Genomic DNA, 56,874 nt, shown 5'->3' with positions numbered 1-56,874 from the left:
AGTCCGCGGCGGCATGGGCGAGCTGCTGGTGGATCAGGAGCCCGGCCCGGTCCGCATGGATCCAGTCACGCAGTCGTGGCCAGGCGTGCAGCAGCGCCTCGTGGGTGATCTCGACCATGTCGTGGTCCACGGTGATCAGCCGGGCCCGTACGAAGGCGTCGAGCGCCGTCGCGACCTCGTCCGTGTCGCCGAGCTGCTCCATCAGGACGCTGCGGCTCGTACGGCGCCGTGTCGCGCCGGTGTCCTTGGAGACGTGCACCAGCCGGGACAGGATGCGCCGGATCGTCCGCTGCTCGGCCGGGTGTAATCGGGCGAACACGTCCTCGGCGGTGCGGGCGACCGCGCCCCGGATACCGCCCGCGCGTTCGTACCCGGCAACGGTCAGGGTTGACTGCTCGCGGTACTGCCAGGTGGCCAGCAGCGCATGGGACACCAGAGGCAGCAGCCCGGACGGAGTCTGCTGGACTTCCGTACCACCGGGGCCGTCCGCGTCAGGCTCCTCGCGCAGCCCGGCGTCGCCCAACAGCAGCGGGACCAGACCGGGTTCGAGCGTCACGCCCGCGAGTTCCGCGGGGCGGGTGACCGACTCGCGCAGCTCCGCGACCGACATCGGAGGCAGCGCGAACAGCCCGTCGGTGAACACCGAGGCCAGTTCCGGCAGTTCCAGACATCGCCCGGAGAAGTCGGCCCGCAGCCCGAGCACGACCACCGCGGGGTCGTACGCGGGCCCGGAGAGCGGGGCGGTGGCCAGGGCGGACAACACCCGGGCGTAGGCGCGGCGTTCGCCCTCGTCCGTACAGAGGGTGAACAGCTCCTCGAACTGGTCCACGAGCAGCACCGGGCACACCGGCGGCGGCCTGCGGTCGTCGAGGGCGGACTCCGGCCGCCCCGCGTCCGTCATCCGGCGGACCGCGTCCAGCAGCGCCCGGGGCCTGTCCCGGAGTTCGGCGACGCTCAGGCGCAGGTCGCAGCCCAGCGCCTTCGCCGTGCTCTCCAGCAGCTCCTCCAGCGGGCGCGCCGTAGGAGTGAGGGAGACCACCGGCCAGCGGTCCGCGCCCGGCATGGGAAAGCGGCCCGGGCGCCCGAGAGCGGGCACGAGCCCGGCGCTGAGCAGCGAGGACTTGCCCGCACCCGACGGGGCGACCAGCATCAGCGGCCCGACGCCGATGCGCTGGAAGAGCCGCTCGACGAGCGCGGCCGTCGCTCGTTCCCGGCCGAAGAACCACTCGGCGTCCTGCGCGGTGAACGCCGACAGGCCGCGATAGGGGCAGGCCGCCGCGCCGATATCGTTGTCACGGACGTGTTCCCGGGCGGTCGCCGCCTCCGCCAGCGCGAGCAACTCGCCCTCGGCGGCGAGAATGCGGTCGCAGCGCCGGGCGACATCGACGGTCGGCGGCTTCGCCCCCGTCTCGATCTTGCTCAGATAGCCCTTGCTGTAGTGGGTCTGCCGGGCCAGATCCGCCAGGGACAGTCCGCGTTGCCGTCTCAACCGTCTCAGCCGGGCGGCGAAGGACGGGGTGGTCGTCCCCGGTCCTTCCCCTTCGTTGCCGTCATGATCGTGTGCCTGCTGTGGCTCCCTCAAGGCGTCCCCCATGGCATCCCCGTGCCCGTACCGTGAGAAGGCGGGTGCCCAGGTTACGTTCCGTGCGGGAGCCGAGGCGAAGCACTTCACTCGTAAGTGGCGCAAACGCGCGCTTCCGGAACCACCCGGGCAGGGGCGGTTCCGGAAGCGCGTGTGCGGTGCCCGTCAGGGCCGGTTGAGCGTGATGGAGTTGATCGGCGTCAGATCGGCCCACACACCCGTCTGCTGAGCGAACGCGGCTCCGCAGCCCTTGCCGTCGTATCCTGTGCACAGGCTGGCGGTGGCTCCGCCGTACTGGTTGTTGAGGACCCAGTGCCATCCGTACTGGTTGCTCAGGTTGTGGGGGCCGTAGCTGTAGAAGATCTGGCTGGGCGATACGGCCGGATTCTGGTTCTGCGGGTAGACGCAGACCGCGCCCGACGGGCAGCCGGCCCAGTCGGCCGCCGGCTTGGCCTGGGCCGCACCGCCCAGTGCCACCACAGCCGCAGCGGCGGTCGCGAGCGCGGCGGCGCCGCGGAAGATGCTGCGCATGGTCGTTCCCCTCTTGCTGTGCCCTGCGGAGCGCAGGACGTGCTTGGTGCTGACGGCTCCAGCCTGGGCACGTGGCAAGGCGGGGTCGACGGGTTTCCCGTTGCCCGATGCGGCGGGCGGCGGGGAAACCGTCAGACGCAGGGACTTTCGTGGGGGCACGTCACCCTTCGGCACCCGGGGACCAGCCGGGCGGGCCGAACAGATACCCGGCGCGATCGCGCCAGCGGCGCGCCGCACGGACGTCGCGCCAGGCCGCCGCGTACTCGTGGAAGGCCACCCGCAGCGGGTTGTACGTGTCGATGTTCTTCGTCAGCCCGTACACCGCCCGCTCGCGCTCGGGCTCGAAGGTGCCGAAGAGCCGGTCCCAGACGATCAGGATCCCGCCGTAATTACGGTCCAGGTACACGCGGTTGGAGCCGTGGTGGACCCGGTGGTGGGACGGGGTGTTGAAGATCCACTCCACCGGCCGCCACAGCTTGTCCACCCGTTCGGTGTGCAGGAAGAACTGGTAGATCAGGCTGACGGACTGCTCGAGCAGGATCATCCAGGGCGGGATGCCGACCAGCGCGAGGGGCAGCCAGAACGGCAGGGTGGTCATCGGGGTCCAGCTCTGCCTGAGGGCGGTGGACAGGTTGTAGTGGAGGCTGGAGTGGTGGACCACATGGCTCGCCCACAGCACGCGCACCCGGTGGTGGGCACGGTGGAAGGCGTAGTACGCGAGGTCCTCGGTGAAGAACAGCAGGACCCAGGTCCATCCGGAGGCGGGTGAGAGGTGCCATGGCGCGACGGTGAAGACGGCCGCGTACGCGATGACCGTCACCGCCTTCCATGGCAGTCCGATGACCTGGCTGCCGGCTCCCATGGACATGCTTGTCGCGGTGTCGCGCAGTTCGTAACCGCGCTCGTCGTCGTCCGGGAGGAAGCGGTAGGAGAGAACCTCGACGACGACCAGGAGCACGAACGCCGGTATCGCGTAGACCACGGCCGGGATCACGTCAGCGCACCGCCTTTCGGAGCACCGCGGGCACGCTGCGGGACAGCAGCTCGCGCGCCAGCAGCTCGGCGGCCTCGGCCTCACGCGCCGCGATGTGTCCCGCGAGCCGCACATGGGCGTCCACGTCGAGGAGTTCGGCCGTCCGCAGGGCCCCGGGCACCTCGGCGACCGGGAGCGCCCCGTCCACCAGGCTGTTGAACGCCAGCAGATAGGCCACGTTCCCCGAACCCTCCACGATCAGCCGCCACCAGGCGACGTCCGCCGCGCCGAGTTCCGCCAGATCGGGCCCGCTCCGCGCGTAGCGGCCGGTGGCCTCGACGATCTGTGCGGCGGCGAGCTCCGAACACCGGATGGCGCACAGCCTGGCCGCGTCGGCACCGATGCACGCCCGCATCTCCAGGGCGTCCCGGGCGAGGTCCTCCACGGAGGGCCCGGCGTCGGCCGCGGCGATCCCGACGGCCAGGTCAAGACCGGCGGTGCGCCGCCAGTCCTGGACGAGGGTGCGGCCGCCGTGGCTGACCTCGACGAGCCGGGCCTGCTGAAGCCGTTTGACGGCCTCACGGACGGCATGCCGGTTCACCCCGTACTCGGCCGCCAGATCCCGTTCGGCGGTGAGCGCGGAGCCGGGCGCCAGCTCATCGCCAAGGATCCTGTCGCGCAGCAAGGCGAAGAGCTGGTCGGAGACCGCCTCACGCCGGATGTGTCGCTGGGTCATGGCGATCAGGGTGGACACGCCGGGGTCAGTGGTCAACTGGTTGGACCAGATTTTCTCCCCTCAGGATTTCGCCGACTGCCCTGGCCTGCCGACGAACAGATGCACCGCCAGGGCGGGGAGCTGGGAAGATGGGGCGTCAGCCGGGTCAGCCGGTGGTTGTCGGGGATGGCCGTGGCCCGGGCTGCCAGTGCCGTTGAGCATCATGACGGCCATCACCAGCGGAGTGGCTGGGCTCGGCGACCCAGGAGGTCCGTATGGGGATCGAGCTGGAACTGCACTCGGGGATTCCCTCGCGGGGCAGGGCGTCATCGCGGCCGGCGTTGCGAAGCGCGTTCACGGGGCGGCCCTCGCGAACCGTCCTTGAGTAGCCGTCTTGATGCCCCAAGGTCCCCTTCCCAGCGGCGGGCCCGGAGCAAGCCAGTCGCAAGCCAGGCCTGGTCGTCACGCGCAAGTCGGCTTGCGAGCCAACTCGTAGGCGAAGCTGACGGTTTCGCTGAGTCGGCGGTCGGCCGCATGGGGACCGAGTTCGGTGGCAAGGTCGGCGTCGAACTCGTCGGCGCGGTCCGCGAGTACTGGGGGCGACAGGAACGACGTCGACCGGATGTGGCCGGCGAGCTCGCTGATCGTCCAGGGGTGGTCGCCGGAGAACTCGTGGCGTCCGGCGAGCTCGAATCCGACCCGGGACAAGACGTCGTGGTCGGGATCCTGCTGCCGGGGCCGATCCCAGCCGGGCGGTACGCGGCCGGAGGCGCCGAGCTCGTTCCGCCACTTCTGCAACAGGCTGTCGAGCGTGCGCTGCCAGTCCTGAGGACCTGCCCACGGCGAGGTCGACCAGCACAGCGCGAGGCAGCCGCCGGGCTTGAGCCAGGAGTAGGCGAGTTGGGCGATCTGGTTGCGATGGAGCCGGTGGAAGGCATTGCCGATGACGATGAGCTCGAAGCTGACCGGCCGGACGGGCAGATCCTCGGCGCGGGCGGTGACCGTGCGGATGTGGTGCACATCGGCAGCGGTCGCCTTGGCGCGGACCAACTCGGTCATGCCGGGCTCGGTGTCCACTGCCCATACCTCCGCGAACCAGCCGCGCAGCGGGAAGGCGAGCTGGCCGGTGCCGCAGGCCAGGTCGAGCAGGCGTCCGCGCCCCGACGGAGCTGCCCGGCGTACGAGGTCGGCGATCATCGCGTCGGGGTAGGGCAGCCGGAACCGGTCGTAGTGTCCGGCCGTACCCCGGTACAGGTCGGGATCGAACTCAACCTCACCGCTCATGCGACCACCATCGCACGGCGGCGAAGGGTCAGATGTGGTGCATCACGCGCCGCGAGGGATCGCCCTAGTCCCGCCCGCTGGTCGATCCGTCCTCATGCGTCCGCTCCCGCAGAGGGAAGGCCGCCATGGTGACGCCCAGGGGGATCGTGCCCGGCGTGTGCGGGGGGCGTGCGGCCTGGTGGAGGTCGGCGGCGAGCTCGGCGAGCCGTTGCCGGACGTTCTCCCAGGTCTCGGGGTCCACCCACAGCTCGGCGTCGACGGTCACGCCCTCGCTCGCCTCGCGTCGGCGACCGGCACGTTCCCGGAGGGTGTGCGCCATGGTCTCGGCCAACATCGGGGTCCCGTCGTGCTGGTCGGACAGCGGCGTGCCGTGGACGGTGCGATAGCGGCGCTCCCTGCCGCCGCGGCGCATGCGTTCCTCCGCCAGCTCGACCAGGCCCACCGTGTCCAGGCGCCGTAGATGCTGACTGGCCAGCGCATGCGAAATGTCCAGCTCGCGGGCGAGTTCGGCGGCCGACATCGGCCCCGGCCACATGAGGCTGAGCATCCGGAGCCGCACGGGATGGGCGAGTGCGCGCAGTACGGGGTCGGTATCGGTCACGCAGGCCAGTAAAGCGCACGCAGCCACCATGACGCCCCTACCATCAAGCAAATGATTGGGGGTAGGTTGACGCGGACGGATGCACCGAAGGGGGAGGGCATGAGCTGGACCACGCTCAAGGTCTTACGAGACCGCAACGCGGGACTGTATCTGGGCGGAGTGATCGTCTCCGGTTTCGGTGACTCAGCCATGTCTCTGGCCGCCGGTATCTGGGTCAAGACGCTCACCGGTTCCAACAGCCTCGCCGCGCTCGTCGGCTTCTGCATCTGGCTGCCGACCTTTGCGGGACCCGCGATCGGCACGGTGGCGGACCGGGTTCGCCGCCGTCCGCTCCTGGTCGCCACCAACCTGGTTCTGGCCGCCGTCATGCTCGCGCCGCTCGCCGTGCGCTCGCAGGGCGAGGTCTGGCTCCTGTTCGCCGTGCTGACCCTGGTCGGCATGGGCATGGTCCTCACCGACGCGGCCGAGACCGCCCTGGTCGCCGCCGCCGTGCCGGACGAGCTGCGTGGTGACTTCAACGGCCTGGTACGCACCGCCATCGAAAGCACGAAGCTCCTCGCTCCGCTGGCCGGCGCGGGTCTGTTCACCGGGTTCGGCGGGCCGGCGGTGGCCTTGCTCGACGCGGTCAGCTTCGTGCTGGCCGCGGCTGCCTTCAGGCTGCTCCGGGTACGGGAACCTGTGCCTGGAGCCCGCGCCAGGCGGGCGTGGGCCGCCGAGACCGCCGAAGGCGCCAGCTATCTGTGGCAGCACCCGGTGCTGCGCTCGCTGGTCGTCACCGGTGCAGCGGCCATGGTCCTGTCCAGCGTGAGCAGCACGGCCACGTACGCAATGCTCGACGCCGGGCTCCACCGATCCCCGGCCTTCGCCGGTGTGCTCACCCCGATTCAGGGGCTCGGATCGGTCGTCGCCGGCCTGGCAGCCGGTGCGCTGATGCGCCGGATGTCCGAGCGCGCCTTCTCGGCGGCCGGACTCACGCTGTTCGCGATCGGTGTGCTCGCGCGCGCAACTCCCTGGCTGCCGCTGGTACTTGGCGGCAGCCTGGCGATCGGTCTGGGCCTGCCCTGCCCGCTCATCGCGGCGCTGACAGCCGTCCAGAGGGAAACCCCGTCCCATTTGCTCGGCCGCGTCGCGGCCACGACCAACACCTTGATGTACGCACCCACCGGCCTCGCTCTGCTCGTCGGCACGGGAATGGTCGCCGGCCTCGACTACCGCGTGCAGACCCTCCTCGCCGGCACCCTGGGCCTCGCGGTGGCAGCCACGCTCGTCATGACGGCCCGCACCACGCGGCGTGCGGCACTGGCCGGCAGTACACGGACTGATGGCTGATCGTTCGACCGTTCCGCACCCTGCGGCAGGCCTGCCACACTGATCCCCGTGTCCAAGGACCTCCGGATCGGGCTGCTCGGGGCAGCCGCCATCGCGCCGAGTGCGTTGATCAAGCCCGTGCGGCGGACACCGCGTGTCACCGTCACCGCCGTCGCGGCCCGCGACCGGACGCGCGCAGAGGCGTTCGCCCGCAAGCACGGAGTCCCCGTCGTGCACGCGGGCTATGACGCGCTGCTCGCCGACCCGGACGTGGACGCCGTGTATGTGCCTCTGCCCAACGGGCTGCACGCCGAGTGGACACGGAAAGCTCTCGAGGCCGGCAAGCACGTGCTCTGCGAGAAGCCGTTCACCGCCAACCGCGCCGAGGCCGAACGCGTCGCGGACGCCGCCGACGCCGCCTTCGAGCGCAGCGGCTTGGTGGTGATGGAGGCCTTCCACTACCGCTACCACCCGCTCGCCGAGCGAATGCGCGCCATCGTGGCGAGTGGCGAACTGGGGGAGCTGTGCCGCGTCGAGGCCGAGGTGTGTTTCCCCCTGCCCCGGTTCAGCGGCATCCGGTACAACTACGCGCTCGCGGGCGGCGCGACGATGGACGCCGGCTGCTACGCGGTGCATGTCGCCCGGCTTCTCGGCACCGGCGATCCCACGGTCACCTCGGCACGGATGACGACGCTGCGCAAGGATCCGCGCATCGACCGCGCGATGAGCGCCGAACTCAGCTTCCCGAGTGGGGCGACCGGGCGTGTTCGCGCGTCGATGTGGTCGCGCCGGGTGCTGTCGATCCGGGCCCGCGCGATCGGGTCGGACGGCGAGCTGAACGTGACCAACTTCGTGATGCCCCAGCTCTACCACCAGTTGACGGTACGTCTGGCGAACGGCGCCGGAGGACACACGGTGCGACGGGAGCGCGTCCCTCGCAACCCGTCCAGCTACGCCGGCCAACTGGCGGCGTTCACCGCCGCAGTGCTCGACGGCGGCCCGGTCATCACCTCCGCCAGGGATGCCGTCGTGACCATGGAGGTCCTCGACGGCGTCTACCGAGCCGGTGGGCTGCCGCTCCGCGGCGAGGCGAAGGACCAGGCCTCGGCGCCGTGACGGCCTCTTCCACCAGGCATCGGAAGGCGTGTTGACCTCGCCGGGGCGCCTGCCTTGCGTCCCCTGTGGTGTTTCGCCTCGACGGGCCCCCCGGGCGGGGCCGTGCTTGCCCTGGAGCGGACTCCAACTCGTAGAGTTCCGGCATTCCCAACCAAGCTGCTTTAAAGGAGAGTTGAGTGCGCTATCGCGTTCTGGGCGGAACCGGCCTCGAGGTCAGCTCGTACTGCCTCGGCACGATGATGTTCGGTTCCGTCGGCAATGCCGAGCACGATGAGTGCGTGCGCATCATCCACGCCGCGCTCGACGAGGGGATCAACTTCATCGACACCGCCGACATGTACTCGGCCGGTGAGTCGGAGACCATCGTGGGCAAGGCGCTGAAGGACCGCCGCGACGATGTGATCCTTGCGACCAAGGTCCACTTCCCCATGGGTGAGGGCCCCAACCGGGGCGGCAACTCCCGGCGTTGGATCGTCCGGGAGGTGGAGGACAGCCTGCGGCGGCTGGGAACGGACTGGATCGACCTGTACCAGGTGCACCGGCCGGACCACACGACCGACATCGAGGAGACGCTCTCCGCACTGACCGATCTTGTGCACCAGGGCAAGATCAGAGCGTTCGGCTGCTCCACGTTCCCCGCGGAGCACATCGTCGAGGCGTACCACGTGGCCGACCGCCGCGGGCTCCAGCGGTTCCGCACCGAGCAGCCGCCCTACTCGCTGCTGGCCCGAGGCATCGAGAAGCATGTGCTGCCGGTCGCGCAACGCCTCGGCATGGGGGTGCTGACCTGGAGCCCGCTGGGCTCGGGGTTCCTGACCGGTCGCTACCGGAAGGGCCAGGCCCTCGATCTGACCAGCGGACGTCCCACCCTGAACCCCGCCCGCTTCGATCCGTCGGCGCCGCGCACCGTCGCGAAGCTGGAGGTGGTCGAGCAACTCGTCGCCGTGGCCGAGGAAGTGGGCTGCTCGCTGCCCGAGCTGGCCATCGCCTTCCCGCTCGCGCATCCGGCCGTCACATCGGTGATCATCGGCCCGCGCACGATGGAGCAGCTGCGGAACACGCTCAAGGGCACGTCCGTGATGCTGGACGACGCCGTCCTCGACCGGATCGACGAGATCGTGCCGCCAGGAACCGATGTGTACCCCCCGGACGGTGTCTGGGCTCCGCCGTCGCTCACCACGCCGTCGCTCCGGCGACGTCCGGCCGACTCCAGGGCCGCTTCCTGAAGCGGGTGAACCCCCTGAGACTGAGGGCTCCGAGCGAATCGGGCGCCCGGCTCACGCCCCAGCGGGACGACGCCCGGCACGCATGCTCGCCGCGTGTCAGGGCGGTGGCCTCTTCGAGGGTGCGGTGCTTGTGCTGTGGGCGTGGTGCCGGCGGTAGGCGCCGGGGGTCATGTGGTGCCAGCGGGTGAAGGCGCGTACCAGGGCGGCCGCTCCGCTCAGTCCCACCTGACGCGCGACACCGTCGAGGGTCAGATCCGACGTCCTGAGCAGCTCCAGGGCACGCATGTGCCGTGCGTTGTCCAGGAGTTCGCGCCACGAGGTGTCCTCCTCGCGCAGGGCGCGGCGCAGGGTGCGGGGGCTGAGGAACAGGACGTCCCGCAGGTCCTCCGGGCCGACCCGGAAGAGGTCGGCCCGGTCCAGCCACCCGCGCACCCGCGCCCGTAGCGTGGCGGACGCCGGCAGACCGCCGAGCAGGACATCCGCGTGCCGGCGGTGCAGCGCGACCAGATCCGGGTCACTGAGCGCACGGGGGCGGTCCAGCTCCGCGGTGCGTACGGTGATGGCGTTCTCAGCGGCGTCGAAGGCGACCGGGCAGCGCAGAATCCCCGCGTACCGGCCCGGTTCGCCGATCGCCCGATGGGCGAACGCGACCGACACCGGCGCCCAGTCGCGCGCTATCCATCCCGCGGCGGTGACCATGCCGGTGACGACGGCCTCGACCTGCTGCGGATGCATCGCGCCAGGGACCACCATGGGCCGGTACACCATGCGCGACTGCCGGGGCCCGCGGTGCAGACTGACGACGCACGCCTCGCTCACCAGCGGGTGATAGCTGACCGCCGCTGCCGCCGCCTCCGCGAGGCTGGCGGAGGCGAGGACCAGATGACCGAGCACATGCAGATCGGCCGGTCGTAGCGAGGAACCCACGGTGAGACCCACGTACGGATTCTCGTCCGGGCCGAGGAGCCGCTCCCACAGCAGCCGGACGTCCGCGAAGGGAAGCCGCTGCGTGGGGGAGGCCCACGCACCGAGCGTGGTGCCGGCGCCCCCGGTGCCGTCGTCTCGCGGCCCGCGGGCGTGCGCCACCGCGTGTGCGTAGCTCGCGGCGACGGTGGGCCAGGCGGTGGCACGCAGGGCGGACGGTGCGGCGGCGCGCATGGCGGACAGTCAACGCCGGACCGGCCGCGCGCGTCAACACGGTGACCGACCAGGACAATGACGCCGGGGCCGTCCGGCTCTACCGTCGTGACCGGCTCACCCCGGGCGCGCTGCCCCAACCGGCGTGCGTCCAGGACGCATTCACCACCGACGACGGACCGGGAGCGGCGGACGACATGACCGAAGCACGACGCAGGAAGTTCTGGGGCTGGGGATACGAGGACGAACAGCCCGGGACGGCCGAGGCACAGAAGACGGCCGACCTGATCCGGTCGGTACTCGGCTTCGGCGCGCAGCATGTCCGAACACCCCCGACCGTGGCCGACCTTGACCTTCCCGCCCCGCGCCCGGCGATCCCGGACAGCCTCGCCCCCATCATGACGGCCGACCCCTACCAACGCGCCTCCCACGCCTACGGCAAGTCCTACCGGGACGTGGTGCGCGCCTTCCACGGGGACTTCCCGCACCCACCGGACCTGGTCGCCTTCCCGCGCGACGAGAACGACATCACCGCGGTCCTCGACTGGTGCCAGGAGGCCGGCGCCGCCGTCATCCCCTACGGCGGGGGCACCAGCGTCGTCGGCGGCGTCGAACCGACGGTGGACGACCGCTTCGCCGGCACCGTCACCCTCGATCTCGGCCGTCTCGACCGCGTGCTCGACGTGGACACGGACTCCGGATCGGCCCGCATCCAGGCCGGGGCCACCCTGCCACACGCCGATGCGCAACTGCGCCCGCACGGACTGACGCTGCGTCACTATCCGCAGTCGTACGAACTGGCCACCGTCGGCGGCTCCGTCGTCACCCGCGCCGGAGGACACTACGCCACCGGTCGCACCCACCTCGACGACTTCGTGCAGTCCCTGCGGGCCATCACCCCCGCAGGGCTGTGGGAGAGCCGCCGGGTGCCCGCCTCGGGGGCGGGACCGAGCCCCGACCGGTTGCTGATCGGGTCCGAGGGCATCCTCGGCGTGGTCACACAGGCATGGCTCCGGGTCCAGGAACGCCCCCGCTTCCGTGCGTCCGTGAGCCTGAGCCATCCCACGTTCGCCGACGGCGCCCGTGCGGCCCGGGCCATCGTGCGCTCCGGACTGCAGCCCGCCAACTGCAGGCTGCTCGACGCCGACGAGGCCCGGTTGAACGGCGCCGGCGACGGCCGCTCCGCCCTGCTGATCGTCGGATTCGAATCGGCCCATGCCGACCAGGAGGCGCTGCTCACCCAGGCGTTGGACTGCGCCCGCGCACACGGCGGGACACCGCTCGCGGCCCCTCGGGTCAGCGGCCCGCACCCGACGGACGGCGCGAGGTCCCACGTGGCGACCGGCGCCGAAGGGTCCTGGAAGGACAGTTTCCAGCAGGCGCCGTACCTGCGGGACGTCATGGTCGCCGCAGACATCCTCGTGGAGACCTTCGAGACCGCCGTCACCTGGGATCGCTTCGAGCAGTTCGACCAGCGCGTGCACCGAGCCGCCGAGCAGGCAGCCGCCCATGTGTGCGGGACGGCCGCCGTCCACCGCAGGCTCACCCACGTCTACCCCGACGGCGCGGCTGTCTACTACACGGTGCTGGCGCCGGCGCGCCGCGGGTCCGAGGTCGCCCAGTGGGACGACATCAAGGCCGCCGTGTCCGACGTCATCATCGACGCCGGTGGCACGATCACCCACCACCACGCGGTGGGCCGCGACCACCGTCCCTGGTACGACCGGCAGCGCCCGCCGCTGTTCGCCCGCGTGCTCCGGGCGGCGAAGCGGGAACTGGACCCGCACGGGGTGCTGAACCCGGGGGTGCTCATCGACTGAGCCGCACTCGAGACGGACTCCCGTCCGCCATGTCGGTATCTGTGGGGTGCACGTCCAGATCGCCATGGCGCGGCGGCGGCCCTCGGCGTCACGCTGGAGGTGTCATCGCCGAGTGGACGGCGACCGCAGACGGACGAAAGGCGGACACCATGGAGATCGACAGCGACAGGGTGGCGAACGTGGACGTGCCGCGCACCAAGGTGGCCCGCGAGGCGACGGAGCTCATCCGTGACACCACGAGCGAGCTCATCTACCACCACTCCCGCCGGGTCTACTTCTTCGGCAGCCTGCAGGGACGCAATCGCGATCTGAGCTTCGATCCGGAGCTGCTCTACCTCGGCGCCATGTTCCACGACGTGGGCCTGAACGAGAGCTTCCACAACAGCGGCCACCGCTTCGAGGTGGACAGCGCCGACGAAGCGAGGCGGTTCCTGCAGGCGCACGGAGTCCCGGAGGACAGCGTCCGGCGGGTCTGGACGGCGATCGCCCTGCACACCACGCCCGGGATCCCGGAGTTCATGGAGCCGGAGGTGGCTCTGGTCACCGCCGGGGTGGAGTACGACGTCCTGGGCATCGGATACGGCGCGATCCCGGAGGCGGAGCGGGCCGAGATCGTGGCCCTTCACCCCCGCCCCGACTTCAAGCGCCAGATCCTGAAGGCGTTCACCGACGGCATCCGCCCGAAGCCGGAGACGACGTTCGGCAATGTGAAGGCCGACGTTCTGGAGCACTTCGTCCCGGGCTTCCAGCGCGGCGACTTCGTTCGTACGATTCTCGAATCCCCGTGGAAGGAGTAGGACCGCAGGTGTCCCGCCGCAGTCACACGGTGGCCGTCGTCGCCTTCGACGCCGTCCAGCTCCTCGACGTCACCGGGCCGGTCGAGGTCTTCACGACCGCCAACCGCTACGGCGCGGACTACGACGTCCGGGTCGTCTCGCCCACCGGCGCCGATGTCGTCACCTCCTCGGGGCTGACGGTCGGGGTCAGCGGCCCGCCGTCCTCCCTTCCCCGCCGGATCGGCACCCTGCTGGTACCCGGGAGAAGGGACTGGCGGGCCGCCGTCGGCGACCCGGACCTGGTGGACACGGTCACGCACCTGGCCGGCCGGGCCGAGCGGGTGACCTCCGTCTGCGCGGGAGCGTTCGTTCTCGCCGCGACCGGACTGCTGGACGGTCGGCGCGCCGCGACGCACTGGGAACTCGCCCGGGAACTGGCGGTGGCCTTCCCGGGGGTGCGGGTGGAGAGCGAGCCCGTCTTCGTACGTGACGGCCATGTCGTCACGTCCGCCGGGGTCACCGCGGGCATCGACCTCGCGCTCTCCCTGGTCGAGGAGGACTGGGGAGCCGACGTGGCGCGCAACGTGGCCCGCCAACTGGTCGTCTTCATGGCCAGGCCTGGCGGACAGGCGCAGTTCAGCGCCCGGCTGGCTCCGGGGCAGCCCCGGCACTCGGCGGTGCGACGCGTCATGGACCACGTCGGAGCGGACCCCGCGGCCGAGCACACCCTCGAGTCCCTGGCTGACGTCGGGGGAGTGAGCGCCCGGCATCTGGGACGGCTCTTCCGTACCGAGATCGGCATGTCTCCTGGGCAGTACGTCGAGTCCATGAGGCTGGAAGCCGCCCAGGTTCTCCTGGAGAAGCGCGGCGACACGGTGGAGGAAGTGGCGCAGCAGGCGGGATTCGGTTCCTCGGAGTCCCTGCGCCGGGCCTTTCAGCACACCCTGGGCGTCTCTCCGACCACGTACCGTGCCCGCTTCCAGACCACCGCGGGCAGTCGCCGCGTCGTCGCGGCCTGAGGCACGCCCAAGCCCGGGCCGCAACCTCCGTAGCCGGGCGAGGCCGGCGTCGGCACCGTGGTGACAGTAAATCGCTGTGTTCGCCTGATGATCACGGGTTAGGGTCCCCGGGCCCGCATCGGGGGATCACAGCAGGCGGGGGACATGGTGGTCGAGATCGGCGGGCCCGTGAAGGGCGTGAACGCATGGGGGCAGGCCGTCGCGGCCGTGGTGCTGGTGGCGGCACTGGGCGTCGGTCTGTGGACGTTCGGGGAGACAGCGTCCGCGGACCGCGACCCGCGGCCCGCCACATGCTCGGGTGGAGAGCCCGAGAAGACGACAGGGGAGCCCGAGAAGACGCCGCGATACGTCTCCGGGGCGCAACTGTGCAAGGCGCTGAACCGCTCCGACCTCGCCGAACTGCTGGGTACGCCGGGGGAGACCGCGAAGACCGCCAGTGGCAGCGGCGGCTCCGTCAAGCTCGGCAGCGGCAAGGAGGTCGCCACTCCCTCGGCCCAGGTCGAGTTCGGGACCTACACCGTGACGTTGTCCGCCACCTATGACCGTCTTCCGGTGGCCGGATCCGCCGGGCTTCTGGGGGACGGCGCGCGACAGCGGACGGTTCTGGGCCGCCCGGCGGTCCTCTACTCGGACCGCGCCATCAGCATCCGTTTCCGTCTCGACGGAAGCGGCGCCCGGAGCGGTCCGGGCGTTCCGGCCCGCGCCCTCACCGTGGCGCAGGATGCGAAGGACAGTGGCGGCTCCTTCGAGGTGTCCCTGTGGCGCACGGACGGCTGGGTGCCGAACGACGCGGTGCTGCTCCGCGTCGCCGAGAAGGTGCTGCCGACGGTCCCGGGCTGGGCTGCCGAGGAGTGACGGCCTCGCCGTCGCTTTGACGCTCGCCCCGTCCACGGTCACCATGGACAAGGAGGCGATGGGGCTCGCCTTCAACCGCGGTGCACGTGGCCGCTGATGGCCTCTCCGACGGACCGTGCTGCTGGGCGCGCGACCAAGTGGAGGCAGCGATGATGATTGTGGATCGCGACCGCTCACCCCAGCCGGTATCTCCGGCCGCCTTCGTCGCGCGTATCTCACCCTCTGTCGACCGCCAGCAGGCCCGGCGGGCACCCTCCTGCCGTTGCGCCTCCACCGTCGGCCCGTGCACGGTGGCGGACGCGGCCTCTGCGGTGCAGCAGGGCGAAGGTGGGGCCGACTGCAGGCAGAGGTGCCCCCACCCCAGGTCCCGGCGCAGCGAGTGGACATGCTGCCTTCGTGATCTGCGATCGAGGCCGTAGCGATGAATGCGATGAAGGACGCGGCATCGGCAAGCCGGCCCGCCCCCCGAAGCGCCGGGTCCATGAGGCTGCGTCTCCTGGCGGACATCGGTGTCATCCTGGCCAGCAGCCTCGATCTCGACGCCGAGGAGGCCCTGCGTCGGCTCTCCCGTCGCATGGTGGCGCAGTTCGCCGACGCCTGTGTGGTGGATCTGCTGGACGGTGACCGCGTGCGGCGCATCGCCGTCACGCACCGCGACCCCGACCGCGCCGTTCGCGCATGGGGAGAAGGGGCGATCCCCGGCCTTGCCGACTCGGCCGACCCGCTGGCCCGGGTCCTGCGCGGTGCGGGACCGGTGGCCTTCGAGGCACCGGGGCGCACACGGGATCCGGGAACCCCCGTGGGCGTGGGCCCGGCGAGCCCGGGATCTCCGGCCGCCACACGGGACGCGGGATCCCCGGAGGCCGTCCAGGAGCACCTGTACCGTGTCCTGGAAGCCGGATGCGTTCTCATCGTCCCGTTGCGGGCCCGCAGCGAGACCCTCGGAGCACTCACCCTGACCCGCCCCCGCAGAGTGCCCTTCGGCGAGGAGGATCAGCAACTGGCCGTCGACGTCGGCCGCCGTGCGGGGCTGGCGCTGGAGAACGCCCGGCTGTACGCCTTCCAGCGCAACACCGCCGAACAGCTCCAACGCTCCCTGCTGCCGGACCTGTCCGAGATCCGCGGTATCTGGCTGTCGGACCGGTACTCCCCGGCCCGAGCCGGCGCCGAGGTCGGTGGCGACTGGTACGACGCCTTCACGCTGCCCGATCGATCGACCATGCTCGTGATCGGTGATGTCATCGGCCACGACCTCACGGCGGCCGTCCGCATGGGGCAACTCCGCAACATGCTGCGGGCTCTGGCTTACGACAGCGGCGACACACCGGCCGGGGTGATGTGCCGACTGGACCGCGTCATGCAGGGGATGACCTCCATCGAACTCGTGACGGCCGTCATCGCCAGACTCCACACCCCGAGCGCTGCCGGCCGGCCGCTGTCGTGGACCAACGCCGGGCACCCGCCACCCCTGCTCACCCTCGCCGACGGGACCACCCGGCTGCTGGAGGACGGGCATGCCCCGATCCTCGGTCTGGACCCGCCGCCCCGAAGGACCGATGCTCATATCGTCGTACCGCCCGGTGCCACCGTGCTTCTGTACACCGACGGGCTGATCGAGCGTCCCGGCGAGGACATCGGCTGTGGCCTGACCCGCCTGCAGCAGCGTGCGAGCGCCCTGGCCACCCAACCCCTCGACGCCTTCTGCGACAGTCTGCTCCTGGGGCTCGGGACCGGCTACCACGACGATGTCGCCGTGCTCGCCTTCCGCGATTCCCACATGGTGACGGCGGTCTGACGCCTCAGCGGACGGCGGCTCCCCCGACAGGACCGGCCGCCTGTGTGCGCAGGCCAGGATCGGCGCGTGCAAGGTAAGGCTTCCCTTGCTTTTGTATCGTGAACTAATTCGTGGGGGTCAGCCATGCCTTCTCGACGCCGAGGTCCCGTCGTCGTTGTTCTTGCCGTCGCCGCGTCGTTCTTCCTTGCGGGATGCGGCGGTTAACCGGCTGCGGGCGGCGGCTCCTCCGCCGCGACGGCCGCCGAAGGTGCGGGCAAGGCCTCGAAGTCGGTGGCCAAGGGCGGCAAGGACTTCGCCGCGGCGGCCAAGAGGACCGCGGAGTTCGGCACCGACGCCAAGCCCGGCCGGTGGCCCCGCACCATCCGTCATGCGATGGGCACCACCGTGATCAAGGCGCAGTCCAAGCGTGTGGTCGTCCTGGACGTCGGTGAGCTGGACAACGTTGTCTCGCTGGGCATCAAGCCCGTCGGCGTGGCCCTCACCGAGGGCTCGCCGAAGCTGCCGTCGTATCTGAAGGGCGCGGGCTCGCCCAGGAGCGTCGGCACCGTCAGCAGCCTCAACCTGGAGGCGATCGCGGCCCTCAAGCCCGACCTCATCCCCTCGGCTGCCAGTTGCGCGCCGCGGACTCCTACGACGAGCGGCTGTGGGGGTGCTCTATCTGTGCGTCGGAGAGTCGTTCGTCCCGCCGGCCCAGGTGGTCCGGGTACTGCTCGGCAGACCCAGGCCGGACCAACTGGTCATCGGCACCCTGCGCTTGCCGCGCCTGGTCGTCGGCCTGCTGTGCGGTGCCGCGTTCGGCATGGCGGGCGCCCTGATCCAGACCGTGGCCCGCAACCCGCCGGCCAGCCCCGACGTCATCGGCGTCACCCAGGGCGCGGGCGCCGCCACCGTGGCCGCGATCAGCTTCAACCTGGTGGACTACGAGCGGCTGCTCTACGCCTCGGTGGCTGGCGGTCTCGCGGCCGCCCTGCTGGTGTACGTCTTCGCCTGGCGGAACGGTCTGCACGCCTCACGCTTCGTGCTGGTGGGGATCGCGGTGTCGGTCGCGCTCGGTTCGCTGATCCAGCTGCTGCTGACCAAGGGCGATGTCCTCGTGCCCCAGCAGGCGAAGGTCTGGCTCACCGGCTCCCTCAACAGCCGGGGCTACGACCAGGCGAGGCCGCTCGCCCTCGTTTTGCTGCTGGCGGTGCCGGCCCTGTTCTGGGCGGTCCGGGCCCAGCGCGTCGTGTCGTTCGACGACCGGACCGCCACGGCCATCGGCGTACGACTGAACCGGGTCCGGCTCGGTCTGACCGCCCTCGGGGTCGTCCTTGCCTCCGTGGCGACGGGCGCCTCGGGGCCGATCGGCTTCGTCGCCTGCTCGCCCCGCAACTGCCCCGCCGGCTCCCCCGCGCTCCGCAGATCCCGCTGCTCCCCACAGCACTGACCGGCGCGTTCGTCGTCGTGGTCGCGGATCTGCTGGCCCGCCGTCTGTTCTCCCCCTTGGAGCTGCCCGTGGGCGTTCTCACCGCCGTCGTGGGAGCCCCTTACCTGATGTGCCTGATCTCCCGCTCGCGCAACCGCGGCCGTACCGGGAGCGCTTCGTGACGATTCCCCCTCCGGTCACGGCCACGGACCCCACCCCGGTCTAGGAGGGACGCACCACCCGTGGCGGACTGATCCACCGCACCCTCCGGGGCGACACCACCCGGCGGACGATCCGCAACTGCGAGCGAGAGGCGCAGGTTTGGGCCACCGCGCCGGTGGGGCGTCGCTGGCGTCACCTGTCCCCGCCCCGGGAACTGCCGAACGTCTAAGGTTGTCGGATGGGTGGTTTGTTCGGCCGTGACGAGGAATGCGGCCGGTTGCGCGAGGTTCTTGATCATGCCGATAAGGGCATGAGCGGAGTTCTGGTGTTGCGAGGCGCGCCGGGGGCGGGGAAGAGCGCTTTGCTGGACCACGTCGAGGCCCTGGCGGCGACCCAGGAGTTCGAGGTCATGCGCTTCTACGCGGTGGAGTCCGAGGCCGAACTGGGATTCGCCGCCCTCCACCAACTGCTCAGGCCGTATGTGGCACAGCTCGGACAGCCTCCTTCACCCCAGGGTGACGCGCTCGCCCGCGTCTTCGGCCTGCAGGAGCGGACCTCCGCACCGGACCGCTTCCTCGTCGCCCTTGTGGCTCTGGGGCTCCTTGCGGCACGTCCCGGCACGCGCCCGCTGCTGTGCCTGGCGGACGATGCCCACTGGCTGGACCAGGAGTCCGCCGAAGCGCTCTCCTTCATCGCGCGACGGCTGTACGCCGACTCCGTCGCGATGGTCTTCGCGGTGCGCGACGGGCACGTCGATCATGGGCATGGGGCGATCCTCTCCGTGACTGACGGCCCGCGTCTGCAAGGACCGTCTCCGATGATCATGCTTGGCCGAGGTGTCCTGACGAGAGCCCGTCACGTACGTAGTCCTGGCGAGAGAACGCGTAGGCCGCTTCAGCGTGTGTCGGTGACGGCAGCCCTTACTTTCCGTGGGGGGACACGGCGCCGGAGGGGGACCACACATCGGTGTCGATCGGGGACCAGTCGGCCGGGTGCGTGTCCAGGCGCTGCATCCGACGGCCGTCCCGGGCCGTGAGCAGGTCCTTGTCCAGAGGCGTGGTGAAGACGTTGTCGACCAGCGTGTACTCGGCCGCGAGCCTGCCGACGGCCGGCAGGGCGGCGGTGTCGATCCGCCCGCGCTCCAGATAGAGATCGTCCCGGACGTGGAAGCGCACCACCCTGCCCCACACCACATGATCGACCCCGTCGTCCCCGACCGGCATGATGCGGTCCACGACACACTCGAACGCGATCGGCGCCCCCTTGACCCGGGGCACGCGCACCACCTCCGACGGCGCCTTCTCCAGCCCGAGCGCCTCGAACTCGTCCACCTCCGGGCCGAACGCGAACGCGGAACCGTGCATGGCGTCCGCCTGCGGCAGCGTCGCCAGGTTGGTGACGAACTCGCCGGTGTCACGGAGGTTGACGAAGGTGTCCTTGAGCGTGTCCCCGTCCTGCCGCGGCTGCAGGGTGATCGAGACCATGGGCGGCTTGCGCCCGACGGCGGTGAAGAAGGAGATGGGCGCGAGGTTGGCGACGCCGTCCCTGGACACTGTGCCGACCCAGGCCACAGCGCGCGGAATGATGCTCCCGATCAGCAGTTTGTAGGCGTGAGTGGCGTCGAGTTCGGCAGCGTCAATGATCATCGGAGATCCTCCTTCACTTGGGGTGCGGCACGGCCATTGCCTGAGAGTCGACCCTCGTGGCTCCGCCGGGCCGGAGGCCGGTGTCCGTGCTCCGCCATCGAGCTTGTAGGCATAAGTGTAGAGTTTTCACATATGTCGGGCAAGGAAGGGTGACCAGCTTGACATAGCCTTGAGTGCGAAGATGCAGAGAGCCATGGAAATGGCTGTAGCGTGATTGCTTCTAACGCGACGCAAGAACTACGGCACGTCAGCGCGTGTGCCGTGAGAGGAGCAGTGGCTCATGAAGATCCTGGTGGTGGGTGCCGGAGCGACCGGGGGCTACTTCGGGGCCCGGCTCGCCCAGGCCGGCCGGGATGTGACCTTCCTGGTGCGAGCCGAGCGTGCGGAGCACCTGGCCCGACACGGACTGCGGATCGTGGGCCTGGGGGAGCGGACGGTACTCGCTCCGAACACGGTCCAGGCCGGGAAGATCGAGAGTCCCTACGATGCGATCCTGCTGTCGGTCAAGGCCAACGGCCTGGAGCAGGCCATCGACGACATGGCACCCGCCGTCGGTCCCGACTCCCTGATCATCCCCGTCCTCAACGGCATCCGTCATATCGATGTCCTGGCCGCACGGTTCGGCGATGACGCGGTGCTGGGCGGCGTGGCCAAGGTGGCGACCACCCTCAACGCCGACGGTGAGATCGTCCGGCTGGCCGACATCCAGAGCCTGCGCTACGGCGCTCGTGGCGATGCGGCCCCGGCGCGCCTCGGGGAACTGCACCGCTCCCTGAGCGATGCCGGATTCTCGACCGGTCTGTCCGAGGACATCGACGCGGAGATGTGGGCCAAGTGGGTCTTCATCGCCGCGGTCGGAGCAGTGACCTGCCTGATGCGGGGAGCGGTCGGGGAGATCGTCGCCGTTCCCGGCGGAACCGCATTCGCCGAAGGCGTGGTCAACGAGTGCGCCTCGATCGCTGCGTCGGCCAGCCACCCCGTGCCGGCCCCGGCCCTGCAGCAGACACTGGCGACCGTCACGGAAGCCGGCTCGTCGACCACCTCGTCCCTCTACCGCGATGTGGCGACCGGCCGTAGTGCCGAGGTCGAGCAGATCCTGGGAGACCTGGTGTCACGTGCTCAGGGGTTCGGGCTCGCTGTCCCGTTGCTGGAGCTGAGCACGATGCAGCTTCGCGTGCACCAGAACCGAATCGAGTACGCCCGCCTCGTATGAGGCGGGCGGGACTGTCGCTTGGCCCTCTAGACCCTCTGGGCCCGCTGGCGTGCCCGGTAGGCTCGCAGATTCGCCGCGTTGCCGCAGATCTTCACGTTGTGCCAGACCCCGCTGTTGTTGCGTGACCTGTCGAAGAACATCGTTCCGCACCGGTCGTTCCGGCACATCTTCAGCCGCTGCCAGGCCTCTGCCTGCTGGGCTAGGAAAACCTCGATCAGGGTCAGGGCCGCCACGCGCCGCCAGCCGGTGCCGCGCGGCTCCAAGCGGACCTGACCGTCCCCGCTCAGCTGTATCGCTGTGGCCGCAGTGTGCAAGGGGGGAAGTGTGTCATCGTCGCCCCGGGCCACGGCCTGGCGCAGATCATCACGGAACCCTCGAAGCTCTTCCTGATCGTGCGCTTCCAGCTGGATCCCGGCCACGGGGGTACCTGTGACCTCGCCCCAGTGTTCCAGAGCCTGATCGAGCCAGGCCTGGGCGTCGCCGAGGTCGGCGAGGAGATCCTTCATACGGGGCTTACCGGCGGAGATCGTGTTCATGAAGTCCTGCACGAAAGCGAGCCCTGCCGGGGCTGGCTCAGTGCCGTACCGACCCGTGGCCGACCAGCTCATGTGGATCACTTCCTGCAGTCTGTGTAATTCTTAGCGACATAAGCATACGCCTTTTCGTCAAATCTTGTACGAGGCGTGAGGCGCCAGGTGTAGACAGACCTCCGGGACTGTGCAGGGCCAGGGGCCGGTCAGGGGCGGGGATGCCGCCGGACGGGTCCCCTGAAGGCAACATATGTGTCTTAGAGACGTCTATGCTGGACCCTCCACGCCGTCGCAGTCACGGCCGGCCGGCCTTCGGGCCGGCGTCGGGGTGGGAGCAGCGCCGCGGCCTCTCCGCCCGCTCAGGCGCTGCCCCGGAGACCATTGCCCGGCCTCACGCCGGTTGGGAGAGATGCTCGCAGAACCACTCGGTGGCGGCTTCGCTGGTGGGCTCGAAAGCTGTCACATAGGAGTCGAAGTGATCCCCGGGGAAGATGGCCAAGCGCTTGGGCTCCAGGGCGCGCTCGTACGCGGCGAGCGCGAGATCGCTGGGAGTGACCGTGTCCGTCCTCCCCGCGACCATCAGCAACGGCGTCGGTGATACCCGAGTGACCCAGGCTCCTGGCTCGTACATCTGCGCCTTGCGTGGACCGCAGCGTGACGTACTTCGGTTCTTCGACCGACGGCGGGAGCGAGAAATGAGCGTCGGACTCCGCCATGCCCCGGGAATGGTAGGCAGGCAGCCTGGACGTTCGGATCGAGGCTGTTGAGGAGCTGATATGCGGGTTGCTTGCCCGCCAGTTGAGCGCGTTCGTCGTCGTTGAACAACTCCTCCAGCGCCTGCTCGCGGTCGGCGGGCACGCGCCGTAGGCCCTGCTCGAAGCCGCTGATCGTCGGCACCTGCGCGACTGCCGCCCGGATGCGTCGATCGGTGGCCGCCAGGACGATGGCCCCAGGCGTAGCTTGAACCCCATATTCCGAGTCGGTCGGCATCAACGTCGTCAAGGCTCTCCAGGAACGAGATCGGCCGCCGCCAGTCGGCTATCTGCTGCCAGGGATCGATGTCACCACGGGGCTCACCACCGCTGAGACCGAACCCACGGTGGTCATGGACAAGAACGACGAAACCTGCCGGGCTGAAGCGTTCCGCACACCCCTGCATGCCACGGTATTTCACGCCGCCGAAGCCGTGTGCCATCGTGACCGCCGGGAACGGGCCATCGCCGGTCGGCGGACGGAATATCCAAGCGTGCAGCGATATGCTGCCTTCAGTAGGAATGAATGCATCCTGGTAGCTCATGAACCGTTCACCCCTTTTATGTGGTCACCGACTTGTTCACCAAGTCGCCGGCCCGCCACCCTCCTTCCGAACGGCTGCGCCTTGTGGCCGCTTCCTCAGCTCGCCGCTCGCCAAGCCGCGTCCAACGAATCCTCTGTCGTGGGTACGAGCTGAATGCCCACCACCCGCCACCCCGCAGCCCCGCGATCGACCTCGAAATGAACGGCGAGACGTTCGATCTCACTGTTGTCCGTGCGGCACCGTGACCAGATGACCTCAATAGCCGCACCGGCGGCGTGATAGACCTTCACCTTGCGATCCGGAACATCCGTATGGGAATAGCTCTGTGCCCGCAACTCCGTTTGAGTGCGTTCCAGCCAGGCCGGTGACGGCGTCACTGCCGAGCAGCCAGTCCTGTGATGTGGGGCTGCTGATGTGCAGCGGCGCGGACCAGTAGTCGAGGATGAAATCCGGCGCACGGTGAATCGTGCCGCTGCCCACTCCTACCCAGGTGGGCAGATAGTCCTCGAAAAACCAGTGCGTGACCTCAGCGAGGACACTGTCACTACGTTCGCCGTCCACGTAGTTGCCTTTCGTCTCGACGGCAGAGGCTATGCGGGCTGGTCGGAGAGCAGCGCGAGTGCGCTGTACCAGACTCTGCGTGTCTGCTCAAGAATTTCTGGGGCGTCTGAATGCTCTCTGTTCTTGTGGCCCGCGACAACCGCGCTCGGGCGTAGCGCGGATACGGTGTCAAGCGCAGCGAGCCACTTCTCGATCCCTCCGCCAGGACTCTCCAGCAGTTACTGGTGCACCCCGTTGCAGGCGACGTCGCCGGCCACCACGAGGTCGATCGACGGAGCGTGCAGGACGGTGGTGTCGTCAGTGTCCGTGTGACCGACTTCCACTGCCCGGAACTGATGCCCCTCCATCTCGAATCCCTCGGCTGGAATGACCTGGTAAACCACGGGACTGTCCGGAATGAGTTCTGGGAAATCAACGTCCCATGTGTGCTTTCGCTCGTCCGCTTGCTTCCTCATCAGCCCGATCGTCCGCTCGGTCGCATACGGCGCAGCGCCGGGAACCGCTGCAGCAGGAGATCGGTGCCGAACCAGTGATCACCGTGACCGTGCGTGGCATAGACATACGCCAGGCGCTTACCGTGGCTTTCGATCCAGTCGCCGACGTTGTGCACCTGGTCCCGGGTGAACGGCGGGTCGACAAATACTGCTTCCGTCTCACCGAGGATCAAAGTGGATGACAGGAGTGAGGAGATGATGGGGCTCCCGTCGGGCAGGCGCATGCTCCTCTGGCGGCGGATCCATCGGCAACGAGTACGCCATACCGCAGCTTCGTCACGTCATACCTCCCGGCAGAGCAGAAGCACGCTGTCCGCTGGCGGAGTGATGCCCGCAGGCGCGGGGTGGCCTAGTCTAGGGCTCCCCCGGCAGGGACCGCGGGCATCAATGACGAGGGCTACTTCGCCCCCGGAGTCAGGAACACCTTTCCTTTTCGGCCCTTCTGCTCCGCCTGGGTCACGGCGTCCACGATTGCGTCGAGAGAGTACTTACGCCCGGGAGATGTTTCGACGATTCCCTCACGCATAAGGTCCACGATGTCCTGACCCAGTTGCTGTCGTTGCGTATCCGTGAGTCTCGGGAACCAGTATCCGAGCCAATAGACTTCCAGGGTTCGACGCCCGGCCAGGATGTGACGCGGATCCTCGCCGACGCGGATCGGCTCGCCCGTCAGGGAGCCGTAGACGAGCATTTTTCCATCCTCGTGAAGTGCCTTGAAGATCTGGGTCCCCGTTTCCCCCACCACACAGTCGATGGCGTACTTGACGCCTAGCGGGTCGATCAGCTTACGCACTTGTTCGTCGATGGGACCGTCGCTGGAGACGATGACGACATCGGCGCCAAGACGGTCCAGTTCTTCTGCCGATTCGCGCCTGCGGACGATGTTCGCGGTACGGATCCCATCGCGTTTAGCCAGCCTGATGATCATACGTCCCAGTTCCGACCCCGCCGCCGACTGGAGCAGCCACTCTCCTTGAGGGACCGCTAGAACATGTCGGACCATGAGAATGGCGGAGGCCGGATTGATGAAGAACGACGCCACCTGCTCATCGCGGAGATCATCGGGGACGGCGAACAGTTCACTGGCGGGAACGACCGAATATTCCGCCCAGTTTCCACCGGGCCCATTGATGACCGATACCCGCTGCCCCGCGGACACTTCCTTCACCCCGGGCCCCACCGCATCGACAATTCCAACCCCTTCGAATCCCGCCTGCGCCGGAAAATGCGCTTGCACGCCCGCGTAGTATCCCCGAACGTAGAGGAGATCGGACGGGTTCACCGGTGATTCGAGGATGCGCACCCTCGCCTGCCCCTCTCCGGGCTCCGGAAGGGGTATGTCTTCGACGGCAAGGACTGCCGCCGGCTCGCCATGTTGAGCAAACCGGATAGCTTTCATTCGTGGACTCCCGTGAACGTCGTCATCGGTAAAGGTGATGAGTTGTCATATTCTCGCTCATCTTTGACGCAGGAGATATTTCACAGAGTGGCGGCGATTACGTTGGAGTCGCGCTATCAGGAAGAATGTGCTTTGGTAATCGCCTTACCCACTGACAGTAACCTGCGCCACTGGGGGGCACAACGCCGGGAGTTGTCAATTGCTCTTGGCCTTTCAAGGTCCCTGAAGAGAGCTCGCCGGCCTAGGGGTGACGGGGTGGTCAGCCCTTGGCGGACCTGGCCGATTCCCAGAGCGCGCCTTGGTTGATGCGGGACGGGTGGAGTTTCAGCATGTCGTCATAGACCTCGAGGGCGGTGGTGGCGCGTTCGACGACCGCTTCGAAGTCCCGGATGTACTGCCGGGTCTCCGCGATGGTCCCCGGCTCGTCGGGGCGGTCGGGGCGCTTGTGGCCCGCGATGACCGCCCGCGGCTCCAGCGCGGCAACGGTTTCGAGGGCATCGAGCCAGGCTCGGCGGCCTGCGACGGGCGATTCGGTGAGGTACAGGTGGACGTCGTTGTAGACGGCGTCACCGGCCACCACCAGGCCTACGGAAGGCACATGAAGACAGGTGGTGTCATCGGTGTCGGTATGCCCGAGCGCCACCACGACAAGGTCGTTGCCTTCCAGGTCCAGCCGGTCGCCGACCAGCGGTTCGGCCGTGACGAGCCTGTCGGGGATCTGGCCGGGGAAGCGCGTGTTCCAGAACGACGCGACGAACTCCGGTGCCATCTGTTTCCGCATCTGCGCCACCACTTCAGGGGTGGCCACGGCGCTGGCACGCGGGAATCGGTCAAGCACCGTACCCAGCCCGAACCAGTGGTCGCCGTGTCCGTGCGTCACATAGACCGTGGTGAGGTTCTTGCCGCTCGCGGCCACCCAGTCCGCCAGACGGCCGGCCTGTTCGATGGTCATCAGCGCGTCCACCAGCACCGCGTCACGTTCGCCTGCGATCAGAGTCGCAGTGATCGGCGACCACATACGTTTGGGCAGGTCGGGCGGGAGGTCCGAGATCTGGGTGGGGATCGACGGCGCCACATGGACACTCCAGCTCAGAGGTGCTCCGGCCATCACCTGTTCCTCGGACTTCCGGTCAGACGGCGTGTACGGAGTGATAGTCGGGCTGCCACATGGCCGCCCGGACCCGGCTGCCGATGTCGTCGCCGACGGTGGCGCGTGCGACACCGTCGTGGGCTGCGGCTCGGGCGACGGCCGTGGCGACGGCGGCGGAGGTCTCCCTCAACTGTTGGGTGGGCGGGAGGAGCGCGGCGCCTGGAGCGGTGGAGCCGACCTGCTCGGCGACGGCGTCGGCCGCGGCCTTGAGCATGCCGTCGGTCATACGGGTGGCCTGAGCCACGATGGCGCCCAGGCTGAGACCGGGGAAGATGAACGCGTTGTTGGCCTGCCCGATCTGGTAGGTGATGTCGCCGTGGGTCACGGGGGCGAAGGGACTGCCGGTGGCCACCAGGGCCCCGCCGTCGGTCCAGCCGAGCAGTTGGGCAGGTGTCGCCTCGGCGAGCGATGTGGGGTTGGACATGGGAAGGATGATCGGGCGGGAGACGGAGGCGGCCATGTCACGGATGACGGGCTCGGTGAACGCACCGCCCTGGCCTGAGGTGCCGATGAGGATGGTCGGACTGACCCGGTGCACGACCTCGGCCAGGGGGATTCCGCCCAGGTCCGCGTCGCGTGACCAGTCGGCCACCTCGTCAGCCGGGCGGACGTAGGGGGCCTGGAAGTCGCGCACTGCCATGCCTTCGGTGAGCAGGCCGTGGCGGCCGACGCACCAGAATCGTCGGGTGGCCTCGTTCGGGGTCAGCCCGGCAGATACGAGTGCATCGCGCAGTTGATCGGCGACCCCGATGCCTGCCGTGCCCGCACCGAAGATCACCACGCGGTGGTCGCGTAGCGGCGTGCCGCTGGCCCGCACCCCGGAGAGCACTGCCGCCAGGTTCACCGCTCCCGTCCCCTGGACGTCGTCGTTGAAGGTCAGATACCGGTCGCCGTAACGTGCAAGGATGCGCCGCGCGTTGTCCGGCCCGAAGTCCTCCCAGTGCAGCACGGCGCCGGGGAAGAGCCGATTGGCTGTGTCGACATAGTTCTCGACGAATGCGTCGTAGGTCTCCCGGTCGACCCTGGGGTGACGGTTGCCGAGGTAGAGCGGGTCCTCCATCAGTTCCTTGCGGCTGGTACCCACGTCGAGCACGACGGGAATGGTGCGGGAGGGATGGATACCGCCCGCGGCGGTGTACACCGCGAGCTTGCCCACCGAGATGTTGATGCCGCCCACGCCCCAGTCACCGATGCCCAGGATCGCCTCCCCGTCGGTGGCGACGATGAGGTCGACGTCGTCCGGTCCCAGTCCGGTGGCGCGCAGGGAGCGTTCGACGTCCTTCGGTGCGTCGACCGACAGATAGACACCTCGGGGGCGTCGGTACTCGTAGCTGTAGCGCTGGATCGCAGTGCCGACAGTAGGCGTGTAGACAATGGGCAGCATCTCGTCCAGGTGCTCGCCCACCAGCCGATAGAACAGGACCGTGTTGCGGTCCTGGAGGGCGGCCAGGTACACGTTCTTGGCCAGGTCGTCCGGCTGGGCGAGGAACTGCGCGTAGGCGCGCGAGGATTGTTGTTCCAGCGTGAGTACGTGCGGAGGGATCAGCCCGACGAGATCGAGCGCCTGCCGTTCGTCCTCGGTGAAGGCGGTGCCTTTGTTCAGCCGGGGATCGGTCAGCACGGCACGGCCTCTGGACGTCGTCTCCCACCGCGCAAAGTCAGGATTCCACCTGGTCGGCTCCGTGTTCATGGCTGTCTCCTCGCTGACGCAACCGCGCTGGTGCACCATTCGACGGCTCCGCCTTCACCTGGCGGTGGACTCCATGGGCGTGGACACCTTGTGTGCTCTCGGCGCATGCGGCGCTTCACCCAGACCCCGGTCACGGGGGATTCGCCCGGCCTGTCGGCGCGATCCGCGAGGAAACCGGCAACCTGCCCCGGGCGGCGACGGCGCCTCCGGCCACCTCCGGGCCTCGGTTCAAGGTCGATCTCGCGCCACTCACCTCGTGTCAAAAACCATATATCACCAGCACGGATTTTTCAGAGAAGGAGCCGACGGTCACCACACCTAGGGCGCTGAGTACGGGGTCAGGAGCTCCCCCGGATCGCAACCGATGTCCGCGAGATCGGCATCCCCGGGGGCGAGTACCGGCCGCCGCTGTCAGAGGCGGCGTATCTCGGGGGAGTGGGGGATGACGTCCGCGAGGCGGTCTCGTACTCATCCGACGGCCGCAGCTCCCTGACACCCCGTCACCCGTAGTTGCCGCGTGGCAGCAGTTCCAGCAGGCGGAGTACGGCCGCGTCCGCCTCCGGGCGGCGTACGGCGACCACGGTGGTGGTCAGATGGGGCGACTGCCCGCGCAGCGCGCCGAAGGCGATTCCGAGGCTGAGGATGTCACGGAGCCGTTCCGGCAATAGGCCGACGCACAGTCCGGAGGCCACGTAGCTGACCAGGCCGGTGACGTTGTCGGCCACCGCGCGGCTCCGGGGCGCGAATCCCGCCTCATGACAGGCCCGTCGCACCTGTCGGGCCAGGTCCGGCAGCACATCGGCGTCGGGAAGCACGAAGTCGTCGTCGCGCAACTCGTCCAGGCCGCTCTCGTCGGCGCCGGCCAAGCGGTGATCGTGCGGCAGAGCGGCCGCGATGCGCTCGACGGCGACCTCCTGGCTGACGAGCTCGGCCGAGTCCGACAACGGTGAGGGGTCGCGCAGGAACCCCAGGTCCAGTGCGCCGGAACGGACCATCCCGGCGACGGCCGCCGTCGAATCCTGGCAAAGGCGAATGCGCAATCCCGGAAGTTCCTCGGCCGCGGTCCGCAGGAACGCGGGGTGCTCACATGCCCCAACCGGATGACTCCCTCCAGGCCGCCTGCAACCCTCCGCACCCGCTCGATGGCCGCAGACTGCGTGTGGAGAAGGCGCCGGGCGTCCACCGTGAAGGCTGCGCCCGCCGGGGTCAGGGAGACTCCGCCCGGACCCCGCTCGAACAGCCGCACCCCCAGGCCACGCTCCAGACGCTGGATCGACTGGCTGAGCGGCGGCTGGCTCATGGAAAGGCGCTCCGCGGCACGACCGAAATGCTTCTCCTCGGCGAGCACCAGGAACTGCTCCAGCAGGCGCTTCGTCAGGTTCATATCCTCCGCCCTATGGATCAGAGATCGACCTCATGGCCGACCCGGTGTGCGCGTACAACCTCCCCGATGCCCTCAAGGTCGGCTACGTGTTGGACGAGCTGGGCTATTACTGGTACGAGAACCCCATTTCGGACTACGACCTCGACGGGCTGGCGTATCTCAGCAGCAAGCTCAGGAGCCCTTTGGCGGTAGGCGAGCAGAACTACGTCGGCTTCCCGGCCCTGCGTGACTACTTGAAGTCGGGCGTCGGCTTCTACGTCCGCAGCCTCGGCGAGTACGCCGGCGGTCTGTCGCACGTATTGAAGTCTGCCCATGCGGCCGAGGTGTTCGGCGTGAACTACGAGATCCACAGCTACGGCCCGCCGTTCAACCTCGCGATGTACCTGAACGTCGCGTTGGCAGTACCGAACTGCGAGTTCGCGGAGGTCATCGTCCCGGAAACCGTCTTGAGCATGGGCATGGCCGACGTGCCGAGAGTCAACAAGGACGGCTACCTGGAAGCCCCGAAGAATCCCGGCCTGGGCTACCGCATCGACCGCGATGCCATCAACCTCACCATGAAGGTGTTCTGACGATTCGCCGGAGGCTTCATGCCCCCCAATATGGGCGGTGCCTTCTCGCCTCGTGAGATGACGGTGTCAGGTAGCTGACGAGCGTCGTGCCTGTCACCTTCCAGGCGGTCGTCCCTGTGGCGCCGCCTTCGGCGGAGTCGGTGACGGCCGTCATGGAGCCCAGCCGGGCGTCGGTCCGCGGTAGCCGCCGACCGCGACGCGTCGCGCGACGACACCGTCTGGTACGAGCCCCTCAGGCTTCTCCGGTCGCAACTGCGAACCCACCCCGCCGAACGAGTACGGTGTGTATCAGATACATTGTGTACTCGTTCGGAGAGGCCGGCAGCCGGCACCTCTGGGTGTGCGACCTGCCACAGCGGTCCGCCGTGAAAGCCACGAAGGATCCCTGCGATGCACGAGCTGATCAAGGCGGCCGACTGCGCGAGGGCATGAACGCCTCTGCCGAGCGTTGCGCCGCAAGCGAACAGGAAAGCAGACATGAAGATCGAAGACGTCCGGCTCCAGATCAACACCCCGTTGCCCAACCAGGCGTACCCGCCGGTGATGGCCAGGTTCACCGACCGCGAGTACCTCAACATCGTCTACCGCACTGACGCCGATGCGCTGCGCGCCGTCGTCCCCGAGCCCCTGCAGATCGACGAACGTGAGCCGTTGGTCCGGTTCGAGATCATGAGGATGAACGAGGTCACCGCTTACGGCCCCTATACCGAGGGGGGCCTTGTGGTCCCGGTCACCTTCGACGCGGAGCCGGGCGAGTACCTGCACTCGATGTACCTCGACAGCTTCCCCGCGACAGTGGCCGGGCGTGAGCTCAGCGCATACCCGAAGGTGATCGGCGCTCCGAAGTTGTACGTCGACGGCCCCACGCTGGTGGGCACCATCGACTTCGGCACGCTGCGGATCGCGACCGCGACCATGGGATACAAGCACTACGAGTTGGACAAGCGTGATGCCGAAGCGCAGATCACCGTGCCGACCTTCATGCTCAAGACCGTCCCGGGCTACGACGGCGCCCCGCGTGTGCAGGAACTGGTACGGACCCAGATCAGCGACGTCGTGGTCAAGGAGGCCTACACAGGGCCCGCCCGGCTACAGCTGTTCCAGCACGCTCTCGCGCCGCTTGCCGACCTGCCCGTGCTGGAAGTCGTCTCCGCCAGCCACATCAACACCGACCTGACTCTCGCCCCGGTCAAGCTGGTCTTCAACTATCTGACGGAGGAGATGCGTTGAGCCGTCGTTCCGCGTCGCTGCCGTGATCGGCGTCAGGGTCATCAGGCCGTGCTGGGGGGCCCTCTGTTTCGGCAGCCGTCGTCTCCTGGGTGCGGGCGCCGGGTGCGAACCGGACCCTGTTCGCCCTGGCGCGCAGGGGGTCCTCGCCTCGGTGGATCACGTTCGCCCAGGCACCTCCGGTGAACCACGCCTCGGGCAGCTTCATGGTCGCGGGCTGCTTCACGAACTCCATCGGATTTCCTTCGGTGGTGCGCTGTCGCGCCGGTCACGGACTGTGCCGGCCTGCGGACAGAAACGCGGGACTGCTGCTGTCAGACGGCCGGGTCGGCGGCGGACCGCACACGCAACCCCGCCACCAGCCAGGAAACCGCCGGTGAGACCGGTCGGGGAGGTCCTGCTGTTCCCTGTACTGGCAGAACACCCCACAGCGCCGAAGACCGGCCTAACCTCGGAAGACATGGACAATCGCAGCGAGGTCCGCGAGTTTCTGATCTCGCGGCGAGCCAGGATCCCCCCCAGCAGGCCGCACTCCCGGCCTGGGGCGGCAACCGCCGTGTCGCCGGACTGCGCCGCGAAGAGGTCGCCATGCTGGCCGGGGTCAGCGCCGAGTACTACGCCCGCCTGGAACGCGGCAACCTCAGCGGCGTCTCCGAAAGCGTCCTGGAAGCCCTCGTCCGCGCCCTCCAGCTCGACGAGGCCGAACGCGCCCACCTCTTCGACCTGGCCCGCGCCGCCAACGCCGGACCCCGCCCCCGCCGCCGTCCCACTCCGCAGCAGATCCGGCCCGGCATCCAGCATCTGCTGGACTCCATGAGCGACGCGGCCGCCTACGTACGCAACGGACGCCTGGACGTCCTCGCCTCCAACCGGCTGGCCCGAGCACTGTACGCACCCGCCTTCGACGACCCGGTCCGGCCGGTCAACCTCGCCCGCTTCCGCTTCCTCAGCTGCCGGGCGCACGACTTCTACCCCGACTGGCAGGAATCCGCCCACACCACCGTGGCCCTACTGCGCACCGAGGCAGGACGCGACCTCTACGACCGCGCCCTGACCGACCTCGTCGGCGAACTCGCCACCCGAAGCGAGGAGTTCCGCACCCTGTGGCCGCGCACAACGTCCGCCTGCACCACACCGGCACAAAGAACTTCCGCCACCCCGTCATCGGCCACCTCAGCCTCCCCTTCGAGGCCATGCCCCTGCCCGCCGATCCCCGTCTGACCCTCACCGCCTTCAGCGCTGAACCCGGTACCGCGGCCCACGACGGGCTCACCCTCCTGGCGAGCTGGGCAGCCACATCCGAGCAGGCCGAACCGGCCGAACTCCAGGACCGCACCCGCACCGTCGACAACCGATCCACCGGACCAGGCTGACCGAAAGGCGCACCGTACGGCGGTTGCCGAGAACCCAGGATCCCCAAGCTGCGTACCAGAACACAGAGGAGGCGGATACTGAACCTCGGTGGCTCAGCATATTTGGGGTGGAACGTGTCGCGTTGGAAAGAATTACCGGATTCGCTCGACGACCCGGGGCGGCAACTGATCGTCCAGCTACGCCGACTGAAGGACCGCAGCGGGCTGAGCCTGGCGTCGCTCCAGTCCAAGACCGGCTACAGCCGCTCCTCCTGGGAGCGCTATCTCAACGGGAAGGCGCTGCCGCCTCGGCAGGCGGTGGAGGAACTGGCCCGGGTGGCCGGCGTTGAGCCGACACGGATCCTGGTGCTCCACGAAGTCGCCGAGGAAGCACGGCAGGAGGACGACGGAGCGGCGGAAGCAGCGGAGGCACCGGCACCGAAGGGCGTACGCCGGTGGGTACTGATCGGCGTCCTCGCCACAGCGGTGCTGGGCGCGCTGCTCGTCGGACTACTACTCACGACACCCTGGGCGGGGGACAGTGGCGGCGGGAAGACTCTCACCGGTTCACAGCCCAGTGCTGCTGTCTCGCCCGGCCCCGGCGCACCCTTCGCCTACCGGCCCGGTAAGACCTATCCCTGTGCGGTCAAGCGGGAGGACGGCCGTCTGTACGCGGGCTACAGCACCACCCGCACCGCAGTCCTCTCCCAGCCCGGATGGGACGTCGTGGAGGCTCAGTGCCTGCTGCGCCATCTGGGCTTCGACCCGGGCGGCGCAGACGGCGTCTATGGAGAGAACACCACACGCGCCGTCAAGCGATTGCAGGACAAGGCCGGCCTGCCCCCCGACGGCATCGTGGGCCCGCACACCTGGCAGGTGCTGCGGCGATGAAGGACGGCGCACCGCATGCCGCCGCACCCGCATGCCTGCGGCTGGCCAGGGAGTTGCGCGAGCTCAAGGCACGTACGGGCCTCAGCCTGGCCGTGCTGGCCGAGCGCACCGCGTACAGCAAGTCCTCCTGGGAGCGCTATCTCAACGGCAAGCAACTCGCCCCGCGCCCAGCCGTCGAAGCGCTGTGCGCGATGGCGAGCGAGCCGCCCGGACGCTTGACGGCGCTGTGGGAACTGGCCGACGCGGAGTGGAGCGGCCGCGCCCGGAGCGCGGCACGCGCTGGAAGCGCAGAGGAAGCGGCACAACCCGGCCACGACGAGCCGGGCGACCGCGCCCCGACCGCGGACGAGGCCGAACAGGGGCCGCGGAAGGCGAACACGGCACGCCGCCGGTGGGCCGTCGCCGCTGCCGTCTGCGCGGTCGGTGTCGCGGCGGCGGTGTGGGCCGCAGCCCTGCCGGACGCGGGGGCCGGGGATCCCGTGGGGCAGGGTGCGCGCACTCCGCCGCCCGAACCCGGCTGCCGCGCGCAGGGATGCGTGGGCAAGGACCCCGGACTGATGGGCTGCGGTATGCCCGAACACGTCCGGGCACTCGGTAAGCCGCATCGCACCTCCACCGGGGCGTGGATGGAGATTCGGTACAACTCGGGGTGCGAGGCCGCGTGGGCCCGGATTTGGCACACGCATGTCGGGGACGCCCTCGACGTGTCGCTCCCGGGTGGCAAACCGCAGCGGGCGGAGGTCGTCGACAAGTACGACGCCGAGGACTATCTCTACACGCCCATGATCGACGGCGGGGACCTCACCGGAGTGCAGGTGTGCTTCGAACCGGCGGGTGGTGGGAGCCGGGAGTGCTTCCGGGGCTGACCGCTCTTCGTGAGGCGGGAGGCGGCGTGCCGACTCGTGCCCTGTGCGCCGCCTGAAGCGACTGCGGCCCCGGCGGACCTGGCCGGGGCCGCAGTCATGCTGCCTGCTCAGCAGGTGATGGTGCCCTTGCGCAGTGCGTGACCGCTGTCGTTGCTGTCGTCGGCCCAGTACACGGGCTTGGAGCCGCTGACGCACTCGTCGGCTCCGGCCACGGAGAAGCCCTCGTTGTTGATGTTGGGCATGCCGCTCGGGCGGTTGTAGACCGCCGTGGTGGCGAAGGTGCCGGACGCGTTGACCTGCATGGTCCTGTGCTGGCCGTCGCAGGTGTCGTCGCAGACGACCCACAGGCGCGCGGCCTGGGGCTCCCACTGCAGTTCCATCACACCGTCCATGCCGCTGGCGATGGACGCGACGCGGGTGTAGGTGCCCGAGTCCTGCAGGACGTATCCGTAGACCATGCCGGTGCCTTCGACGCCGACGAAGATCACACCGCCCGTGTGGCTGCCGTACCGGTTCGGGTCGTAGGCCGAGCCGGTCGACTCGTCCTTGAAGCCGGACGCGGTCAGGTAGCTGTCGGGGACCCAGGTGATGCCCTCGAAGCCGAGGTTGGAGCCCACGGACGGCAGGTCGGAGGTCAGGTTCCACTCCTTGGTCGCCGTCAGTGCGGTGCCCGTACCGCCGACGTCGTACTTGAGGACGGACAGGCGGCTCGTCCCGGACGCGTCGCCGTTGCGCTCACTCGCGACGAACGCGCCGCCTGCGGAACCGGCACCGGTGAGCGTGACGCCCTCGCTGTCCGGGGTGCCGGAACCGCCGGGGAAGCGGAGCGTCTTGCCGGACGTCCAGCCGTTGGCGGTGTCCGGCTTCCAGCCGCCGGAGCCGTCGCGGACCAGCCGCCACAGCTTGCCGGAGTTCTGCGCGCCCCACATCGCGCTTCCCTCCTGGTAGAGACCGCTGAGGTCCTGGCCGAAGACGTTGGAGGCGTCGGCCGTCGCCACGGAACTGCTGCCGGGCCACGCCTGCGGTGAGATGCCCCCACCGCAGCTGTTCGCGGCACCCAGGGTCACCGCGGCCGAGCCGAACGCGCCGGTGCCGTCGGGGCAGCGCGACCAGGAGGGGCTGGAGTGGCTGCTCCAGCTGAAGCTGTCGACCATGGTGGTGCCGTCGGGCAGGTAGAGGCGCGCCTTGTCGCTGGAGCCCAGGCCGAACGCATTGTGCACGTCGAAGGCGCGGAACGCGCCGGGGGCCAGCGTCGTACCGGAGGAGATCGCGTACTTCGAGCTGTTGTTGTCGTCCTTGAGGATCCAGCCCGAGATGTCGACGGTGGCCGTTCCCTTGTTGTACAGCTCGATCGAGTCGTTGACGCTGCCGGTGGTCACCACCTCGTTGATACGGATGTCGTCCGCCGGGGCCGCGTGGGCGGGAGACGCCAGCAAGGTGCCGGCAGCCAGCGTGGGGCCGGCGACAGCGGCGCCGAGGAAAGCGAGGTGACGACGCCACCGGGGAGCGCGTACTTCGAGCACGATGTCCGTCCTCAGGAACGTGTGATGACAGGGCGTCAAGACACTTCCGGCTGATGCCGAACGGCTACCTGTCGGTGGGCGCTCGTCCTGTGAACGCAAGTCGAATTGCAGTGTGCTCAGTCGAAGCCGGACGACGCCAGGGAGTACGTGCTTGAGGGCGGCGGCATCGCACCCTGCGCGGGGTGTTTGCTCAGCCCGGAGAGACGAAGCCGGACTCGTAGGCCGCGATGACCGCCTGCGTCCGGTCGCGCGCGCCGAGTTTCGCCAGTACGGAACTCACGTGGCTCAGGGGCAGTCTGTTCGGCTGTCAGGATGGCGTACCAGCGCTTGCCTTCGCGCTTCACCGAGACCGTCTTGACCTTGCCCGCCACGGTCCGGTGCTGGTGCACCTTGACGTGCCCGACGCCTGAAAGCGGTCACGGATCACGGGGTCGTGCGGCGTGGAGTCCCACCGGCAGCCGTCCCCGTCCTTCGGGAACTCCACCGTGTCGAACCGCTTTCCCGGCCGGAAACGTGGACAGCCCGGCTTGTCTCCGGCCTTGATGCGGCGAAAGAACGCGGCGAACGCCTTGTCCAACCGGCGAAGCGTCGCCTGCTGCGACGAGAACGACCAACGGCCCTGACGCGCCGGATCGAACGCCCGGATGTCCTTGAGCTGCACGGATTGCTGCCCGCACCGGATCGTCGTCTTCGAGCCGTGCCGGTAGGCGGCGCGGCGCTCCTGGAACGCTACGTTGCAGAGGGAGCAGTGATCACCCAGCATCTCGGCGAGTGCGCCTTACTGACTCACGGTGGGCCGCATGAGGAACTTCTACGCACGGATCATCCAACCCACCCCCTTTCCGGCCACCTCGGCAGATCATACTGCGCTCGGTATATGTATTAAGGAGGCGTGCAGCGCCGGAGTGCGCTCCGCCTGCGTGGCCGCGCTGTCGGCCGGTTGGCGAGCGGTACACCGGCGCGATGCCTGACACCCCGATGCCTGGTGGAGGGCCCGAGCCGGGCCCGGGCTCTCAGCCGTCGCTGTGCGCGTCAGGACCCGGGGCGGTACACACCGACGGTGATGTATCCCTCGCCGGGACCCGGCGGCCGGTTCCAGGGTCGGGTCCTGAAGGAGCGGAGCATTCCGCGTGTGAGGGCGAGCCGAGGCAGCCGGACACCGAACTCGGTGGCGAGCGCCTCGAGCATGCGGCGCTCGCCCAGCCGCTCGGCGGGCGGGTCGTCCTGCTGGAAGTGCCGGTCCGGGTCCAGCGCGCTCGGTATGGATCCTCGTCTGGCGACCGCGGCCGCCGTCACGGTGAACGCGTACTGCTCCACCCCGTTCTCCGCGACGGACAGATGGAAGACACCGGGACGGTGGCCGTCGGAAGGCTCGCTCCACACCGTCACAGCACGGGTGCCCTGGGAAGCGGCGACGCCGGGGGAGACGAACCATTGATCGTCGAACCTCCGGTGCGGCCGTGGCTCGAGGGCGAAGCTCCACCCGGAACCCGCCCGGCCGACAGCCACCCGCGCCCGGTCCTCCCACGTAGAGGGGCTCGGGTTGTCGAGGAAGCCTTGGCGTGACTCCCGCAAGGACGCCGGGGCGTTCAGGACCGTGGTGTCGTCCGCGCCGATCCGGTCGGGCAGTTCGGCCGGTTCCACCGACTCCACGAGAACGAAGCGATACGACCCCAGGACGCCCCGCGGGTCCGCTTCCGCGAGCCAGGACAGGCCCGGCGGATCGAGGTCGGCCACCGGCGCCGGGGCGTCACCGTGCTGTCCGGCCCGGGGCGTGGCCAGCAGTTCCCTGCCTCGCTCGGGTGTGATCAAGGGGCCGAGGAGCGGGTCGGCGACGAGGCCGACCGGGGCGAGGTGATCGGGGCCCAGCGGTCGCCATTCGGGCAGGGCGGCCCGCAGGGTGCGCCAGGCCGCATCCGTGTCGCCCCAGCGTGCCTCCTCCCGCGCCTTGTCCACGGCCCGCCCGAAGGCGCCCTCCGCGGTGTAGTGGAAGGTGCCTTCTCGTACCTGCCGCAGGATCTCGTCCGCGGCCTTGACCACCGAGTCCGCGGCGCCCCGCAGGTGGAAGGGCCATGAGGAGTCGTGCCGGTGGTGGCTCACATGCTCGGTGGCCAGCAAGGGCACGATCTCCGGTGCGTACAGCGGGTCGGTCACGAGCTCATCGAAGTAGACCATGTAGGTCTCCCCGAGCAGCCGGCGTATCTGGTCGCGCAGGCCTCTCGCCCGGGGCCTGCCGAACGAGGCCGCTTCCGCCAGGGCCGCCGAGGCCGGCTCATACCGTCCGCCCAGCGCGTCCCGGCGGGCGGCCTCGACGGACGCATCCAGTGCCCGCGTCGTCTCGTTGACGAACACCCTCCCGGCACGCTCGGAGCGGCTCATCTCCAGACTGTGGAACTCCCGGTACATGGCCTCCATGAACGCCCCGAACGACGGATACCGTTGCGGCGGGCTCGCGTGCCACCCCGCCCAGCAGTACACGGCCCACTCACCGTCGTCGTCCACGTCGCCCGGGTCCAGCAGGACGTAGAGGCCGTCGGACTCCACATCCAGCCGCAGCGCCCGCTCCCACATGCCGGCCAGCAACTCGTCTTCGGGAGTGGGGTCGTCGTCCAGTTCCCCGGGGAAGTACTCGGACAGGCCCGCCTCGTCGTGGTGCCAGCGGGCCTGGTCGGTACCGGCGAGCAGCCAGACGAAGCCGCCCGCGTGCCGCCATCCGTCGCTCACCGCCAGGAACGTCCGGTACGAGGGCGGCAGCCGGTGCCCCAGCCGCTCTTCCAAGGCCACGATCCGCTCCTCGGTGGCGGCCGGGAACCCCAACCAGCGCCTTCGCAGCGGCTCTTCGTCGTCTGCGAGCCGCTCCTCCGCGGGTGCGTCGGGGTCCTGCGCGTCCGCCCATTCCTGGCTCCAGCGCACCAGGAAGGACCGCCAGTCGTCGATCTCCGTCATGCCGAGGATCCTGCCAGCCGCGACTGACAACGCCCCTCCTCGCAGGGCGTTTGAGGCCCCCGGGGCTGAGCCCCCGGTGCCGTACGCGAGTCGTGACGTGACGACGTCAGCCCAGCACGCCCGCCATGGCGCGGGCGAGCACGGTCGGGAACCGGTCGTGGGGCTTGCCCTCGGGCGGAGTGTCGGCGAGCAGCGCAGTGATCCGGGGGTGCGTGCCGGCGGTCGCCACATGGCGCAGGTAGGCGGACTGGCGCTGGGCGCCGGGATCTGCGGCGGCCTGCTCGTTCTGGACGTACAACGCCGTGAGGGCGTTCAGCACGGCGAATGCCTCGAGTTTGCGGGCGGGCTCGGCCGGATGCTCGGCGAGTACGTCGAGGAGGTGCTCGAGCAGGTCGACCCCGTGCGGTCCGAGGGTGGGGCGGGTGATGACCAGGGTCGGAAGCCAGGGATGGCGTCGCATGATCTGCCAGGCCTGGTCGGCGATGCCGAGCAGGTCGGACTGCCAGTCGCCGCTCGGGGCGGGCAGGTGATACTCGGCTGCGGTGCTGTCGGTCATCAGGTCGAGCAGATCGTCGCGGGTGGCCACGTAGCGGTAGAGCGAGGCGGCGCCCGTGCCCAGGTCTGCGGCGACGCGGCGCATGGAGACGGATTCCAGGCCCTCGCGGTCGGCGAGTTCCACCGCGGCGGCGGTGATCTCGGCGCGGCTGCGCTCGGCCGGGCGTCCGACGGCTGCCTGCTCGGGCCGCAGCCAGATCACCGGGTCCTGCTGTCCTGCCACTTCCACCTCCTCGTTGCCGCCACTCTACTTTGTTCGCGTACGTTGTTCGCGAACGATGTTTGCGAATGAGGGGAGTGCTGGTGCCACGCTTCGCGGACAACGACGGGATACGGATCGCCTTCGAGGATCTCGGCGGGGCGGGCGGCGACCCGCTGCTCCTGGTGATGGGGCTGGGGGCCTCCCGGTTCTGGTGGCCGGACGGGCTGGTGGGCGAACTGGTGCGCCGCGGCTTCCACGTGGTGGCCTACGACCAGCGCGACGCCGGCCAGTCCACGCACCTGCCCGACCGAGGCGTCGGGCCGCCGGTCGCGGCGCTGCTCCGCCGCACAGCACCGGCCTACAGCGCCGAGGACCTGACCGACGACGCGGTCGCCGTTCTCGACGCCCTCGGCCGGGAGCGCGCTCATCTCTTCGGCCACTCGATGGGTGGGCTCGTGGCGCAGCGCATCGCGATCCGTCACCGGGAGCGTGTGCTCAGCCTCGCCACCTCCTCGGCCGTGCCCAGCGACGCGAAGGGTCTGAGCGTCCTGCGCTACCTACGCCCGGCGACCCTGGCCCGCTTCGCCTCGCTGCGCTACCCCGACACCCCGCAGGGCAACTTCGCCCTGGCCCTGTCCGTCGCCCGAATCCTGGCCGCCCCCGGCCAGCACATCGACGAGCGCGACGTACGTGGATTCGTGGACAAGGAGACCGCACACCAAGTCGCCGGCCTCCGTGACCAGAAAGCACAGAGCCGTCAGATCGGCGCCAAGTGGAATGGCGGGTCACTCGCCCAGATCACCGCGCCGACCCTGGTCCTGCACGGCGAGCAGGATCCACTGCTACGCGTCACGGCCGCACGCGACATCGCAGCCGCCGTCCCCGGCGCCAGCCTGCGCACCCTGCCAGGCGTCGGCCACTTCCTCGGCGTCGACGTCTGGGCCACCTACGCCGACGAACTGCGCGCGCTCGCCTACCGCGCTGACGGGCAGTCGCCCACCGTCGAGCCGACGCACAGGTAGCGGCCCATGCGATCACGCAACGGTCCGCAAAGACCAGCGGACGGCGCGCAGAGACGCCTATGGAGGAGGCGTCCCCGCGCGCTCGCAGTTGCTACTGCGGCTGGAAGGAACGGATCTGGTAGCTGCCCTGCAGGTTGCCGCCCGCGTGGGCCGGGGTGGATCCGACGCGCGCGTGGTAGTTGGTCTGCGTGTAGTACTGCACGCGGTGCCCGGTTGCGTTCCAGACCGAGCGGACGTTCTGTCCTCGCCGGATGAAGGAACAGTTGTCCGCGGTGTTCGCCAGGCGGGACTGCGACCACTGGCAGCGAGTCCCCCCGCCGTTCCAGTTGTTGTAGATGCAGAAGTACCCCGGCGAGCAGTTGTAGGCGGCCCGGCTGCTGGGCAGCGTGGGGGTGGCGGTCGCGGCGGGTACCGCCCCGAAGACCGTGGCCAAGGCGGCCGCGACGACGGCGAGAGAGTGGATCCGACGCATGGCAGGTTCTCCTCTTCTTGACGGCGGTGCGGAGCAGCCACACCACCGAGCACGGACTGAGTGACTTGAGCGGCGGCTGAGCCGCTGAATATGCCAACGAGCTGTGCCCGATCAAGAAACGGAGAAAGCCGGAAGCGGCTCCTTGGCTGCGGCGCGTAAGGCTCAGGCGAGCATGTTCTCGATGAAGTCGGCGGCACGCGGCGTGCCGCCCTCGGCTTGTGCGGCGGCGCGCAACAGTGCCGAGCGGCGCGCGACCTCCGCGTCGGCGACCAGGTAGTTCAAGGCCGCCCGTAGCGTCTCGGCGGTGGCTTCCGGAGTGTCGATACGGCGGGCCACACCCAGTTCCACGAGCCGGTCGGCGTTCATGAACTGCTCGGCGGCCTGCGGCACCGCGATCATCGGGACGCCTGCGAGCAGCGCTTCGCTGCAGCCGCCCATACCGGCGTGGGTGACGAAGGCATCCGCCTGTTCCAGGATCGCCCGCTGCGGAACCCAGGAGTGCAGCTCGACATTGGACGGGATGTCGCCGAGTTCCCCCGGGTCGGTGTACTTGCCGATCTGGAGCACGACGTGCCATCCGGGCAGGTTGCCGTAGGCGGCCAGACACCGGCGGTAGAACTCCGGTTGACGCGTGAACGCCGAGCCCAGGGAGATCAGCAGCACGTTCTCCGCGTCGGCCGGGCGTGTCCAGCCGGGCGCGCCCGTGCTTGCGCCGGCGCTTGTGTCGAAGCAGGGCCCGACGAAGGTCACCGCGCGGGTGTCGACCTGGTCGGCGTGCGGCTGCATCGCCCGGGGGATCAGCGCCAGGGCCCGTGCGGGACGGCCCGAGAAGGCGTCCATGTCTGTGGTGGACGCCCCGGAGTCGGCAAGCCATTGCGCGAACTTCGCCCGGTACGCGTCGGCGCCCGGCAGTTGCCACAGGTGTGCGGCGAAGTCCTGGTCGGCGCCGTTCCAGGCCACGAACGTCGGAGACAGCTGCATGAAGTGCCGGTCCTGCGATTCCGCGAGGGCGCGTGCGGCGTAGGCCCCGATGTCGTACAGGTAGAGGTCCGCCGGGTCGTGATCGTAGGCGGCGCGCAACTGGGGGAGTGCAACATGCGGGAGGGAAGCCGGGGCGCTACCCCGACCGTGTCAGCCGTAGATCTGGGGGAAATGCACGCCCGCGACTCTAACCGCCCTCAGGCTTCTGGTCACTGCGAATTACCGTCGACCGCCGTCCGGAGACGCTCCGCGGGCAGAAGGTCGGGACGGCGCAGCCGCGGTTGTGCGGCCGGTCGACCAGGCCGTCGCCGACGACCCGCACTTGCCCTCCCCGTCGCGTACCTCACTCTTCGGCTCCCGGAGGGCCCGTCCGTCTCGCAAACGAGTACGATCTGTATCGGATACATGGTGTCCTCGTTTCGGGAGTGCCACCTCAGAGTGGCGACGGCTCCCCGAATCGCTCCGCCGCGAAGGTCGCGACGGAGCCCTGTCGAAGGAGTGAGTGCTGTGAGCTTTGCCGTGCCTACCGACTACGCATCCCGCCCGGTGGCCGTGATCGGCGCCGGGACACTCGGCCGTCGTATGGCGCTGATGTTCGCGACCCGCGGTGGCCCCGTGCGGATCTACGATCCGTCCGAGGCGCAGCGTGCAGCCGGGGTGGCCTACGTCGAACAGAACCTCGCCGAGGTCGTCGGCCGTCTAGAGAACGGCGTGCCGGGAACCGTCGTCGCCAGTGGTGTTCTCGCCGAGGCGGTCCAGGACGCGTGGCTGGTCATCGAGGCGGTCCCGGAACGGCTCGAACTGAAGAAGCAGATCTTCGGCGACCTGGACGCGATCGTCGCGGACGATGCGATCCTCGCGAGCAACTCCTCGTCCTACGCCAGCAGCGACTTCCTCGACCACGTCCGGCATCCCGAGCGCGTGCTCAACATCCACTTCTACATGCCGCCCACACAGAACGCGGTCGATGTGATGTCCTGCGGCAAGACCGACCGCGACGTGCTGGACTTCGTGCTGGCCGCACTCCCCGAGTTCGGGGTGTACCCCTTCGAGGCCCGCAAGGAGAGCACCGGGTTCATCTTCAACCGGGTGTGGGCCGCGGTGAAGCGCGAGTGCCTCGAACTGGTCGCCGAAGGCGTGGCCACCCCGGAGGACGTCGACGGGATGTTCCGCGTCAACACGGGGCTGAAGGGCGGACCGTTCCGGCTGATGGACCAGGTCGGTCTGGACGTCGTGCTCGACATCGAGGAGCATTACGCGGCCGAACACCCTGAGTACCCGGAGGCCCCCCGCGTGCTGCTGCGTGATTACATCAGCAGTGGCCGTCTCGGTGTGAAGAGCGGCGCAGGTTTCTACGACGACTACACGAAGGTCTGAACAGGTTCACGATGCCCAAGTCGCCGACCAAGACCCGGCCACGGACGGTAGCCGCCCTGATGAGCAGCGCCCGCGCGCTGTTCATCGAGCGCGGCTATCACGCGACCTCGATCAGCGACATCTGTGGGCACGCCGGGCTGACCCGCGGCGCCTTCTATTCCAACTACCGGAGCAAAGAGGACTTGTTCCTCGCGCTCTACGACACCGAGACCGACCGTATCCTCGCCAACCTCGAACGTGTCGTGCACAACGACGCCGACGGCAGGCATCCGGCCGCGCGGGTTCTGGAACTGCTCGCCGAGCGCCGCCGGGACGACGAGCAATGGTTCCTCGCCTCGATGGAGTTCACGCTCCACGCCGGCCGCAATCCGGACATCGCCGTCGAGCTGGCGCCCCGTGAGGACCGACTCAACGCCGGCCTCGCGCAGATCCTCGCCGACCTCCTCCAAGACGCCACAGCGGACGACTGCCGCGACATCGCGATGCTGGTCACCGCGCTGCACGAGGGCATCACGGCACAGGAAATCATTCACGGCGCCCCGGCTGCCGCCTTCCGCGAACGCATCATCCCTCGGGTGCTCAACGCCATCACCACGGCTTGATCGGCGTCATTACCGCGCCCGCAGCCCCGGACGATCACCGATCGTGCCGACCCACCCTGAGGTGCGACGCAGGGTGCTCTACGCCCCGTGTCGGCTCAGCCACTCCTTCTCCTGGCCCGGCTCGGGCACGACGTGGCCGCCCTCGACAGCGGACCGCGCGGGACCGTCCTGGGTCACCACCAGGATGCGCTGCTCGGGGATCCCGGTGACGCGGGAAGCGACCGCCGACAGCTCCAGCGCCAAACGGGTCGTCTCCTCCTGAGGATGGCCGCGGCGTACCCGGCCGCCGATCAGCAACGGCGCCCCGGGCTCGCCACCGACGTAGACGCTGTCCTGGGGCGGTTCCGAGAAGACCACGTGGACGTAGGCGGGCGGGACGTGATTGATCTCGGCGTGGATCCGGGTCATCTCGGCGGCCAGGTCGCGCTTGGCGTCCGCTGTCAGCGCTCCCTGGGCGGGTGGTGCAGGTGTAGATGGGCACGTCGACTCCTGAATGTGTGAGCTGTGGCCGTGCCCCAGGGCTGATGGACAGCCGGCCGGGGTCGCGACTCTGGTGGTGTGCGAGCGATCAGCTGCTGTGGTCGACGAGGGTCTCGAGGTCGGTCACGGTGTAGGCGAGATCGAGGTGGAATCCCTTGCCGACGCGCTGGATGGCCAGGTCGGCGAGTTCCTCGCCGCGGGCGGGGAGGAAGACGAGGTCGGCGGTGCCGGCCCAGGCGTCGCTGATAGCGGTGTTGTCCAGGACGGACATGACCGGTTCGTGGACGGCGGGCTTGTCGTGCTGTCCGGCCGCCAGCCGGGGGAAGTGGCGCAGATTGACCACGGGGCGGTTCATCAGGGCGGTGGGGTCGGGAACCGCTTGTGCGAGGGTGATCCTGGCTTCGGCGATGCGCTGTCCGGCGGAGGAGGCGGTGGCGCCGAACTGCCCGCCCGGGCCGAGGACAGGGGTGCCGGGCCCGCCGACGGAGTAGGCGCGCGTCTGGTGGACGGTGCCGAGCTTCTTTGGGAAGCCCTGGACCCAGCCGCGGGCCATGGGGAGTCGTTGTCGACGTAGATGTAGGGGCACCAGGTCACCGGCGTGCCGTTGTGGCGGGCGTCCAGGGTGACGAGGAACTCGCGGTACTGGGAGCGTGCGGGGTCCAGGTACTCCAGGTCCGTGGAGGAGTACTGCCAGTCGATGAACATCGCGACGCCGCGTCCGGCGGAGTATGCGTCGGGGGCCAGGCCTTCGGGAAGGGTCGCGGCAACGGCGGCCGGGTCGGCGAAGAACTCCACACCCACAACGGTGCCGTAGTGCCACGGTGGGGCGGGCGCCAGGTTCGCGATGCCACGGGGTGATCAGGGGGACGGTGTAGCCCTTCATGCCGTGTCCTTAGGGGCGAGGCGATAGAAACGATACGTATCGTTTCGTTGCCGGACCTCGACCGTAACACGGCTGGCTTGTCCCTGAATGAAACGATACGTATCGTTCAGGTCATGGCGTCCGTCTTTTCCTCAGCCCAGGTGGCCGGTGGCCCGCGCTCTCTTTCGAAGATCCTGGATGCGGCCCGGGGCGTCCTGTCGGAACAGGGGTACCCGGCGCTGACCATCGAGGCCGTGGCGGCGGCCGCGGGCGTCGGCAAGTCGACCATCTACCGCTGGTGGCCCAGCAAGGAGGCCCTGGTGGCCGACGCGCTCGCCGAGGTCTTCCGTGGCGATGAGATCCCCGACCTGGGCGACACCCACGCCGAGCTGCGCTACGCCGTCGACATGACCATCGACAACTACGCCAACGAGGACATGGCCGCCTCGCTGCCCGCCCTCGCCGCCGGCCTGCTTCCCCACCCCGAGCTCATGAGGCAGTTCCGGGAGGCCTTCCTGTTCCGCAAGCGCGAGAACATCGCCGTCGCGCTGCGCCGCGCCGTTCAGCGCGGCGACCTGCCCGAGGACCTCGACACCGACCTGGTCCAGGACATCTGGGCCGGCACCATCCTCTACCGGCGGCTCATGACCGGCTCGCCCCTCGATGCCGACCTCGCCGAACACCTTGTTCAACTCGTCACCAACATGTCGCCGCGGCGAACCGACGAGCGTGCCTGAAAGATCGCGGCGGTCGACGGACCGTGCTGTCGCCTCGGCGGCCGCTCTGGTGGTCGAGGGCGGGTGTTGTCCGCCGTCCCCATGTCGCCCAGGACGGCGGCGGCGGTGACCACAGGTTCACTGCTCGGACTGCGGCCTGTCGATGCGGATCAGCGTCTGCTGCCCGTTGGCGACGAGTTTGCGTCGGTCGTCCTGGGCTGCGAAGACCTCCAACTGGCAGACGGTCAGGGTGCGTCCGGACTTCAGGACGGTCCCGACCGCCTCGATGTGATCGCCGACGGCGGGCGCGAGGAGGTTGATCTTGTACTCGACCGTGAGCACCTCGGTGTTCTCGGGGAACAGGGTGAAGGCCGCGTAACCGCCGGCGCTGTCCGCGATCGCGCTGGTGGCGCCGGCGTGGAAGTAGCCGTGCTGCTGGGTCACCTCAGGGCGGCTCGGGAGCAGGATGTGCACGCGGCCCGGCGCGATGTGGGCCATCCGCGCCCCGAGGTGGCTCATCAGCCCCTGCCGGTCGAAGCTGTCCTGAATGCGCTTCTGCACCTCGGGGCTCGCCTGTTCGTGCTGCGTCTGGTCCTGCACGTCCCATCTCCTTCGGCGGACATCGCATTGTTCGCACAGGGCTACGGCGCCTTCACCGGTCGGCCGGGCACTGCGGCGGCAGAAGACCGCCGGTGACGATCATCATGGCACCGTAGCTACATCCGCGGCACCGTCACCCGGTGACCGGCCCGCTGCCCGCGGTCCTGCAACAGTGGAGCCCCTCGGGTGGCGCGCCGGGCGGCGCGTGCGGGTGTGTCAGGCGGGCAGGGCGGTGAGCCAGTCGGTCAGTAGCCGGTTGACCTCGCCGGGGCGTTCCTGCTGGATCCAGTGGCCGCAGCCGTCGAGGAGGTGGGAGGAGACCAGGCCCGGCAGCGTGACCGGGTACGCCTCGATCGCGTCGGCCAGCCAGGTCGTGGAGGCGTCCAGGCTGCCGCCGATGAACAGGGACGGCTGGGTGATGGGAGCACCGTCGAAGGCGGCGAGGTCCTCCCAGTCGCGGTCGATGTTCCGGTAGCGGTTGAGCGCCCCGGTCATACCGGTGCGTTCGAACTCCCCGGCGTAGACGTCGAGGTCACTATCGCTGAGCCAGGCGGGCAGTCGGCCGATGGGGAACCGGTCCCGCAGCGTCCCGGACTTGCTGACGAAGTGCGGAACGGGGGCGCCGGGTGCGGGCATGGTGTCGGCGGACAGGGCCGCGTAGAAGCCCGCGAGCCATCCGCGTACATCGGGTTCGATCTCGGCCTCGGCTCGGCCCGGCTCCTGGAAGTACGAGATGTAGAACTCCTCGTCCCCGCCCATCTGAGCGAAGACGTCCCTGGGGCGGGGCCCGCCGCGCGGGGCGTAGGGAACGCTCAGCAGTCCCACCGCGCGGAAGACGTCCGGCCGGAGCAGGGCGGAGTTCGCGGCGATGGCCGCGCCCCAGTCGTGGCCGATGACGACCGCCGACTCCTCGCCCAGGGCGTGCACCACCGAGACGTTGTCCTCCACAAGGTCGAGCATCCGGTAGGCATCTGTGGCGGCCGGCCTGGAGGAGCGGCCGTAGCCGCGGACATCGACGGCGACCGCGCGGTATCCCGCCGCCGCGAGGACCGGCAGTTGGTGGCGCCAGGAGTACCAGGACTCCGGGAAACCGTGGACGAGCAGCACCAGCGGCCCGGTTCCCTGCTCCACGAGATGAATCCGACCTCCCGGCGAGGACACCAGCCGGTGTGTGATCTCCGCGATGTGCTGCGACATCTGTCCCTCCTCCAGAACCGTTGGCTCGCCGTGAGCCAAGACGTCCTTTTCCGCAGTACCGTTGACCCGACCGACCCGGCCTAGCCAACCGGCCCAACGTCGATCATGCGGACAGCCCTGCCGAGGGGACGAGCTCGTTTGCCGATTCAGCAAGCCCAGACACGTTCGTCTCGAAGGTGCGGCGGACTAGGTCGACGGGAATCTCGGCCATTGGTCCGCTGTCGCCGTTGGCGTCGTTGCTGACGAACGCATTGCCTGCTCCATGACCTGCTCCTCGTGGATGCGGATGCGGATCGGCTCAGGGCTCGATGGAGTCCTTCGTGCTGGGCCTCGGAGGGCGTCTGACACCGCTGCACGCCAAGAGCTCGGTCCCGGTGGCGTCGAAGTACAGAGTGAAGAACCAGGACCCGTCTGCTGCGTCGATGATCCCGGTACGGAGTTGCTCGTCGCGGTGCCGAGCGAGGATCTCAACGGTCTCGTCGAGACCCAGGGTCGTCGTGCCGCGCGCAGCAGGCTGAGCGCGCGTTCCTTCGGGAAGCCGGTGACCGCGCTGCGCCGCCAAGGTGCGGATCCGGTTTGCAAGGGTCGGCGGTGGTCCGTTGCGCTGGAGGACCGGATACCGCTCGTGTCGGCCTACTGGCGCACGAATTTGACGAGGCGCCAACTCGCATCGTTCTTCGGCATCTCGAAGCCCGCGGCCGACCGGATCACCGCCCACCTCGGCCCCGCGCTTGCCCTGCGGCCCCGCAGGCGGTTCAGCAAGGACACCGCACTCATCGTGGACGGCACTCCTGTGCCCACCCGCGACCACATTGGGGTGTTCGGTCTGCGCTCCCAGCAGATCACCGCAACCATCGGCCCTCGCATCACATGATCAGGTGACGAGGAGTACCGGCCTGGGCGACGCCCGCCGCACTGGCAGAGATTCCGAACGAAGGTGCGGCTGTGCTGCTCAGTAGGTGAAGGCGTTCCACGCTACGGGGGCCCGGCGGACCGGACGTGGATGGTCTGACGGCCGAGCCGGACGATGGCGTCCTGCCGGAGATCAGTTTCCGGGTCGGAACCGGAGGGCCGACCAGGTGTCGTCGATGGCGATCTGCCGCACGGGCTGCACACCCCGCTCGGAAAGCGCGGCGGCGAGGGTGTCGCGGTTCAGATCCGTTCCGAGCTTCCCGCCCTTCGGATAGGCCACCCAGGCGAGGGCATCGCGCTGCGCGGCGGCAAGGGCCGCCTGCGCACCCGTCCCGAGAAGGTCACCTGAGGTGGTCACGAAGGCGAGCACCGCATCGGCCGAGGCCGCGTCACCCGCGGACTCGACCTCCAGCTGGACGTCGTCGGGCTTGCCCAGTACCACGACACTCTGACCCGGCTTGATCTGCAGCTTGCTGACGACGGACACGCGCCTGATCCTGCCATCCGAGGTGGGGCTCCGCACGCCGGAGAGGCCAATTCTTCCTCCGCCGTACGCCAACCCGGATGAACACCCATATTCCAGACGCGATCCGCGCCTCGGGGGCGCACCAGTTCGGTGCGCTGTCGGCCCGCGATCAGGCTGCTCGCCTCGCCCGGTGGGAACCGGGCTCCGGTTCACCCGGCTGGCGCAGGCCCATGAACAGGCACCTGTGGGCCGGGTCAGGCCGTCGCGGACACGGCGTACAGCCCTGTCAGCCGGTGATCCAGCCAACTGCCGCCCTGGGGCCGTAGCGTCGTTGCACGTCACTTTTGCGATGCAGGGGACGTGGGCGGCGAGGAAGCTGTCCTCGGGTACCGTCGAGAACTCTTTGAGGATGGTGGCGTACTGGATCGGCGCGGTGCGTCGCGCGTCGGTGCGTACGTCCCGGCTCCGCAGAGTGACGGTGTCGACGGGGAGGGCTGGAAGGCGCTCACCGTCCTTGCGCTGGACCGGCGGGCCGGTTGTGGAGATGCACTGTCGCAACGGGAGGAATCCGGTGCCCGCGCGCGCCCTTGGCGGTGCACGCTCGTGGTGGCGGTGTGAAAGGAGTCTGTGCTGAGGTGTCCTCAACTGCCTTGAGCTCGCTACGGTTTCCGGCTGGTCCGGAGAGGGGGGCGGGCCTGCGTCCAGGACTCCCAGGGACCCGCGCGTGAAGGTCGGCCGGGGCCGCTCGCCGACCCCGGGATCGTGGCGCCGAAAGCTCTTGACTGTGAACTCCGCGCTCAGAAAGTCACGTTGGCCTCGTTGACATGTCGTGAGTACAGGCGTTTCACTCGACACTCGTGCATGGCAACGTTGTCAGGCCGTTGGAGCGACCCGGCACCGTTGCCTGTCGCTGGCGTTCCCCGAACTTCGGGACGTCAGCACCTCAGGTGCGAAGCACGAACCGCTGCGGAGGCAACCGATGGTCAGACCTCGACGTTCAGCTGCGCCACGTAACCGAAAGAGACTTCGCCAACGTCTGGCCGCGGTCTCTGTCCTGGGCATCGCCGTACTACCGCTCCCGGCGGTCGGCGGCGCGTATGCCGCGAGCGCCGCGACGCCGACCCTTGTGAAGGACCCCGCGTCCCTCGTCAACCCCCTCATCGGCACCTCCGGTGCGGTGGACACCTTCCCCGGACCGGACATGCCGGCCGGCATGGTGCAGTGGGGTCCCGACACGACGCCCCACCGCCCCTCGGGCGGCGGCTACGAGTACAACGACAACAAGATCTCCGGTTTCAGCCTCACCCACGTCTCGGGGCCCGGCTGCGGCGTCGCGGGCGACCTGCCCATCCTGCCGGTGACCGGCGCGCTGTCGGGCAACCTGGGTAACACCTCTGTCGGCTTCAGCCACAGCGACGAGCAGGCCGGCATCGGCTCTTACAAGGTCACCGACGCCAACGGGGTCAAGACCCAGCTGACCGACACCACCCGCGCGGGCCTCGGCACCTTCACCTTCCCCACGGGAAGCCACGCGAACCTGCTGCTCAAGCTCAGCGGGGGCGCCACGCAGGTGGACGGGACCCGCGTCCAGGTGGTGAGCAAGACGGAGATCAGCGGTTCGATCGACAGCGGTCACTTCTGCGGCGCGGCCAACCGCTACTCGCTGCACTTCGACATCAAGTTCGACCAGCCGTTCACTGCGAGCGGCACCTGGGTCGGCAGCGCCATCAACCCGGGCGCGACGTCGCTGAAGGCGGGCAAGGCCCAGCAGACCCTTCCGACGCACCCGACGAAGCCGCTCAAGGAAAAGCACTTCACCGTTCCCGCGGCGCCGTCCCCGACCGTGCACGGGAGCGGCGGCAAGAACTCCGGTATGCCGTCCCCGGCGCCGAGCGGTGGCGTCGCGCCCCAGAGCTCCGCCACGGGCAGGACCGGCAGCACGAGCAAGGCCGTCCAGCCCCCCACGACGGGTGCGAACGGTATGTATCTGACGTTCGACACGTCCGCCAACCCGACGGTGAGCGCGAAGGTCGGCATCTCGTACACGAGTGACGCCAACGCGGCCGACAACCTCACCACCGAGATCAAGAACTGGAACTTCGATGCCGTCAAGCAGGCGAACCACGACGCCTGGAACACGGTGCTGAACAAGATCCAGGTCGGCGGCGGTTCCGCGGACCAGCAGGTGCAGTTCTACACGGCGCTCTACCACGCGCTGCTGCACCCGAACGTCTTCTCGGACCACAACGGCCAGTACATGGGCATGGACAACCAGATCCACAAGCTGGCCAAGGGACAGCAGGCCCAGTACGCCAACTACTCGGGCTGGGACACCTACCGCTCCCAGACCCAGCTGATGGCGATGGCCGAGCCCAAGGTCGCCAGCGACGTCGTCACCTCGATGCTCAACGGCTACGACCAGACGGGTCTGCTGCCCAAGTGGGCCTCCAACAACGGCGAGAGCTACGTGATGGTCGGTGACCCGGCCGCCGGCATCATCGCCGATGCGTACGCCTTCGGCGCCCGGAGCTTCGACACGGACAAGGCGCTCGCGGCGCTGCAGCACGAGGCCACCGTCCCGAACAACGACCGCCCCGGCGAGTCCGTGCGGGACGCGAAGGGCTATCTCCCGCTGGACGAGAACGACTACGGCTGCTGCAACTTCTACGGCCCGGTCTCCACGCAGCTGGAGTACGACTCCGCCGACTACGCCCTCGCCGCCTTCGCGAAGTCGCTGGGCAAGACGGACGTCTACAAGAAGTTCGCCACGCGCGCCCAGGACTGGATGAACGTCTTCAACCCGCAGACCGGCTACATGCAGGGCAAGAACAAGGACGGCCAGTTCGCGGGCGGATTCACCCCGGGCACCTCCAACGGCTTCGTGGAGGGCACTTCGGCCCAGTACACGCCGATGGTCCCCTTCAACCTCCAGCAGCTCATCCAGGCGCGCGGCGGTGACAAGGCGTACTCGTCCTTCCTGGACAGTCTGCTCGACAACATCACGAACCCCGGCAACACCAACGCCGACCTGAGCAACGAGCCGAGCGTGGAGATCCCCTGGGAGTACAACTACACGGGCGAACCGTGGAAGACCCAGGCGGCCGTCCGTGAGGCCCAGCAGAACCTGTACTTCAACGCTCCGGTCGGCTCGTTCGGCAACGACGACCTCGGCGCGATGAGCTCCTGGTACGTCTGGTCGACACTCGGCGTGTACCCGGAGACCCCCGGCGCGGACACCCTGGTCCTCGGCAGCCCGGCGTTCCCGATGACCAAGGTGACCTTCGGCGACGGCAGGACGGTGCAGATCAACGCGCCGCAGGCCGCCCCCGACGCGCCGTACGTGCAGTCGCTCGACGTCAAGGGCAAGGAGTGGAAGACCTCCTGGCTGACGTACCAGCAGTTCAAGGGCGCGGGCACGGTCGATTTCACACTCGGCACCACTCCCGACAAGTCCTGGGCGTCCGACCCGTCGGCGGTGCCGCCGTCGGACACCGTCGGCGGCGACCGGGTGCTGGCCGCGACCGGTCCCACCAGCGACGGCCTGGTGCTCCAGCCGAACGCGTCCGGTGACGGCACACTCGACCTGACCAACCTCGGCAGCAAGGACGCCGCGGTCGACTGGAAGGCGACGGTGCCCTCCGGCGTCACCCTGGACACGACGTCCGGCTCGGTGAACGTGCCCGCCTCCGGCAGCGCCGAGGCGAAGGTTCATGTGACGGCGGGCGCGAGCGAGGGTACGTTCCCGGTCACGTTCGCGCTGACCGACCACAGCACCGGCGCGACACTGAGCGGGGCGACCCTCCGGGTGGCGGTGGCCAAGGCCGGCGCGCTGTGGCCGTACGCCACCAACGAGGGCATCTACCCTGACGGTACGAAGTACTCGGGCGGGTTCGACGGCGGCGGTTGGGCGTTCTCGCAGAACGCGCTGTCGGTGGCGGGCGTCACGAGCGGTTCCACCGTCACGGTCGACGGCATCGCCTACACCTGGCCGACGGTGGCCTCCGGCCAGTTGGACAACCTGGAGATGGCCGGTCAGACCATCCCGATGCCGGCCGGCACGTCGGGCGCGTCGCTGGGCCTGCTGGGCACGGCGGCCAACGCGCCGACCGACGGCAGCGGGGTCTCCGGCACGGTGACCGTCGCCTACACCGACGGCACCACCACCAAGGCGACGGTCGGCTTCTCGGACTGGACGCTGAACGCCGGGTCCAGCAAGCCGCTCCCGAGCGAGACGACGGCCATCTCGACCGGCTACCGGAACACCGGCAGCGGAGGCCGGGACAACGTGAAGACCTACGTCTTCGCCACGAAGGTCTCCCTCGATGCGTCCAAGCAGGTGGCGTCGATCACGCTGCCGGTGACGGGCGCGACGGGCACGGACCATCTGTTCGCCTACGGCTTCGGGCACTGAGGCCGGCAGGCGCTGACGACGACGGGCCGGTTCCCGGGCGCGAGCCCGGGGCCGGCCCGCCGGGCGTGCGGGCCTGGCCGGGCGTCACTTGTGGTCGCGCAGGAAGGCGGGGATCTGTTCGCGGGTGGGGTAGTTCGGCAGGGGCGCCGGCTTGCCTTGAAGGAACGCGGTGATGACGGCGGCGGCTCGGCCGTTGTTGTCGTCCAGGCCGTTCCACATGTGATGCCCGACTTTGGGCATGTACTGCGTGCGCTCGATGGCGGGGTCATTGGCAAGGACGGCGGTCTCCCATTGACGAATCTGGGAGGAACACTCAGCGATCATCAGCATGGCGGGCGTCTTTGACCGCCTCAGTTGCGAGGCGATGGAGGGCGCGTCCTTCACCGTCTGCTCGATGCGGAGGCTGGCAGCGGGGCTGAAGGAGAAGTTCTGTTGCGTGTTTTCGGACGGAATACGGTGCGCGTCGCGCGCGCAGTAGGCGGACGCGGTGTCGCTGCCGAGGTCGGCGGCGGTAAATGCGTTGTCTCCTTCGGCCTGTCCGATCAGTCCGGTCTCGGGGGTGAGCAGTCCGAGTCGCATAAGGCCGAATGCCACGGCATATCGGGGGACGTGCATTGATCGCGGTCCGGTCACGCCCGGCGCCAGGCCGCGCGCCGACGGACGCCCCTTGTGCCCGGAGATCCTCGACGTGGGGCCGTCCGTCGGTCCGGGCTCAGCGATGATCGCCCGGTGCAGCTGTGCGGCGACGGAGGGAACGGTCAGGGCCCGAGTGAGAACAACTGCGCCTGACGAGAAGCCGAGGACGTCGACCTTGCCTCGGTGCAGATGGCGGATGAAGGCCTCAAGATCCCGGACCGTTCTGGAGATCGTGTACTGGTCCATGGGAAGCAGGTCGCTGCGTCCGCCGCCTGCCTGTTCGTAGGCGTAGACATCGTAGCCCTGGCGTGCCAGGAGTTGCAGGAACCGATGGTCGAGCACTGGTATGCCGCGGACGGGTCCGCCGTTGAGGTACACGAGCGGGACGGGGTGCCGGGTGCCTTGAGCCGCGGGCGGGTAGTGGTACACCGCGACCCGGCTGCCTGTTGCCAGGTTCCAGTGCTGTGTGGCCGCGAAGGGCAGGGCGGGCGGGGTGCGCCGGGCCGTGGGCACGGTCGGAATGCAGACCGACGCTGTCAGCGTCGCCGCGACAACCACCGGCAGACACGATACGAGTCGACCAACCCAGCCACGGCCCCGGCCTCGCCACAGTGCGGCGCACGAGGCGACTCCGAGGGTCGTCAACCACGCGGCGATTCCCGAGCCGGCCCCATCCGTGAGGACGATCAACACGAGAAAGACCACAGTCACCGTCCCGATCGCGGCCAGCGCAAGCAGTAAGTATCTGGCGAAGCGAACGAAGGGCGTGGCGAACGTGGGCATGGTGGGCCTCCGGGTTTCAGAACGCTGTTTCAAAACGACGTTATCAGAGGGAGTAGGCTGCTCGTCATGGGTAGGCCGAGAACCAACAACGCGGCGGTCAGGGAACGGCTCGTGGTATGCGCGACCGAGATGCTCGCCAGGGGCCCGCGAGAGTCAGTCACGGTCCGCGCCGTGGCGGCTGCCGCCGACGCGTCGACGACGGCGGTGTACTCCCTGTTCGGCGGCAAGGACGGACTGATCGGAGCGGTACGCGACAGGGCTGTCGACAGCCTGTTCCAGGACCTGGCCGCGGTGTCGACCTCCGAGGATCCCCTCGCCGACATCTATGCCCTGGCCATCGCATACCGACGATGGGGATGCGGACACAGTCACCTGTACACGGTGCTGTTCGGAGGGGCGCAGTCCTTCGAGCCATCAGGCGCAGTCGGTACCCGTGACCCGATCCGGCCACTCATCGCTGCGATCGACCGGGCCGTGGCAGAATCCCTCCTCGCGGGCGAAGCGACGTCGATCGCTCTCTCGCTCTGGGTAACCCTGCACGGACTGGTGACGCTCGAACTGGCTGGAGCCCTCGACGCCCCCACGGCCGAAGCCGCATTCCGATCAGCGAGCCATGCTGCCCTGCGCGGCTGGACCACTCCCGCAGTGTTCAGCAGACTTCGCGACGCCGAACTCGCCCACTGACAGGGTCAGGGCCGGCATCTGCCCGAGGCACCGGTGCCGACGACTGCTCGGCCATGACCCGGACCCGGCCGAGTGAGGCTTCGACCCAGCACCGAGGGCAATATCGTCACGCAACTTCCAAGCCCTTTGGCGAATTGACCCTCCGTTTTCGTCGTCCGGTCAATCTCGGCCACTAAGAGGGTGTCTCACGTGGCAAGTTTCGCGAGCTTCTTGTAGCAGGTCAGGGCGGCGGCCAGGCCGAGGAAGGTGAGGAAGCGTGAGCCCTTTCGTTCGTATCGGACGGTGAGACGTCGGTAGCCGAAGAGCCAAGCGATCGACCGTTCGATCTTCCAGCGGTGCCGACCGAGGCGTTCGCCGGACTCGATGCCGGGCTGCGCGATGCGCGCGACGAGCCCCCGCTCGCGCAGCCAGGCCAGGTGTTCGGCGGAGAAGTACGCCTTTCCGCGCGGAGTTTGACGGGTCGGCGCCGCCGTGGCCCCCGGCGGGACCGGACGGCGGGTATGCCGCGGATGAGCGGCTTGAGGGCGAGACTGTCGTGCATGTTCGCGCCGGACACGGCGACGGCGAGCTGGATGCCCTGGGCATCGGACAGCACGTGCAGCTTGCTGCCCTTCTTGCCGCGATCGACCGGGTTCGGCCCGCTCAGCGCTCCCCCCACGGAGCGGTCCCACCGCCTTGCGGACGAGCCGCGAACGACGGCAGCAACGGGGCGGCCAGCTCCCAGAGTTCATCAGGAACCAGACGCTTCGATAGATCAGCACCCACGACCGGCCTCTAAGAACTCCTAACAGAATGCTGCAACTCGCCTTGGAATGTGTGTGCCTGATGGCTTGTTAGCCTGCACATGAGAAGGAGTGAGCGGCCGCCGTG

The 56,874-nt window shown here is 69.1% G+C and carries 47 protein-coding genes, 9 pseudogenes and 1 riboswitch (1 of these 57 only partly in view); of the genes and pseudogenes, 24 read left to right on the top strand and 32 right to left on the bottom strand.

The window, feature by feature from the left end:
- From ACFYX0_RS27365 to ACFYX0_RS27340, 6 genes are all read right to left on the bottom strand, one after another.
- A protein-coding gene (locus ACFYX0_RS27365; RefSeq protein ID WP_388973944.1) for a helix-turn-helix domain-containing protein crosses the window boundary here: on the bottom strand, positions 1 to 1,594 show its 5' end (the start). 2,291 nt of this gene lie to the left of the window's left edge; the window shows 1,594 of its 3,885 coding nt (coding positions 1-1,594); its start codon is at positions 1,592 to 1,594; its stop codon lies off the left edge, out of view.
- Between the two features lie 153 nt (positions 1,595 to 1,747).
- On the bottom strand, positions 1,748 to 2,113 hold the full coding sequence (locus tag ACFYX0_RS27360) for a hypothetical protein (protein ID WP_388973942.1): 366 nt from the start codon (positions 2,111 to 2,113) through the stop codon (positions 1,748 to 1,750).
- Between the two features lie 160 nt (positions 2,114 to 2,273).
- Positions 2,274 to 3,107: a sterol desaturase family protein gene (locus tag ACFYX0_RS27355; RefSeq protein ID WP_388973940.1), complete on the bottom strand. Its 834-nt coding sequence runs from the start codon at positions 3,105 to 3,107 to the stop codon at positions 2,274 to 2,276.
- A 1-nt stretch (position 3,108) separates the two neighbouring features.
- Positions 3,109 to 3,822: a FadR/GntR family transcriptional regulator gene (locus ACFYX0_RS27350; protein WP_388973938.1), complete on the bottom strand. Its 714-nt coding sequence runs from the start codon at positions 3,820 to 3,822 to the stop codon at positions 3,109 to 3,111.
- Between the two features lie 441 nt (positions 3,823 to 4,263).
- The gene (locus ACFYX0_RS27345) at positions 4,264 to 5,085 is read right to left on the bottom strand and encodes a class I SAM-dependent methyltransferase (protein ID WP_388973936.1); all 822 of its coding nucleotides are present in this window, start codon (positions 5,083 to 5,085) and stop codon (positions 4,264 to 4,266) included.
- 64 nt (positions 5,086 to 5,149) lie between these two features.
- Complete coding sequence (locus ACFYX0_RS27340; protein WP_388973934.1) at positions 5,150 to 5,686, bottom strand: ArsR/SmtB family transcription factor; 537 nt, start codon at positions 5,684 to 5,686, stop codon at positions 5,150 to 5,152.
- Between the two features lie 99 nt (positions 5,687 to 5,785).
- Between ACFYX0_RS27340 and ACFYX0_RS27335 the strand changes: the two genes are divergently transcribed.
- The 3 genes from ACFYX0_RS27335 (at position 5,786) to ACFYX0_RS27325 (ending at position 9,336) form a co-directional block, all read left to right on the top strand.
- On the top strand, positions 5,786 to 7,015 hold the full coding sequence (locus ACFYX0_RS27335; RefSeq protein ID WP_388973932.1) for an MFS transporter: 1,230 nt from the start codon (positions 5,786 to 5,788) through the stop codon (positions 7,013 to 7,015).
- Between the two features lie 48 nt (positions 7,016 to 7,063).
- Positions 7,064 to 8,110, top strand: a complete 1,047-nt coding sequence (locus ACFYX0_RS27330) for a Gfo/Idh/MocA family protein (RefSeq protein ID WP_388973930.1) — start codon at positions 7,064 to 7,066, stop codon at positions 8,108 to 8,110.
- Positions 8,111 to 8,286: 176 nt separating this feature from the next.
- Positions 8,287 to 9,336 (top strand): aldo/keto reductase, encoded by a 1,050-nt coding sequence (locus tag ACFYX0_RS27325; protein WP_388973928.1) that lies wholly within the window; start codon positions 8,287 to 8,289, stop codon positions 9,334 to 9,336.
- A 96-nt stretch (positions 9,337 to 9,432) separates the two neighbouring features.
- Here the strand turns inward: ACFYX0_RS27325 and ACFYX0_RS27320 are convergent, their stop codons facing one another.
- On the bottom strand, positions 9,433 to 10,494 hold the full coding sequence (locus tag ACFYX0_RS27320) for an AraC family transcriptional regulator ligand-binding domain-containing protein (RefSeq protein WP_388973926.1): 1,062 nt from the start codon (positions 10,492 to 10,494) through the stop codon (positions 9,433 to 9,435).
- Between the two features lie 41 nt (positions 10,495 to 10,535).
- Between ACFYX0_RS27320 and ACFYX0_RS27315 the strand changes: the two genes are divergently transcribed.
- The 8 genes and pseudogenes from ACFYX0_RS27315 to ACFYX0_RS27280 all read left to right on the top strand — a co-directional run bounded on the left by ACFYX0_RS27315 (position 10,536) and on the right by ACFYX0_RS27280 (position 19,341).
- On the top strand, positions 10,536 to 12,293 hold the full coding sequence (locus tag ACFYX0_RS27315; RefSeq protein ID WP_388973924.1) for an FAD-binding oxidoreductase: 1,758 nt from the start codon (positions 10,536 to 10,538) through the stop codon (positions 12,291 to 12,293).
- 149 nt (positions 12,294 to 12,442) lie between these two features.
- The gene (locus ACFYX0_RS27310) at positions 12,443 to 13,090 is read left to right on the top strand and encodes an HD domain-containing protein (RefSeq protein WP_388973922.1); all 648 of its coding nucleotides are present in this window, start codon (positions 12,443 to 12,445) and stop codon (positions 13,088 to 13,090) included.
- 8 nt (positions 13,091 to 13,098) lie between these two features.
- Positions 13,099 to 14,088, top strand: coding sequence for a GlxA family transcriptional regulator (locus ACFYX0_RS27305; RefSeq protein ID WP_388973920.1), 990 nt, complete (start codon positions 13,099 to 13,101; stop codon positions 14,086 to 14,088).
- A 144-nt stretch (positions 14,089 to 14,232) separates the two neighbouring features.
- Positions 14,233 to 14,943, top strand: a complete 711-nt coding sequence (locus tag ACFYX0_RS27300) for a DUF6215 domain-containing protein (RefSeq protein WP_388973918.1) — start codon at positions 14,233 to 14,235, stop codon at positions 14,941 to 14,943.
- 45 nt (positions 14,944 to 14,988) lie between these two features.
- A riboswitch (Fluoride riboswitch) is annotated at positions 14,989 to 15,056 on the top strand.
- Positions 15,057 to 15,424: 368 nt separating this feature from the next.
- Positions 15,425 to 16,738 (top strand): PP2C family protein-serine/threonine phosphatase, encoded by a 1,314-nt coding sequence (locus ACFYX0_RS27295; protein WP_388973916.1) that lies wholly within the window; start codon positions 15,425 to 15,427, stop codon positions 16,736 to 16,738.
- Positions 16,739 to 16,861: 123 nt separating this feature from the next.
- Positions 16,862 to 17,376 (top strand): annotated as a pseudogene (locus tag ACFYX0_RS27290) (iron-siderophore ABC transporter substrate-binding protein); the annotation flags it as partial.
- A pseudogene (locus ACFYX0_RS27285) lies at positions 17,343 to 18,325 on the top strand (FecCD family ABC transporter permease). The pseudogenes ACFYX0_RS27290 and ACFYX0_RS27285, both read left to right, overlap by 34 nt.
- 218 nt (positions 18,326 to 18,543) lie before the next feature.
- Positions 18,544 to 19,341 carry an AAA family ATPase gene (locus ACFYX0_RS27280; protein ID WP_388973914.1) on the top strand — a complete coding sequence of 266 codons (798 nt, stop codon included), beginning with the start codon at positions 18,544 to 18,546 and terminating at the stop codon, positions 19,339 to 19,341.
- Here the strand turns inward: ACFYX0_RS27280 and ACFYX0_RS27275 are convergent.
- Positions 19,226 to 19,951: a flavin reductase family protein gene (locus ACFYX0_RS27275; RefSeq protein WP_388973912.1), complete on the bottom strand. Its 726-nt coding sequence runs from the start codon at positions 19,949 to 19,951 to the stop codon at positions 19,226 to 19,228. The genes ACFYX0_RS27280 and ACFYX0_RS27275 overlap by 116 nt on opposite strands.
- 280 nt (positions 19,952 to 20,231) lie before the next feature.
- Here ACFYX0_RS27275 and ACFYX0_RS27270 point away from each other — a divergent pair, with 280 nt between their 5' ends.
- On the top strand, positions 20,232 to 21,164 hold the full coding sequence (locus ACFYX0_RS27270) for a ketopantoate reductase family protein (RefSeq protein WP_388973910.1): 933 nt from the start codon (positions 20,232 to 20,234) through the stop codon (positions 21,162 to 21,164).
- Between the two features lie 26 nt (positions 21,165 to 21,190).
- On the opposite strand, the gene ACFYX0_RS27265 is transcribed toward ACFYX0_RS27270, so the two are convergent.
- The 11 genes and pseudogenes from ACFYX0_RS27265 to ACFYX0_RS27215 form a co-directional block, all read right to left on the bottom strand.
- Entirely contained in the window at positions 21,191 to 21,772 is a 582-nt protein-coding gene (locus ACFYX0_RS27265; RefSeq protein ID WP_388973908.1) for a CGNR zinc finger domain-containing protein, read from the bottom strand.
- Positions 21,773 to 22,085: 313 nt separating this feature from the next.
- On the bottom strand, positions 22,086 to 22,991 hold the full coding sequence (locus ACFYX0_RS27260) for an alpha/beta hydrolase (RefSeq protein WP_388973906.1): 906 nt from the start codon (positions 22,989 to 22,991) through the stop codon (positions 22,086 to 22,088).
- Positions 22,992 to 23,086: 95 nt separating this feature from the next.
- Entirely contained in the window at positions 23,087 to 23,326 is a 240-nt protein-coding gene (locus ACFYX0_RS27255) for a hypothetical protein (protein ID WP_388973904.1), read from the bottom strand.
- On the bottom strand, positions 23,247 to 23,552 hold the full coding sequence (locus ACFYX0_RS27250) for a hypothetical protein (RefSeq protein WP_388973903.1): 306 nt from the start codon (positions 23,550 to 23,552) through the stop codon (positions 23,247 to 23,249). Before ACFYX0_RS27250 ends, ACFYX0_RS27255 begins: the two co-directional genes overlap by 80 nt.
- 218 nt (positions 23,553 to 23,770) lie before the next feature.
- Positions 23,771 to 24,007, bottom strand: a complete 237-nt coding sequence (locus ACFYX0_RS27245; RefSeq protein WP_388973901.1) for a hypothetical protein — start codon at positions 24,005 to 24,007, stop codon at positions 23,771 to 23,773.
- Complete coding sequence (locus ACFYX0_RS27240; protein WP_388973899.1) at positions 24,007 to 24,270, bottom strand: MBL fold metallo-hydrolase; 264 nt, start codon at positions 24,268 to 24,270, stop codon at positions 24,007 to 24,009. Before ACFYX0_RS27240 ends, ACFYX0_RS27245 begins: the two co-directional genes overlap by 1 nt.
- Positions 24,271 to 24,443: 173 nt before the next feature.
- Complete coding sequence (locus ACFYX0_RS27235) at positions 24,444 to 25,445, bottom strand: zinc-dependent alcohol dehydrogenase family protein (RefSeq protein ID WP_388973897.1); 1,002 nt, start codon at positions 25,443 to 25,445, stop codon at positions 24,444 to 24,446.
- Positions 25,446 to 25,704: 259 nt separating this feature from the next.
- Complete coding sequence (locus ACFYX0_RS27230; protein ID WP_388973895.1) at positions 25,705 to 26,520, bottom strand: MBL fold metallo-hydrolase; 816 nt, start codon at positions 26,518 to 26,520, stop codon at positions 25,705 to 25,707.
- 55 nt (positions 26,521 to 26,575) lie between these two features.
- A complete protein-coding gene (locus tag ACFYX0_RS27225) occupies positions 26,576 to 28,285 on the bottom strand; it encodes an NAD-dependent malic enzyme (protein ID WP_388973893.1) in 1,710 nt (569 codons plus the stop codon).
- Positions 28,286 to 28,785: 500 nt separating this feature from the next.
- Positions 28,786 to 29,325 (bottom strand): LysR family substrate-binding domain-containing protein, encoded by a 540-nt coding sequence (locus ACFYX0_RS27220; protein ID WP_388973891.1) that lies wholly within the window; start codon positions 29,323 to 29,325, stop codon positions 28,786 to 28,788.
- A gap of 215 nt (positions 29,326 to 29,540) precedes the next feature.
- A pseudogene (locus tag ACFYX0_RS27215) lies at positions 29,541 to 29,669 on the bottom strand (LysR family transcriptional regulator); the annotation flags it as partial.
- Between the two features lie 23 nt (positions 29,670 to 29,692).
- Between ACFYX0_RS27215 and ACFYX0_RS27210 the strand changes: the two are divergent.
- The 5 genes and pseudogenes from ACFYX0_RS27210 (at position 29,693) to ACFYX0_RS27190 (ending at position 34,577) form a co-directional block, all read left to right on the top strand.
- Complete coding sequence (locus ACFYX0_RS27210; protein ID WP_388974024.1) at positions 29,693 to 30,241, top strand: enolase C-terminal domain-like protein; 549 nt, start codon at positions 29,693 to 29,695, stop codon at positions 30,239 to 30,241.
- 477 nt (positions 30,242 to 30,718) lie between these two features.
- Positions 30,719 to 31,471, top strand: coding sequence for an acetoacetate decarboxylase (locus ACFYX0_RS27205; RefSeq protein WP_388973889.1), 753 nt, complete (start codon positions 30,719 to 30,721; stop codon positions 31,469 to 31,471).
- Between the two features lie 585 nt (positions 31,472 to 32,056).
- Positions 32,057 to 32,841, top strand: a pseudogene (locus ACFYX0_RS27200) (helix-turn-helix transcriptional regulator).
- A gap of 114 nt (positions 32,842 to 32,955) precedes the next feature.
- Positions 32,956 to 33,711, top strand: coding sequence for a peptidoglycan-binding protein (locus tag ACFYX0_RS27195; RefSeq protein ID WP_388973887.1), 756 nt, complete (start codon positions 32,956 to 32,958; stop codon positions 33,709 to 33,711).
- Positions 33,708 to 34,577 (top strand): helix-turn-helix domain-containing protein, encoded by an 870-nt coding sequence (locus ACFYX0_RS27190; protein WP_388973885.1) that lies wholly within the window; start codon positions 33,708 to 33,710, stop codon positions 34,575 to 34,577. The genes ACFYX0_RS27195 and ACFYX0_RS27190 overlap by 4 nt, the downstream gene beginning before the upstream one ends.
- Before the next feature lie 107 nt (positions 34,578 to 34,684).
- Here ACFYX0_RS27190 and ACFYX0_RS27185 read toward each other — a convergent pair whose 3' ends face one another.
- From ACFYX0_RS27185 to ACFYX0_RS27165, 5 genes and pseudogenes are all read right to left on the bottom strand, one after another.
- Positions 34,685 to 36,100 (bottom strand): lamin tail domain-containing protein, encoded by a 1,416-nt coding sequence (locus ACFYX0_RS27185; protein ID WP_388973883.1) that lies wholly within the window; start codon positions 36,098 to 36,100, stop codon positions 34,685 to 34,687.
- 190 nt (positions 36,101 to 36,290) lie between these two features.
- Positions 36,291 to 36,386 (bottom strand): annotated as a pseudogene (locus tag ACFYX0_RS27180) (DNA-binding response regulator); the annotation flags it as partial.
- Positions 36,382 to 36,902 (bottom strand): annotated as a pseudogene (locus ACFYX0_RS27175) (RNA-guided endonuclease TnpB family protein); the annotation flags it as partial. The pseudogenes ACFYX0_RS27175 and ACFYX0_RS27180, both read right to left, overlap by 5 nt.
- A 230-nt stretch (positions 36,903 to 37,132) precedes the next feature.
- On the bottom strand, positions 37,133 to 39,046 hold the full coding sequence (locus ACFYX0_RS27170; RefSeq protein WP_388973881.1) for an SMI1/KNR4 family protein: 1,914 nt from the start codon (positions 39,044 to 39,046) through the stop codon (positions 37,133 to 37,135).
- 106 nt (positions 39,047 to 39,152) lie between these two features.
- Positions 39,153 to 39,824 carry a TetR/AcrR family transcriptional regulator gene (locus ACFYX0_RS27165; RefSeq protein WP_388973880.1) on the bottom strand — a complete coding sequence of 224 codons (672 nt, stop codon included), beginning with the start codon at positions 39,822 to 39,824 and terminating at the stop codon, positions 39,153 to 39,155.
- Between the two features lie 80 nt (positions 39,825 to 39,904).
- On the opposite strand from ACFYX0_RS27165, the gene ACFYX0_RS27160 reads away from it, so the two are divergent.
- Positions 39,905 to 40,825, top strand: a complete 921-nt coding sequence (locus ACFYX0_RS27160; RefSeq protein WP_388973878.1) for an alpha/beta fold hydrolase — start codon at positions 39,905 to 39,907, stop codon at positions 40,823 to 40,825.
- A gap of 91 nt (positions 40,826 to 40,916) precedes the next feature.
- Here the strand turns inward: ACFYX0_RS27160 and ACFYX0_RS27155 are convergent, their stop codons facing one another.
- Positions 40,917 to 41,297, bottom strand: a complete 381-nt coding sequence (locus ACFYX0_RS27155) for a peptidase inhibitor family I36 protein (RefSeq protein WP_388973876.1) — start codon at positions 41,295 to 41,297, stop codon at positions 40,917 to 40,919.
- Between the two features lie 162 nt (positions 41,298 to 41,459).
- Positions 41,460 to 42,389 (bottom strand): annotated as a pseudogene (locus ACFYX0_RS27150) (macrolide family glycosyltransferase); the annotation flags it as partial.
- A gap of 396 nt (positions 42,390 to 42,785) precedes the next feature.
- Here ACFYX0_RS27150 and ACFYX0_RS27145 point away from each other — a divergent pair.
- Both ACFYX0_RS27145 and ACFYX0_RS27140 read left to right on the top strand, forming a co-directional pair.
- Entirely contained in the window at positions 42,786 to 43,655 is an 870-nt protein-coding gene (locus tag ACFYX0_RS27145; RefSeq protein WP_388973874.1) for a 3-hydroxyacyl-CoA dehydrogenase family protein, read from the top strand.
- Positions 43,656 to 43,714: 59 nt separating this feature from the next.
- Entirely contained in the window at positions 43,715 to 44,257 is a 543-nt protein-coding gene (locus ACFYX0_RS27140) for a TetR/AcrR family transcriptional regulator (RefSeq protein ID WP_388973872.1), read from the top strand.
- 78 nt (positions 44,258 to 44,335) lie between these two features.
- Here ACFYX0_RS27140 and ACFYX0_RS27135 read toward each other — a convergent pair whose 3' ends face one another.
- Positions 44,336 to 44,665: a tautomerase family protein gene (locus ACFYX0_RS27135; RefSeq protein WP_388973870.1), complete on the bottom strand. Its 330-nt coding sequence runs from the start codon at positions 44,663 to 44,665 to the stop codon at positions 44,336 to 44,338.
- Between the two features lie 160 nt (positions 44,666 to 44,825).
- Positions 44,826 to 45,532, bottom strand: a pseudogene (locus tag ACFYX0_RS27130) (acetoacetate decarboxylase family protein).
- Positions 45,533 to 45,733: 201 nt separating this feature from the next.
- Here ACFYX0_RS27130 and ACFYX0_RS27125 point away from each other — a divergent pair.
- The gene (locus ACFYX0_RS27125; protein WP_388973868.1) at positions 45,734 to 46,336 is read left to right on the top strand and encodes a TetR/AcrR family transcriptional regulator; all 603 of its coding nucleotides are present in this window, start codon (positions 45,734 to 45,736) and stop codon (positions 46,334 to 46,336) included.
- Positions 46,337 to 46,453: 117 nt separating this feature from the next.
- Here ACFYX0_RS27125 and ACFYX0_RS27120 read toward each other — a convergent pair whose 3' ends face one another.
- Both ACFYX0_RS27120 and ACFYX0_RS27115 read right to left on the bottom strand, forming a co-directional pair.
- Entirely contained in the window at positions 46,454 to 46,915 is a 462-nt protein-coding gene (locus tag ACFYX0_RS27120; protein ID WP_355915340.1) for a PaaI family thioesterase, read from the bottom strand.
- A 216-nt stretch (positions 46,916 to 47,131) separates the two neighbouring features.
- Positions 47,132 to 48,112, bottom strand: coding sequence for an alpha/beta fold hydrolase (locus ACFYX0_RS27115; protein ID WP_388973866.1), 981 nt, complete (start codon positions 48,110 to 48,112; stop codon positions 47,132 to 47,134).
- A 514-nt stretch (positions 48,113 to 48,626) separates the two neighbouring features.
- Here ACFYX0_RS27115 and ACFYX0_RS27110 point away from each other — a divergent pair.
- Positions 48,627 to 48,923: pseudogene (locus ACFYX0_RS27110) on the top strand (transposase family protein); the annotation flags it as partial.
- Between the two features lie 234 nt (positions 48,924 to 49,157).
- On the opposite strand, the gene ACFYX0_RS27105 reads toward ACFYX0_RS27110, so the two are convergent.
- Complete coding sequence (locus ACFYX0_RS27105) at positions 49,158 to 49,511, bottom strand: hypothetical protein (RefSeq protein ID WP_388973865.1); 354 nt, start codon at positions 49,509 to 49,511, stop codon at positions 49,158 to 49,160.
- 1,105 nt (positions 49,512 to 50,616) lie between these two features.
- Between ACFYX0_RS27105 and ACFYX0_RS27100 the strand changes: the two genes are divergently transcribed.
- Positions 50,617 to 53,901 (top strand): GH92 family glycosyl hydrolase, encoded by a 3,285-nt coding sequence (locus ACFYX0_RS27100; protein WP_388973863.1) that lies wholly within the window; start codon positions 50,617 to 50,619, stop codon positions 53,899 to 53,901.
- Between the two features lie 84 nt (positions 53,902 to 53,985).
- Here ACFYX0_RS27100 and ACFYX0_RS27095 read toward each other — a convergent pair whose 3' ends face one another.
- A complete protein-coding gene (locus tag ACFYX0_RS27095) occupies positions 53,986 to 55,320 on the bottom strand; it encodes an alpha/beta fold hydrolase (protein ID WP_388973862.1) in 1,335 nt (444 codons plus the stop codon).
- A 66-nt stretch (positions 55,321 to 55,386) separates the two neighbouring features.
- Between ACFYX0_RS27095 and ACFYX0_RS27090 the strand changes: the two genes are divergently transcribed.
- A complete protein-coding gene (locus ACFYX0_RS27090) occupies positions 55,387 to 56,004 on the top strand; it encodes a TetR/AcrR family transcriptional regulator (RefSeq protein WP_388973860.1) in 618 nt (205 codons plus the stop codon).
- The last annotated feature ends 870 nt before the right edge of the window (positions 56,005 to 56,874 follow it).

It is taken from the genome of Streptomyces sp. NPDC002573 (assembly GCF_042889625.1).
Taxonomy (GTDB): domain Bacteria; phylum Actinomycetota; class Actinomycetes; order Streptomycetales; family Streptomycetaceae; genus Streptomyces; species Streptomyces gibsoniae.
Note: the sequence above shows the minus strand (reverse complement) of the source record. Positions and strands in the feature narration are given on the sequence as shown.

Bases quoted from the DNA above. Each gene is read 5' to 3' on its own strand.
- ACFYX0_RS27280 (WP_388973914.1), top strand. From the start codon at position 18,544: ATGGGTGGTTTGTTCGGCCGTGACGAGGAATGCGGCCGGTTGCGCGAG.
- ACFYX0_RS27295 (WP_388973916.1), top strand. From the start codon at position 15,425: ATGAGGCTGCGTCTCCTGGCGGACATCGGTGTCATCCTGGCCAGCAGC.
- ACFYX0_RS27260 (WP_388973906.1), bottom strand. From the start codon at position 22,991: ATGAGCTACCAGGATGCATTCATTCCTACTGAAGGCAGCATATCGCTG.
- ACFYX0_RS27345 (WP_388973936.1), bottom strand. From the start codon at position 5,085: ATGAGCGGTGAGGTTGAGTTCGATCCCGACCTGTACCGGGGTACGGCC.
- ACFYX0_RS27095 (WP_388973862.1), bottom strand. From the start codon at position 55,320: ATGCCCACGTTCGCCACGCCCTTCGTTCGCTTCGCCAGATACTTACTG.
- ACFYX0_RS27270 (WP_388973910.1), top strand. From the start codon at position 20,232: ATGAAGATCCTGGTGGTGGGTGCCGGAGCGACCGGGGGCTACTTCGGG.
- ACFYX0_RS27310 (WP_388973922.1), top strand. From the start codon at position 12,443: ATGGAGATCGACAGCGACAGGGTGGCGAACGTGGACGTGCCGCGCACC.
- ACFYX0_RS27190 (WP_388973885.1), top strand. From the start codon at position 33,708: ATGAAGGACGGCGCACCGCATGCCGCCGCACCCGCATGCCTGCGGCTG.
- ACFYX0_RS27155 (WP_388973876.1), bottom strand. From the start codon at position 41,297: ATGCGTCGGATCCACTCTCTCGCCGTCGTCGCGGCCGCCTTGGCCACG.
- ACFYX0_RS27360 (WP_388973942.1), bottom strand. From the start codon at position 2,113: ATGCGCAGCATCTTCCGCGGCGCCGCCGCGCTCGCGACCGCCGCTGCG.
- ACFYX0_RS27140 (WP_388973872.1), top strand. From the start codon at position 43,715: ATGAGCAGCGCCCGCGCGCTGTTCATCGAGCGCGGCTATCACGCGACC.
- ACFYX0_RS27235 (WP_388973897.1), bottom strand. From the start codon at position 25,445: ATGAAAGCTATCCGGTTTGCTCAACATGGCGAGCCGGCGGCAGTCCTT.
- ACFYX0_RS27225 (WP_388973893.1), bottom strand. From the start codon at position 28,285: ATGAACACGGAGCCGACCAGGTGGAATCCTGACTTTGCGCGGTGGGAG.
- ACFYX0_RS27245 (WP_388973901.1), bottom strand. From the start codon at position 24,007: ATGAGGAAGCAAGCGGACGAGCGAAAGCACACATGGGACGTTGATTTC.
- ACFYX0_RS27265 (WP_388973908.1), bottom strand. From the start codon at position 21,772: ATGAGCTGGTCGGCCACGGGTCGGTACGGCACTGAGCCAGCCCCGGCA.
- ACFYX0_RS27350 (WP_388973938.1), bottom strand. From the start codon at position 3,822: ATGACCCAGCGACACATCCGGCGTGAGGCGGTCTCCGACCAGCTCTTC.
- ACFYX0_RS27335 (WP_388973932.1), top strand. From the start codon at position 5,786: ATGAGCTGGACCACGCTCAAGGTCTTACGAGACCGCAACGCGGGACTG.
- ACFYX0_RS27275 (WP_388973912.1), bottom strand. From the start codon at position 19,951: ATGATCATTGACGCTGCCGAACTCGACGCCACTCACGCCTACAAACTG.
- ACFYX0_RS27090 (WP_388973860.1), top strand. From the start codon at position 55,387: ATGGGTAGGCCGAGAACCAACAACGCGGCGGTCAGGGAACGGCTCGTG.
- ACFYX0_RS27205 (WP_388973889.1), top strand. From the start codon at position 30,719: ATGAAGATCGAAGACGTCCGGCTCCAGATCAACACCCCGTTGCCCAAC.
- ACFYX0_RS27170 (WP_388973881.1), bottom strand. From the start codon at position 39,046: ATGACGGAGATCGACGACTGGCGGTCCTTCCTGGTGCGCTGGAGCCAG.
- ACFYX0_RS27240 (WP_388973899.1), bottom strand. From the start codon at position 24,270: ATGCGCCTGCCCGACGGGAGCCCCATCATCTCCTCACTCCTGTCATCC.
- ACFYX0_RS27135 (WP_388973870.1), bottom strand. From the start codon at position 44,665: ATGACCCGGATCCACGCCGAGATCAATCACGTCCCGCCCGCCTACGTC.
- ACFYX0_RS27115 (WP_388973866.1), bottom strand. From the start codon at position 48,112: ATGTCGCAGCACATCGCGGAGATCACACACCGGCTGGTGTCCTCGCCG.
- ACFYX0_RS27300 (WP_388973918.1), top strand. From the start codon at position 14,233: ATGGTGGTCGAGATCGGCGGGCCCGTGAAGGGCGTGAACGCATGGGGG.
- ACFYX0_RS27320 (WP_388973926.1), bottom strand. From the start codon at position 10,494: ATGCGCGCCGCCGCACCGTCCGCCCTGCGTGCCACCGCCTGGCCCACC.
- ACFYX0_RS27125 (WP_388973868.1), top strand. From the start codon at position 45,734: ATGGCGTCCGTCTTTTCCTCAGCCCAGGTGGCCGGTGGCCCGCGCTCT.